This is a genomic window from Photorhabdus aballayi (assembly GCF_026153155.1).
Classification (GTDB): Bacteria; Pseudomonadota; Gammaproteobacteria; order Enterobacterales; family Enterobacteriaceae; genus Photorhabdus; species Photorhabdus luminescens.
Window position 1 is genome coordinate 1 of the sequence record NZ_JAPFCD010000029.1, and the last position, 57,671, is coordinate 57,671.

Here is a 57,671-nt window from a genome sequence, read left to right on the forward strand (position 1 = left end):
TTCATCTAAAGCATCCATAATGAGTAACTTGTTCTTTGAAATTTGGCTTAATATAGTGTTATGTACTAAAAATATACAATTGAAATTATAAGTCAAGGTTTATTTTTACTTGTAAGGGGATTTTTTTAGTGTGTGTTAAAACGTAGATTATTGGCAAAATCCGTTATAAATCTTCTTCAATGCAAATACTAATTGTCCGTTTATTTTCTGGATGTGTTTTTGTCTTTCGGAAAAATAAGGTGTAATTATTTATCTATAAATTAATACTTTAATTTTCTGGTGAATTGAATGTTATTAACATAAATATAATTAATTGATGCTTTGATAAGGTTTTTATTATTATGTGAATGCAAATTAAAAACTCATCTAAATAAATAGCTTTTATTGAGTGGTTGTTGTAAATATAATATTTCCTCGTTTCTTCTTTTCTGGTATTTGATTCTTTAGGCGCATTATATTAATGCATTCGGTAAAGATTTTCCTGAGAAAATCTGGGAAGATGTTTTTTGTAACTGGGTTGCGGGTTTTCTAGAGATATTATAGCGTTGACAATGAGTGGCGATGACTAACTGATAAGACAGAGAAACAGATTGTGGCAAAGAAAGAAAAACGGCCTCATCATGATGCCTTATTCAAACATTTTTTAACCCAGCCTGAAACGGCCAGGGAATTTTTATCCCTTTATCTGCCCGAAGAGGTCCAGTCGTTGTGTGATTTGGCCACATTAAAACTGGAGCCTGGCAGTTTTGTGGACCGGCATTTACGCCAACTGCACAGTGATGTGCTGTACTCGGTTGAAACGGTTCAGGGACAGGGTTATATCTATTGCCTGATTGAACATCAGTCCACCCCTGACCCGTTGATGGCCTGGCGGTTGATGTATTACGCCATGTCAGCGATGGCGGCTCACCTGAAAAAAGGCCATACTGAACTCCCTTTGGTGGCGCCTTTGTTGTTTTATCATGGTGAGGTTCGTCCTTATCCTTACTCAAACCGGTGGCTGGATTGCTTTACGCTCCCTGAACAGGCTGCTCGCTTATACCGTCAGGCGTTTCCGTTGGTGGACGTCAGTGTACTCAGCGATGAAGAAATCCTGACACATAAAGGGGTTGCGCTGATGGAGTTGGTGCAAAAACATATCCGCTGCCGGGATATGCTGGAATGGGTCCCCCAATTGGTGGAACTCTTGAATGCGGGGTATAATACAACCGAGCAGCGCAATGTGGTGTTAAGCTATATTTTACTGAATGGACATACGCTGGATCTCTCCCAATTTGTCCATCAACTGATTGAACAATCTCCGGAGCATGAAACAATGTTGATGACTATTGCAGAACAGCTTGAACAAAAAGGGCTTGAGCGAGGTATTGAGCAAGGTATTGAGCAAGGTATTGAGCAAGGTATTGAACTAGGCCGAGAGAAAGGTAAGCTGGAAACGGCTCAAGCCTTATTACGGCATGGCGTCAGCCTGGATATTATTGTCACCAGTACCGGACTGAGCCGGGATAAAATTGAAGCGTTAAAGCATTAAATTAATCTTCTCTTTATACAGCAAAATGCCGATATTCAAGATCGGCATTTTTGTTCTTATTCAAAGTGATGGCTACACAGGGGATTTTTACGTTTACCGGGCGAAGTTGAAACCGGTCAGACTGAAGCAACAATCTCCGGAGCATGAAACGATGTTGATGACTATTGCAGAACAGCTTGAACAAAAAGGGCTTGAGCGAGGTATTGAGCAAGGCCAAACAGAAGACCGAGAGGAAGGTAAGCTGGAAACGGCTCGCGCCTTATTACGACATGGCGTCAGTCTGGCCTATTTGGCAAAGATTTTCTATTGATTCTGTCAATGAGCATCCGTCAGATATTAGACCTTGCTTCTTTCCTTTTAGTATTAATTATATGATATTAGACATCTTTATATCCGTAGGAAATTAATAATTATCCACTAACTATGACTTTTCTTAATATCAAATTCATTAAATTATTTAATTTAATTTGGATTTCAATATACAGCCTTATGACCATAACTTTCCAAAATGTTTTTCACTCTCTCCATTGCCTCTTTTGCCGGCGGTTTCACACCTTCCAACTGGTATTCCTCCCCCATAGTCGTCCATTTATGTTTACCGAGTTCGTGATAAGGCAGAAGTTCGATTTTTTCAATATTTTGCATATCTTTGGTAAATTCACCTAGCTTATGAGCGGATTCATCGTCATCGGACCAGCCTGGAACCACAACGTAACGAATCCAGGTTTTCTGGTTACGTTTAGCCAGATAGCGGGCAAATTCCAAAGTGCGATGATTGGAAACACCGACTAATTTTTGATGGATTTCATCGTTAAGTTGCTTCAAATCGAGCATAACGAGATCTGTTGCATCCATTAATTCATCAATAACCGGACCATAGCGGCGGACAAATCCATTAGTATCAAGACAAGTATGAATCCCTTCGGCGCGACAGGCTCTGAACCAGTCACGTACAAATTCAGCTTGCAGAACGGCTTCGCCACCCGATGCAGTAACCCCTCCACCAGAAGCGTTCATAAAATGACGATAGGTTGTCGCTTCTTTTATCAATTCTTCAACAGTTACGTCTTTGCCGCCGTGGGTATCCCATGTATCGCGGTTATGGCAATAGAGACAGCGCATCAGGCAACCTTGAAAGAAAACAATAAACCGGATACCGGGGCCATCAACGGTGCCACAGGATTCGAAAGAGTGGATACGACCAAGTACGGACATAACAGGTTTGCTCCAAAACTGGCAGGATAAACGAATATAGGCCCCAGAATTCAGGGCCTTTGCTAACAAATTATTACATAGATTGGGTGAAGGTACGGGTGATCACATCCTGTTGTTGCTCTTTAGTCAATGAGTTGAAACGCACGGCATAACCCGATACCCGGATGGTTAGCTGAGGGTATTTCTCCGGGTTTTCCATGGCATCAAGTAGCATGTCACGGTTCATCACGTTGACGTTCAGATGCTGACCCCCTTCAGTTTCTGCTTCATGGTGGAAATAACCATCCAGCAAACCAGTCAGGTTAGTTTTGCGTGTTTCATCATCTTTGCCTAACGCGTTTGGTACGATAGAGAAGGTATAAGAGATACCATCTTTTGCATAGGCGAAGGGCAGTTTAGCTACAGAAGTTAAAGAAGCGACAGCGCCTTTTTGATCGCGGCCATGCATTGGATTGGCTCCGGGTCCAAATGGCGCGCCAGCGCGACGCCCGTCGGGGGTGTTGCCGGTTTTTTTACCATATACCACGTTAGAGGTGATGGTCAGAACGGATTGTGTCGGTACCGCGTTACGATAAGTATTTAGTTTCTGGATTTTTTTCATGAAACGTTCAACCAGATCACAGGCGATATCATCGACGCGTGAGTCGTTGTTACCAAATTGTGGGTATTCACCTTCAATCTTGAAGTCAATCGCTAAACCATCTTCATCACGAATTGGTGTCACTTTGGCATATTTGATGGCAGACAACGAGTCAGCGGCGACAGACAAACCAGCAATGCCACAGGCCATAGTACGGTAAACATCACGGTCGTGCAGCGCCATCAGTGCAGCTTCATAGCTATATTTATCATGCATATAGTGAATGATGTTTAGTGCGGTAACATACTGTTTTGCCAGCCAATCCATAAAGTGGTCCATGCGGGCCAGCACCTTGTCGTAATCCAGCACTGCATCTTTCATGGGCTCTTCTTTCGGGCCAACCTGCATTTTCAGCTTTTCATCCACGCCACCGTTAATGGCGTACAGCATAGTTTTAGCCAGATTCGCGCGGGCGCCGAAGAATTGCATCTGTTTACCCACAATCATCGGGCTGACACAACAAGCAATAGCGTAGTCATCGTTGTTGAAGTCAGGGCGCATCAGATCATCGTTTTCATACTGTAAAGATGAGGTGTCGATGGAAACTTTCGCCGCGAATTTTTTGAAATTTATCGGCAGTTTTTCGGACCACAGGATGGTCATATTGGGTTCTGGTGATGGACCCATCGTGTATAGGGTATTCAGGAAACGGAAGCTGTTTTTAGTCACCAGTGTGCGGTTATCCAATCCCATACCCGCCAGAGACTCTGTTGCCCAGATTGGGTCACCGGAGAACAGTTCGTCATATTCAGGGGTACGCAGGAAACGAACCATGCGTAGTTTCATCACCAGATGGTCAATCAATTCTTGTGCTTCAACTTCTGTCAGCTTACTTGCTTTCAGATCACGTTCGATGTAGATATCCAGGAAACTGGATACGCGGCCGAAAGACATCGCGGCGCCATTTTGAGACTTAACCGCCGCCAGATAAGCGAAATAAGTCCACTGTATTGCTTCCTTAGCGTCAGTGGCGGGGCCAGAAATATCATAGCCGTATTTAGCCGCCATCTCTTTAATCTGGCCCAGAGCGCGGTGCTGTTCAGCGATCTCTTCACGCAATTGAATCGTCATTGCCAGATCTTCACCGTTTTCCAGTTTTTCTTGCAATGAATTGAACTGAGCTAATTTATCCTCACGCAAGAAATCGATGCCATATACCGCAACACGACGGTAATCACCAATAATGCGACCACGACCATAGGCATCAGGCAGACCTGTCAGAACACCGGATTTTCGACATTTCAGAATATCTGACGTGTAAACATCGAAAACTCCCTGATTATGCGTTTTGCGGTATTCGGTGAAAATCTGTTTCAATTTAGGATCGAGTTCACGGCCATAAACTTTACATGAACCTTCCACCATTTTGATACCGCCAAATGGGATCAGCGCGCGTTTCAGTGGAGCTTCCGTTTGCAGGCCAACAATAGTTTCCAGATCTTTTTCGATGTAACCTGCATCGTGAGAGGTGATAGTAGCAGCAACATCAGTATCAAAATCGACCGGTGCATGAGTGCGGTTTTCGATTTTGATACCTTCCATGACTTTTTCCCATAATATATTGGTTGCTTTTGTCGAACCTGACAGGAAAGATTCATCACCCTCATATGGCGTATAGTTTTTTTGGATGAAGTCACGAATATTGACTTCATTCTGCCAATCCCCCGGATTAAAATTTTGCCATGCTATAGAGAATTTTTTATTTAATTCAGCCATGATACTTCTACCTTTATAATAATCGAACTTTTAAGAAACTAAATAAGGGAGCGAATTAATATTTTTGCTCACTACGCAGATAAATTGACCAGTAAGTTAAACCCACCAAAACAGCGCCGCCGATAATGTTACCAATAGTGACTGGAATTAAATTGCCAGTAATAAAGTGTGAAATGGTGAGTTGAGAAAATTGCTCAGGCGTCGCACCCACGTTAATCCAGAATTCAGTTGGTGCGAAGTGCTTAATAATAATGCCAAGCGGGATTAAAAACATATTCGCAATACTGTGCTCAAAGCCGCTAGCAACAAACATACTTACTGGCAAAATCATGGCAAATACTTTATCCATTAAACTACGTCCGGCATAACTCATCCAAACAGCGAGACAAACCATTAAATTGGCGAGAATGCCTAAAAATAGCGCTTCAATAAAAGAGTGGTGCATTTTATGGTTTGCTGTTTGCAGAACATTCAAGCCCCATAGCCCATCGGCAACACGGTATTGACCGGCAAACCAGATAATGGCGACGAAAAATAGCGCGCCGATTAAATTACCGAAATAAACGTTAATCCAGTTTTTAATCATCTGATACCAAGTTATACGTCCGGTGGCTTTGGAAATAATCGTTAGCACAGTGGAAGTAAATAAATCTGCGCCACACACGACAACTAACATTAATCCAAGAGAGAAACAGATTCCGCCAACTAATTTAGCCAACCCATAAGAAATAGATGCGGTTCCTGTCGTCGCGGTAATATAAAAGACAAATGCAATGGAAATAAAAACCCCGGCAGTTATTGCTGACAGATAGGTAATGGCAACAGGTTTAGTGGTCTTATAAACGCCGATATCATCGGCGACTTGTGTCATTACCGCAGGTGGTAATAGGTTAAAGGGGGTGTCAGCTTTCATACCAACATTCTCTTTATCATTAATAAGTTACGGTGCGTAACGATAGTAACAAAGGCTTAAAGAGGAGAATTTGATATAGATCATAATCCTCTGAAAATAGACGCTGTTTTAGCGAATGAAAATGGTGGAAATTACAATTAATTTATTGATTTTAATGAAATAAAAATTTTTTAAAAATTATAATATTTTTTTATTTAATCCATTGGTAGGAAGTTTGATAAGTAAAATTACAGGCTAAATTGTTGTTTATTTGTTGTCGAAAATAAATTTAATTTAACCTGAATTTTACTTTTAATTATTGCATCGTCTTTTCTAAAATTTTATTTTGCGTTCCAGAAATCGCATTTTGCTTTTTGCAGCTTTTCATAAGCGGCTAATAAAGCCTGATGAGCGGGCAGTGATTTTAAATCTGCATCGACTGACCACAGGCCATAAAAACAGTGTTCACCAGAAATAGCGGCTGATGCTGCTTCAACAGCATTTTGCCCATACATTTTTACGAATGCTTGATAATATTGTGCAGGCTCTTTATCCTCTTCCAGAGCAAGTAAAAGCAGTGTTTGCAAACAGCGATAATAATTAGCGCGTTCGGTAGTAAAGACTGACGCATTAAAATCTTGGGTCCATTCTACCCAAATTAAAGCTTGCTCCAAATCACCGCCAGCCAATGCCAACATGGATTTCAATTCACCAATCCGTAAATTGCTCCAACCATTGTCTTTACCTACAGCGATGCCAAGCAATTCACGGACACGGGTAAAATCATCTAAACCTTCTTCATCTAATTGCTCAATCAGTGCCAGATATTCTTCGGCTTGCCATTGGCTATCCGGTAACGCTAATAAAGTTTCCCGCAGATGGGTTCCCATCGTGTTATTAGCAAGATGTAAATCTTCCACAGGATAAATATCAGACATCCCCGGAACCAGAATACGGCAGGCATAAACACCGAGGTGTTCATAGTCAGCAATATAAACTTCGGCATCCAATTGTTTGAAAATAGCCATCAAAGTGCTGAATTCTTCTTCGGTCGTACCGCTGAAATTCCAGTCAGCGAACGCATAATCAGCATCTTGTTTAAACAAATCCCAACTGATTAAACCGCTTGAATCAATAAAGTGAGTTTCCAGATTGGTATGTTCTGCTACTTCTTCATTATCGAAAGTCGGTGCATTAAACACATCCAGATCTTTCAAACTGCGGCCCTGTAATAACTCGGTCACAGTTCGTTCCAACGCTACGCCAAATTCAGGATGCGCACCAAAAGAGGCGAAACAAGTCCCATTATTAGGATTAAACAGCACCACGCAAATAACCGGGAACTGCCCACCGAGGGAGGCGTCATAACAATAGAGTGGGAAACCTTCATCCTGTAATTTGCTGACTGCGGCAACAACATCAGGATAACGATTCATCACTTCTTGGGGAATTTCTGGCAGGCTGATACCTTCGGCGATAATACGATTCTTCACATAACGTTCAAAAACTTCGGATAGTCCCTGAACTCTGGCTTCATTCATCGTGTTGCCGGCTGACATACCATTGGAGACATAAAGATTGCCAATAATATTCATAGGAATATAGACGGTATGATGATCAGATTGGCGGGTGAATGGCAGTGAGCAGATACCACGCTCTTCATTACCTGATTGCAAATCGACTAACTGACTGGCGCATAACTCATTTTCAGGATTATAAAATTGGTGTAACCGGTCATCCAGAATGCCTTCTGGTAGAGAATCATCGTCCGGTAAAGCAAACCATTTTTCATTGGGATAATGGACAAAATCACCGTTCGCGATAGCTTCTCCTAAATAGAAGTCAGCAAAAAAATAGTTAGTTGACAGGCGTTCAAAATACTCCCCTAAAGCAGAAGCTAAAGCGGCTTTTTTACTTGCGCCTTTGCCATTGGTAAAACAGAGAGGACAATCGCGGTCGCGAATATGAACTGACCAGACATGAGGAACCGGATTCAGCCATGAAGCTTCTTCGATATTAAAACCAAGGTGTTGCAGTTTTTGCTGAAAACGGTTGATCGAGTCTTCCAGTGCGGCGTCTTTGCCGGGAATAAAGGTTTGCGTCATGGTATTCACTTATGAGTGCTGGTTATGGGGCGCTCATCATACGAGTTTTTTTTCAGTAGCTAAAGTCTGGTATGTATCACAGATTTATTGTTATCATCATCCATAATCTAGTAGGATATTTTTTATTAAGGAAGAAGCATGAAAAAGATGAAACACACAGCTTTAGCCAGTTTATTGGCATTAATTAGTGGTTCTGCTTTTGCTTTACCAAATATTACGCTTTTAGCGACGGGAGGCACGATTGCTGGCGGCGGTAAATCTGCAACCCAGTCCAGCTATGTTGCTGGAAGAGTTGCCATTGATGAATTAGTCAATGCTGTTCCTGAGATCAAAAATATCGCTAACCTAAAAGGTGAGCAGGTGGTGAGTATTGGCTCGCAAGATATGAATGATCAGGTGTGGTTAACGTTAGCGAAAAGAATCAACGCTGGTTGTGATAAGACCGATGGTTTTGTTATCACCCACGGTACTGACACGATGGAAGAAACTGCTTATTTCCTCGATCTGACTACCCACTGCCAGAAACCGATTGTCATGGTTGGAGCGATGCGCCCATCTACGGCGCTTGGCGCCGATGGCCCGTTAAATCTGTATAACGCTGTGGTTGTTGCCGGTGATACAGCATCAGCCAAACGTGGTGTGTTGATGGCAATGAATGATTCGGTTATCAGTGGGCGCACTGTGGTGAAAATGAGCACCACCGAAGTTCAGGCATTCCAGCCAATTAATGCTGGTGCTGAGGGCTTTGTTCATAATGGCAAAGTCAATTATTACGCTGATGCGAAACCGAGAGCTAATAAAGCTATTTTTGATGTCAGTAAACTCGATAAACTGCCGAAAGTAGGTATTGTTTATAACTATGCCAATGCGTCCGATCTGCCGGCGAAAGCGTTTCTGAGCGCGGGTTACCAAGGTATTGTCAGCGCCGGTGTGGGCAACGGTAATATGTACAAGGCGATTTTCGACACTTTGTCCCTGGCGGCTAAAGATGGAGTTGTGGTCGTAAGAGCAAGCCGTGTACCGGTAGGTTATGTTACTCAGGATGCGGAAGTGGATGATAGCAAGCATGGCTTTGTCGCTTCTGAACGCTTGAATCCGCAAAAGGCCAGAGTACTTTTACAGTTAGCACTGACTGAAACACGTGATCCGATGAAAATTCACGAAATGTTTGTGAAATATTAATTCGTGATTCAGAGATAACAATTAGGGTGCAAAATGCGCCCTAATATTTCCTCCTCTTTTTCCGAAAATACCTTTCGTATAATATGAGAAAAGTTTTCTTATCTGCTTATATTTAAATCCTTTTTAGCCAGGATATATACTTTACTTTACAAAATTTATTTAGAATCATTGTTGCTCATAGTGAATCCACTATCCAAAGTGCTGATAGAGTTATTTATTTAAATTCTGAACCTAAATGATAAGTGGAGAACTAAAGGCTGCATAATATTAACCCAGTGGCGATTTTGATCTGGTATACCCGTTATCTTTCAAGTTGCCTCTTTGTTGGCTGCACTCGGTCACATAGTTCTCTGTGCTCCCGGGGATTCACTCCCTTGCCGTTGTGATGCATCTTGAAATCCATAAGGTATATAAGTTCAGTAATCATATGCTCTTAGTCGCCAATGTAGTTAAGGCCCTTTAATATTTGGAGTGTGGGAGGGGGCAAATGCAGTCCGGTTTGCACCAAACGAGGGAACGCGCTGATTAAAACTAGCAATTGAAGGTAGCATTCTGCTCAAAGAAGTAGCTAATATATTATTTGTACTGAAATTTGTCGGATAATTTTAATTGAGGTCTATTATGGCTACTTCCACCGCGCGTTTTGAGGCGCGTATGAGTCCTGATCTACATGCCCTGATTAAACGGGCCGCTGAAATTCAAGGACGTACTATGACTGATTTTGTTGTATCTGCTGCACAGGATGCTGCGCAGCGCGCAATTGAGCAGTCAGAAGTACTCTGTTTGTCTCTGCTCGATCAGCAATGTTTTGCGCAGGCATTGCTGAATCCACTGGAACCTACTCAGGCACTTGAACATGCATTCGCACGGCGCCGCTCTTTGCTACGATCAGAATGAGTTCCACGATGTTTGATGTTATGCAACTCAACGAAGAACACGATCGTAGTTTGTTCTACAGTGGTTCAGCATCTCTTTCACCACTCACATTATTCCTTCCTCTCATAGCTGTAGATAAAAAAGGGAAAAAATAAGCAGTTCACCTGTAATAGCGCAGAATGAACAAGTTTATTGGTTATTTTTGCTATAGTTTTGTTCAACGTTTGAATAACCATTGCAGCAATGAAATGGGAATGGTACAACCGATATATCAGATTATTTATTGTTATCAATCATTGTTATTTCGTCAGAATAAGGTGAGGTAAATGAATCAGGTATATAATTTTAGTTCAGGTCCCGCTATGTTACCGGTTGAAGTATTGCGCAGAGCTGAACAGGAGCTTTGCAACTGGAATGGTATTGGGACTTCAATTATGGAGATCAGTCACCGTGGTAAGGAATTTATCGCGGTAGCAAAGGAAGCTGAAAATGATCTGCGAGATCTCTTGTCAGTGCCTGAAAACTATAAGGTGTTGTTCTGTCATGGCGGCGCCCGCGGTCAATTTGCCGCTATCCCGATGAACCTGTTGGGTGACAATGTTAAAGCCGATTATATTGATGGCGGCTATTGGGCCGCATGTGCAGTTAAAGAAGCAAAAAAATACTGCACGCCGAATGTGATTAATATCAGAACTGAAATTAATGGTTTGAAAAGCGTTAAGCCAATGCATGAATGGTCATTGAGCGATGATGCGGCTTATGTTCATTATTGCCCGAATGAAACTATTGATGGTATCGCCATTTATGAACAGCCGGATTTTGATGATAATAAAGTTATTATTGCCGACTATTCTTCTTCTATTCTTTCCGGGCCATTGGATGTGAGCCGCTACGGTGTGATTTATGCGGGAGCGCAGAAGAATATTGGTCCGGCTGGTATCACATTGGTTATTGTGCGTGAAGATTTATTAGGCAAAACTCGCAAAGAAACCCCGTCTATTTTGGACTATGCTGTTCTGGCAGAGAATGACTCCATGTTCAACACTCCGCCAACGTTTGCCTGGTATCTCTCTGGTTTGGTCTTCAAATGGCTGAAAGAGCAAGGCGGGGTACAAGAGATGGCAAAACGTAATCAGGCTAAGGCTGAATTGCTTTATCGTGCCATTGATAACAGTGATTTTTATCGCAACCAGATTACCCCTGAAAATCGTTCCTTGATGAATGTACCGTTCCAGACGGCAGATGCCTCACTGGACAGTAAATTTCTGGCAGAGGCTGATGCACAAGGGTTGCAGGCACTGAAAGGACACCGGATTTCCGGTGGTATGCGTGCTTCCATTTATAATGCGATGCCGATAGAAGGGGTTCAGGCTTTAGTTGATTTTATGGCTGATTTTGAGCGTCGTAACGGCTAATTTACCAACTATTACCGGGAACAACGGTTCCCGGCCTAATTTAAGGTAAAAAATATTTCCTCAAACGTAAAAATGACTCACTTATAATTAAAATAACCTAATTGAGAATTGGAGAGCCTGTTATTTATGCAATCCCTGATGCTACAACCTATTTCCTCCATTAGTGGAACTATTAACCTGCCAGGGTCAAAAAGTGTTTCTAACCGTGCGCTATTACTAGCGGCTTTTGCCAAAGGTACTACCTGCTTAACTAACTTGTTGGACAGCGATGATATTCGCCATATGCTCAATGCCTTGGTTGCGTTGGGTGTCAGTTATCGTTTATCTGATGATCGTACCCGTTGTGAAGTTGACGGTATTGGAGGGGTGATTACCCATAAAGGCCCGATAGAACTGTTTCTGGGTAATGCCGGCACGGCAATGCGCCCCTTAACCGCCGCGTTATGCTTGGGCAAAAGTGACGTCGTTGTTACCGGCGAACCTCGAATGAAAGAGCGTCCGATTGGTCATCTGGTGGATGCTTTGCGTCAAGGGGGCGCAGAAATCGATTATCTGGAGCAAGAAAATTATCCGCCGTTACATATCAAAGGGGGTTTTGTTGGCGGCAGAGTGACGGTAGATGGCCGTGTTTCCAGCCAATTTTTGACTGCATTGCTGATGGCGGCGCCATTGGCGGAACAGGATTCTGAGATTCATATTCAAGGGGAATTGGTTTCCAAACCTTATATTGATATCACTCTGGCATTGATGAAAAGTTTTGGTGTTACCATAGATCACGATCAATATCAGATTTTCCATATTAAAGGCCGACAGCAATATGTTTCTCCGGGTCACTATCTGGTTGAAGGTGATGCTTCTTCTGCCTCCTATTTTCTGGCGGCCGCAGCAATTAAAGGTGGCACTGTGCGGGTGACCGGAATTGGTAAACATAGCCTGCAAGGGGATACCAAATTTGCCAATGTGCTGGAGAAGATGGGGGCGAAAATTCGTTGGGGTGATGATTTTGTTGAATGTGAACGCGGCACCCTCACTGGCATTGATATGGATATGAATGAGATCCCCGATGCTGCTATGACCATTGCCACCACCGCGTTGTTTGCGCAAGGGGAGACTGTCATTCGCAATATATACAATTGGCGGGTAAAAGAGACGGATCGGCTCCATGCGATGGCAACTGAATTGCGTAAAGTCGGCGCAGAGGTGGAAGAGGGGGTTGATTACATTCGCATCACACCACCACCAAGATTATTACCTGCTGAAATTGGTACTTATAATGATCACCGAATGGCGATGTGTTTTTCGTTGGTGGCGCTGTCCGATACACCGGTTACCATTCTCGATCCAGGTTGTACAGCGAAAACCTTTCCTGATTATTTCAATCAATTGGAGAGATTAAGCCAGCGAAAGTCATAATTATCGATTATTATGATCCAATAGAGCGTATTTTTTTGATTAAAATCTATCTACATGGCATGCGCTTATTTCGTTCACTCTGTGAGTGCATATAATAAACGGCAGATATTGATTATTTTATTGAGTAAATATTCAGCATCTGGTGACGTGTTAACTTGCCATGCTAAAGGAGAACAATAATGGTGGCGATAGCCCCAGTAATAACTGTTGATGGGCCAAGCGGTGCAGGTAAAGGAACGTTATGTCAGGTACTGGCAGAGGCTTTAGGCTGGCAATTGCTTGATTCAGGCGCTATTTATCGAGTATTGGCGCTGGCCGCGATTCATCATCAGGTGGATATCCAGTCTGAAGATGCGTTAGTTCCTCTGGCTGCTAATCTTGATGTACGTTTTGTCCCTGGCAAAGGAAAGCTCAGTGTGATGCTTGAAGGCGAGGATGTCAGTAATGAGATCCGTACTGAAACGGTTGGTAATACTGCCTCGCAGGCGGCTGCTTTCCCGCGGGTTCGTGAAGCGTTGTTACGGCGTCAGCGTGCTTTTCGGGTTGCGCCGGGCTTGATTGCCGATGGCCGTGATATGGGAACCGTGGTGTTTTCTGATGCTCCGGTAAAAATATTCCTTGATGCCAGTGCAGAAGAACGCGCGCGCAGACGTATGCTACAGTTGCAGGAAAAAGGCTTTAGTGTTAACTTTGAATGTCTTTTGTCCGAGATACAGGAGCGTGATTATCGCGATCGTAACCGGGCAGTTGCGCCATTAGCGCCGGCTGAAGATGCATTAATATTGGATTCAACCAGTATGTCTATCGAGGAAGTTATCGACAAGGCGCTAAATTATGCGAAAAAAATTCTCTCAATTACCTGAACGATTTTAAGTTTTTAGCTTATAATTGGTGACGATGTACTAAAAATTGAGTACGCGGGTAGAGAATTTTTCCGCGAACTAAACAACCCTGTTACAGGAATCGTAGCGGGGCATGTAAAACAACCCCATTCGGCGGGAAGCTAAATGGACGTTAAATTAAAATCTTGAAGATCATTAACATGACAGAATCTTTTGCTCAACTCTTTGAAGAATCCCTGCAATCTATTGAAACTCGTCCAGGTGCTATTGTTCGCGGCATCGTTGTTGCTATTGATAAAGACGTTGTATTAGTTGATGCAGGTCTGAAATCAGAATCCGCTATTCCTGTAGAACAGTTTAAAAATGTTCAGGGTGAGCTGGAAATCCAGGTTGGTGATGAAATTGATGTTGCGCTAGACGCTGTTGAAGATGGTTTCGGTGAAACTGTTCTGTCTCGTGAGAAAGCGAAACGCCATGAAGCGTGGCTGATGCTGGAAAAAGCTTACGAAGACGCAGAAACTGTTACCGGCATCATCAACGGCAAAGTGAAAGGCGGCTTTACTGTTGAACTGAACGGTATCCGTGCATTCCTGCCTGGTTCTCTGGTTGATGTTCGTCCAGTTCGTGATACAACTCACCTGGAAGGTAAAGAGCTTGAGTTTAAAGTCATCAAACTGGATCAGAAACGCAACAATGTCGTGGTTTCTCGTCGTGCTGTTATCGAATCTGAAAACAGCGCAGAACGTGATCAACTGCTGGAAAACCTGCAAGAAGGTATGGAAGTTAAAGGTATCGTTAAGAACCTGACTGACTACGGCGCATTTGTTGATCTGGGCGGCGTTGATGGCTTGCTGCACATTACTGATATGGCTTGGAAACGTGTTAAACACCCAAGTGAAATCGTCAATGTGGGCGATGAAATCGCAGTTAAAGTACTGAAATTTGACCGCGAGCGTACCCGTGTATCTCTGGGCCTGAAACAACTGGGCGAAGATCCTTGGGTAGCAATCGCTAAGCGTTATCCAGAAGGCACTAAACTGACTGGTCGCGTAACTAACCTGACTGATTACGGCTGCTTCGTAGAAATCGAAGAAGGCGTTGAAGGTCTGGTACACGTTTCAGAAATGGACTGGACTAACAAAAACATCCACCCATCCAAAGTGGTTAACGTTGGTGACGTTGTGGAAGTTATGGTTCTGGATATCGACGAAGAACGTCGTCGTATCTCCCTGGGTCTGAAACAGTGTAAAGCTAACCCTTGGCAGCTATTTGCTGAAACTCACAACAAAAATGACCGTGTTGAAGGTAAGATCAAGTCTATTACTGACTTCGGTATCTTCATTGGTCTGGATGGCGGCATTGATGGCCTGGTTCACCTGTCTGACATCTCCTGGAACGTTGCAGGCGAAGAAGCAGTTCGTGAATACAAAAAAGGCGATGAAATCGCGGCTGTCGTTCTGCAAGTAGATGCAGAGCGTGAGCGTATCTCTCTGGGTATCAAACAACTGGCGGAAGATCCATTCAATAACTACCTGTCTGTGAACAAGAAAGGTGCTATTGTGACTGGTAAAGTGACTGCGGTTGATGCTAAAGGTGCGACAGTAGAACTGGCTGACGGCGTTGAAGGTTACCTGCGTGCATCAGAAGCTTCTCGTGACCGCGTTGAAGATGCAACGCTGGTTCTGAATGTGGGTGATGCAGTTGAAGCTAAATATACTGGTGTTGATCGCAAAAACCGCGTTATCAACCTGTCTGTTCGCGCTAAAGACGAAGCTGACGAAAAAGACGCTATCGCTTCTGTGAACAAACAAGAAGACGCAAACTTTGCAAACAATGCAATGGCTGAAGCTTTCAAAGCAGCGAAAGGCGAATAATTCAAGTGAATAACGGTGGATAACACGTAAGTGTTATCCAGGTGCGGTAGTTTAGGGAGGTACTCATGACCAAGTCTGAATTAATTGAAAGACTTGCTGGCCAGCAATCTCATATTTCGGCCAAAACCGTTGAAGATGCAGTGAAAGAAATACTCGACCATATGGCAATAACATTGGCAGATGGTGAACGTATAGAGGTGCGCGGATTCGGCAGTTTTTCTCTTCACTACCGTGCTCCGCGCGTAGGCCGTAACCCTAAAACTGGTGATAAAGTGGAGCTGGAAGGTAAATACGTTCCCCATTTTAAACCTGGCAAAGAGTTGCGTGATCGCGTGAATATCTACGATTAAGTTTGAAGATAACAAGTTATTGCTTATTCTAAACAGTGTTTCGATGCTGTTTTAGATTCATCACAAAGTGCTGGCCTTTTGGTCAGCACTTTTTTGATCTAATCAAGACTCATATAAAAAGAGCTGATTTTTATACTGAGAAAACCTACCCCATGAATCCTGCTAATTGGTTTTTGCTGTGATGAAAACGATTTCAACAAGGCATCAACATAATTAAGCAACTGCCACATAAATTGACAACTATGATTTTGCGTTACTGTCTCATGGAGCGATTGCCATAACCGTTCTATCTTATTTAGTACTACAGCCGTACTTCTTTTTTCAACAGAAGAAACGCTGATAGGAAAGCTTCAATTCATGCGATTTTCCTGTGTCATGAACGTCAGAAAAAACACGGATTTTGGCACTGACATTGATGATGGAAAGCGGACTTTGGTGTTGCTTTCCTCTTGGTGCCACCATATTATAAAACCACATTTTGTTGTGGAGTTAATGGCATGAAACCATCAGTAGCTTTGGCTGCCAATCGGGAGGCCATCCGTCGTGTAGTGGAGTCTCATCGTGCCCGTAATGCCCGTGTTTTTGGGTCTGTTATACACGGTGATGACACCGAGGACAGTGACTTAGACATCCTGATCGACCCGACGCCGGAAACTACTCTCTTTGACATTGGCGCGATCCGGCATGAGTTGTTGCAACTGCTCGGTGTGCCAGTGGATGTGCTGACTCCGAAGGCGCTACCAGAGAAATTCAGGGCGACCGTTCTTGCCGAGGCTGTGCCTGTATGAGCCGTGATCAGCAGCGTCTTATCGACTATCTGGCGCACATCCTGGAAGCCATCAAGCGTATCGACAGCTACACGGAAGACATGGATGAACTGGCGTTCCTAAACAACCAGTTGGTGCAGGACGCCGTGATCCGCAACTTCGAGATCATCGGCGAGGCCAGTAACAACATTGGGAAGCACTATCACAATTTCGTCGTTGCTAACCCTGAATTGCCATTGTCGTTCGCTTACCATATGCGTAATGCTTTGGCTCATGGCTACTTCAAGGTGGATCTTGAGATTGTTTGGAAAACGATCCACAGCGATCTACCAGGACTTTACCAGCAAGTTCTAGAAGTCATGCCTAAAGATCTCCACGAAATTTCGTTTGATTAAAAACGTTATTCGACCTTCAGGCATAATATTTCCTGACTTAAGGAAATTTCAGATTAAATAATGTTATTGAATATGAAAAGAAATAGACTCCAAGCATAATAAGAACGACACCGCTGGTGTAATTAATAAACGTAATAACACGATGACTGAGCATTTTCCTGGAGAAGAATATAACAGCATTAATAAATGCAACCCAAACAATAACGCCAATAATTGTCCCTGCTGCACCAATAGCTAAACTATATTTACCTGATGTAATATTGTTGAGTTGTGCACTGACAGACAGCCAGAAAATAACATTGTATGGATTTAATAGTGTTAACAATACACCATCAAAAAATTGCCTATGATAAGGTTTGGAGATGATATTGATATTTTCCTCATTTTTCTTATTAATGAAGCTGGTAATACCAAACCAAATGACCATTAATGCCCCTAAAAACCCCAAAATAGGCATGAAAATAGTATTGGAAAACAGTTGTAATATGCCAAAACCTAGAAGTAATAAATAAATTATATCGGCAAAACAAGCGCCTAAACCAAAAACTACCGCGTGAAGACAACTGATATTCAAATGTCTACGCATAATTTCTATATTTATCGGGCCAACGGGAGCCGCAGCTCCCAATCCTAAAAGAAAAAATGTTCCTAATGTACTGATGACATCAACCATATAATTAATTCCATAACATGAGATGTTTATTTAGTGATAATCCAATAAAGCTTTGTAATGATATTCTGCCCCCCTCGGGAAAACTACGAATAGCATGGGGTTTTCTGGTATTTATTATGATCAAATCTCCTTGTTCTGGTTTAATAAGGATAGAAAGCGGAAGCGTGCCTCGCCAATCATTTTCTGGGTTATCTTCGATTAACTCGGTGATAGGGATCTCAGGAACATCCCACAGTTCTAGCTCTCCTCCAATTACAGGCATTTTTATATAGATATTCACTGAGAATTGCCCCAACAAATTGACTGATTGTTGTTGAAGGCCATCAAAGTGGGGTTGCTTTTCGACCATGAAAGAGCGTTCTGGCCTGTTCATCACCCTGGCAATACCAGCATGCATCTTTTTACCTTCAAAGTTGGCGATACTGGCCCCGGCGGACCATATTTCGTCCAGTTCTAAACGAAATTTATCGAAAGGCGCTAACATGGGAGCGCAGAAATTTCTGACATTTCTGATGGCAGGTAACGCATTTTCAAAATATTTTTTATAGCTATCGCTATCTTTGGGTTTGCCAAAAGTTGTATTGTAAGATGGACCAATTCTATCAACACCATAATCAACTAAAACAACTTCATCGCCTTTTTTTAAATCATGAGGGTGACATTCTAGATTTTCGTGGGAGAGGAAAAAATCAGAAAGCTTGTTTGCAAGAGGGATATCAACATATTTCTTTATATGGATTGCTAACACTTCATCATTAAATAATTTAGTAAGATGATGTTCTTGCAGAGAGTCAGATACAATTATTTTGTTTTTCATAAAAACCACCTTATTGTATTTAACATGATTTTTTAATTATTTTCCATATAAAAACAGAATGGAAATATTAATTTAATATTATTTAAATTTAATCAATGCGATCTTAATCACAAAACACAAAGTAGACAATCATTTAAGTCGTTTAACTAATTCAGGTCTCAATAAAGTAGGTAATGTCTTGAAATAATGATTTTTATTGTTTTATACCCGTTGCTATAGGATATATATATGATTAAGTTAATTTTTCATTAATCTATAGGCTTGGTTAATAATTTCAAAAATGAATTTAGTCTTTAATTATAATAATAAGTGGATAATGTAACTTCTAGTGAGTTTTTATATCTGTAATGAGGATGTAGACAAAACCTTACGAAATATTTTATTTGATATCAATATCGCAATGTTGCATTTACGACCAATATAACATTTGGTGGGTAATGAGCAGGTGGCAGTTTCTATCTTTGCGAAGCTGTTCGCATATATTTTTGAAATGATTGTTAGCTTGGAATTAATCTGCGAAGGTGTTTGATAATTTTTCTTGTGCTTCTGGCTGCATTGTAAAAAATAAGGAATACTCTGCTGGAAAGATAAAAGGGTAAGGATGAATAAGGATGTGGTTTTCAGTTTTGATGAACAAGATAACGACAAATTGGAAACAACCTATACCAATCATTAGCGTGAATCAGGCTGCAATAGCTATTATTATCGGTATTGTACCCTTGCTTTTTCTACCTGAATTACCACAGAAATGGCAAATTATTATATTGCTATTACTGGCTCTATTCTGCTTATTCTTGCCATTTTGTCTTTGCCGAATGGTTTCAATTTCGTTACTGGCATTTCTTATTGGGTGCTGGCAGGGAAATCATCTGCTCGAACAGATAATCTATTTTAGTGAGAAAGTGCATTTATCACGGGTTATTATTGAAAGTTTATCATTAGATAATGAAGAGAAAGGCAGGGTTATCTTGCGTATTATTGAGGATGAAAATAAAGTTATTTTTCCGCCACTGTATGTTTCCGCTGCTTGGGATATTTCGCCTGAATCTCTGTGTGCTGGTCAAAAATGGTTGCTGAAAATGAAATTACGGCCAGTTCATAGTCAGCTAAATCAGGGTGGATATGATAGCCAGCGTAGAGCATTAGCTATCCGCCAACCTTTAACAGGGAAAGTCATTCACGCTGAATTAATTGACGGTAAATGTAACTTACGTCAGCGATTGGTCAGTCATATTGCACCGGATATTCGTGAATTGAAACATAGTGGCATTGCGATGGCATTAGCATTCGGGGAGCGTCGGTGGTTAAGTAAGGAGGACAATTTATTATTGCAACAAACAGGTACGGCCCACCTTATGGCTATTTCCGGGTTGCATATTACTGTTGCCAGTATGTTTGGTTGGTGGATGGCAAGATTATTACAGCTCTTCTTTCCCGTGCACTGGATAGGACACAGATTTCCATTGATTATCGGTTGGATAGTGGCAATAAATTATGTTTGGTTATCGGGTTGGGGCATTCCGGCTATTCGTGCATTACTGGGGTTAACGCTCTGGCTATATTTACGTTACAGAAATATTCTCTGTTTCCCTTGGCAGTGGGCATTGTGGACAGCCGCAATGATTCTCTTATTTGATCCCTTAACTGTGCTTTCTGATAGCTTCTGGCTCTCTTTCTTTGCTGTGATGGCGCTAATGTTCTGGTTCTTTTGGGCGCCGTTGATTGAGCCATTTCGTTATGGTTGGAAATGGCTATGGCTGCGTGGGTTATATATGCAAATGGGTATGATGTTGATGCTTATTCCTCTCCAGCTATTATTATTTCATGGCGTCAATTTTGCCGCTTTATTTGCTAACTTTTGGGCCGTGCCAATCATCTCATTTATTACTGTTCCGTTGATTATGCTGGCATTAATCAGCCATTTTTGTTCCTTTATTAGCGCTTTATTATGGCAATTAGTCGATTACTCTGTAACCTTCTCTTTGATTCTTTTGCCAGTATTACAACAGTCATGGAGTGAAACTGGCCGTTTTCCCTTATTAATAACGTTTATTGGTTGGTTTGTTGTCATTATTTGGCGGTTTGCTTGGTGGCAATCATATAAATTACTGATTGGCATTTCTTTAGGGATAATGCTCTGCTATCTAAGGCGTACCGAAGAATATCTGTGGCGATTTTCTATGTTGGATGTAGGGCATGGGCTTGCGGTTATCATTGAAAAAGATGGCAAAGCGCTGATTTTTGATACCGGTAATCGTTGGGAAACCGGCAGTATGGCTGAAAGGGTGATTATCCCTTATTTGCGTTGGCATCGATTAACGCCGGAACAGATTATTATTAGTCATGATCATCTTGACCATACGGGAGGGTTAGAATTCTTACAACAAAAATATCCAGGTATTGCTGTGAGAAGTTCTTTAATCAATCAGCAACATCTTCCATGTATACGCGGTGAGCAGTGGTACTGGCAAGGGTTGAGCTTCCGTGTATTATGGCCGCCGGTAAGATCATTACACGCAGGTAATAACGAATCCTGTGTTATTCGGGTAGAAGATGGCAAACATAGCTTGCTTTTAACTGGAGATCTGGAAAAGCAAGGGGAATATAAGCTATTGGGAATAGAAAAAGAGAATTTAAGATCGACCATATTGCAAGTTCCACATCATGGTAGTAATACGTCATCTACAACCGCTTTTATTCATACCGTTTCACCACAATATGCACTGGCCTCTGTTGCACGTTATAGCCCGTGGCGACTCCCTTCGGTTAAAGTGCAGAGACGTTATCGTAAAAGCGGGGCAGAGTGGCGTAGCACCGCAGTATCCGGGCAGATAACAGCTTATTTTTATGGCGATCATGTTGAAATGATGAGCTATAGGAAACAAATTATGTCACGCTGGTATCATCAGTGGTTTGGTATTCGTGGTGATCATGAGTAGAATAACCCGCTATTTCTTTTGGTGTTGGTACTCAATAATGAATGATAAAGACCTTTCTACCTGGCAGACGTTTCGCCGACTATGGCCAATTATCTCTCCGTTTAGGATTGGGCTGATAGTTGCTGCGGTTGCACTGATCCTTAATGCTGCCGGTGATACGTTAATGCTTTCATTGCTTAAGCCTTTACTTGATGAAGGTTTCGGCAAAGCAAGCAGTGATGTACTGAAATGGATGCCGCTGATTGTGATTGTTTTAATGATTATGCGAGGGCTATCCGGGTTTGTATCAAGTTATTGTATCTCTTGGGTCTCCGGTAAAGTGGTAATGCAGATGCGTCGCCGTCTGTTCAGCCATATGATGGGGATGCCAGTGTCATTTTTTGATCAGCAATCGACAGGAACTCTGCTTTCCCGTATCACTTATGATTCTGAACAGGTGGCCTCTTCGTCTTCCAGCGCACTGATTACTGTTGTCAGGGAAGGGGCATCAATTATCGGCCTGTTTATTTTGATGTTTTACTATAGCTGGCAATTATCTTTGATCCTGATTGTGATTGCGCCGGTTGTGTCATTAGTGATTCGTGTGGTATCGAAGCGATTTCGTGATATCAGTAAAAATATGCAAAACAGCATGGGGCAAGTTACTGCCAGCGCTGAGCAGATGCTGAAAGGTCACAAGGAAGTGCTGATTTTCGGTGGGCAGAAAGTAGAAACTGAGCGCTTTAATAAAGTGAGTAACCATATGCGCCAGCAAGGAATGAAGATGGTTTCTGCTTCCTCAATTTCTGATCCCATCATTCAGTTGATTGCTTCATTTGCTTTAGCTTTTGTTCTGTATGCAGCAAGTTTCCCGGAGATTATGGACACACTGACTGCGGGTAAAATTACCGTGGTATTCTCATCAATGATTGCGCTGATGCGTCCGTTAAAATCTTTGACTAATGTTAACGCGCAATTCCAGCGTGGCATGGCGGCCTGTCAGACTCTGTTTGCTATTCTGGATATGGAACAGGAAAAAGATGATGGCAAATTGGAGCTTAAAAAAGCGGACGGTAATATTGAATTCCGTAATGTAACTTTTTGCTACCCGACCAAGGAATTGCCCGCGCTACAAAACATTTCTATGCGTATCCCGGCGGGGAAAATTGTCGCTTTAGTTGGGCGCTCTGGCTCGGGTAAATCCACAATAGCGAATTTGCTGACCCGTTTTTATGATGTCAATGAAGGCAGTATTCTGCTTGATGACCATGACTTACGGGAATATACGCTCTCTTCTTTGCGTAGACAGGTTGCTCTGGTATCACAGAATGTGCATTTATTTAATGACACGGTAGCGAACAATATTGCTTATGCCAGTGAAAACCAATATAGCCGTGAAGAGATTGAGAGGGCGGCTGAGATGGCTTATGCAATGGACTTTATCAAGAAGCTGGATAACGGTTTGGATACGATGATTGGTGAAAACGGCGTGCTGCTTTCTGGCGGTCAGCGTCAGCGTATTGCTATCGCGCGCGCTTTATTGCGTGATTCTCCGGTTCTGATTCTTGATGAGGCTACTTCGGCGCTAGATACGGAATCTGAACGGGCGATTCAGGCGGCACTGGATGAATTGCAGAAAAACAGAACCTCACTGGTTATTGCACATCGTCTATCAACCATCGAAAACGCGGATGAAATTCTGGTGATTGAAGATGGTCATATTGTTGAACGGGGTAATCATCTCTCGTTGCTAGAGAGAAATGGTGTTTATTCACAACTACATCGGATGCAATTTGGGCAATGATTGAGCGCATATGGTCAGGCCGCTCATGGCTTTATTTACTGTTATTACCTTTTTCAGCCCTTTACGGGCTGATAAGTGGCTTACGATGGTTGAGTTATAAAACAGGGTTGAGTCAATCCTGGAAAGCGCCTGTACCTGTTGTGGTAGTGGGTAATCTAACTGCCGGCGGTAATGGTAAAACGCCGGTAGTTATCTGGCTGGTGGAGCAGTTGCAGAAAAAAGGTTATCGGGTTGGTGTTGTTTCTCGTGGTTATGGGGGTAAAGCAGAAAGTTATCCTCTGTTGGTGACTAAAAATGTCACTACGGCTCAGGCCGGTGATGAACCGGTATTAATTCATCGTCGTACTGGCGCGCCTGTGGCGGTTGCGCCAAAACGGGTTGCAGCAGTGAAAGCATTACTGGCAGATACGCCATTGGATATTATCGTGACTGACGATGGCTTACAGCACTATGCTTTGCAGCGAGATTTTGAAATTGCGGTTATTGATGGCGTGCGTCGTTTTGGTAATGGTTGGTGGCTTCCGGCTGGCCCAATGCGTGAATTATCTGGGCGATTGAATCGGGTTAATGCCATTATTACCAACGGTGGTACTCCTCAGCCAGGCGAATTATCCATGACATTAGCTGGCGAATTAGCTGTGAATATGGTGAGTGGTGAAAAACGCGCAGTGAATCTCATACCTCACGCTGTGGCTATGGCTGGAATCGGGCATCCACCGCGGTTTTTTGCAACTTTGCAACAGTTAGGCGCTGACTTACAAAAAGAGTACCCATTTGCCGACCATCAACGGTACACCGAAGATCAATTGCGTCATCTGGCTGATACAAACCAGAATTTACTGATGACGGAAAAGGATGCAGTTAAGTGTTTTAGTTTTGCTCAGTCGAACTGGTGGTGTTTGCCGGTAGATGCTCAATTACCCCAGGAGAAGGGGCAGGCGATGTTACGTGAAATTTGTTCATTATTAGCAATAAATAACAATGTTAAGTAAATCTTATGATTTGGCCTAAGCAGTTTATACAACCCTCTGGTCAACAGAGGGATTGCCCTTCTACTGTCTGCTAAAGCGGTTCTCGCCTTGCCGATTTGTACAGTTCAATTCGTACAATTCAGTAATTTTTCCAGATTTATTTGATTTTTCGCCATTGTTACATGATATTAAAACTATCCATTTTGGATAAACAACTATTGTGTATTCTTGGTTCAGACATGTGCGATTCTGGTAGGATATCCGCTCGTATCTGTTACTTAAACAATACACTACTCGAATGAAATGTATTTCAAGGTCTTAAAACTGAGATGAGGTTCTATTCGAAAACTTAATATGAAGGGTAAAAAACATCAAAAACAATGAATTAAATTATTGTGAGATGGATAAATGGGGGAGTTATCATGACATTACAATTAAAGATGGGTAGAGTGAAATGGTTTGATGAGCGTAAAGGATATGGCTTTATTTCTCCACAGGATGGAGGACAAGACATATTCGTCAGTAGAAAAGCGATTGCTAATACCAAAAACAAGTCACTCACAGAAGGGCAGGATGTAGAATTTTCAATTATTCGCAAAGGTTATGATTTAACCGCAGCAGATGTGATTGCATTCTAAACCCCTATCTGAAGCCATTTTATCGCCATGTCTTAATGGTAAAAGAGAAAGCATTGAATCATGTGCAAACAAAGGTAATCGTTTTTTTGAACGTACCTTTGGTAAAGCCCGGAGAGTAGTTAAGTCACTTCTGACAATAGCGTTTACTCTCCGGTTTTTGTTTGTCGTCTATATTGATGATTTATTGGCAATTTGGGATTGTGCCAATTACGCCTACGGAGATAGCTTTACACTTTCACCAACTTACCTGATTTTTCAGTGGACGATATTGGGAAAGGGATCGAAAGATCAAATAACAAGAGTTAACGATGATACCAAGCTTATGTTATTCTGGGCCGCACTAAGTTGCACTAAATTAAAGCTCCATAATTGGAGGATGTATGGATCACCGTTTACTCGAAATTATTGCCTGTCCTGTATGTAACGGAAAACTCAGCTACGATAAAGAAAATTTTGAACTTATCTGTAAGTTGGATCGACTTGCGTTTCCTGTACGTGATGGTATTCCCGTCTTGTTAGATCACGAAGCCCGTGAATTACCTTTGGATGGGGAAAAATAAGGTATGTTCACCGTTATTATTCCAGCCCGCTTTGCTTCAACCCGTTTACCCGGTAAACCTTTGGCTGATATTTACGGCAAACCAATGATTGTCCGTGTTATGGAGCGGGCGAAGCGTTCAGGTGCTGCACGCGTCATTGTGGCAACAGATAATCATGACGTTGTTGATGCGGTTGTGGAGGCGGGGGGAGAGGCCTGTCTGACCGACGAAAATCACCATTCTGGTACCGAGCGGTTAGCTGAGGTTATCAACAAATATCAATTTTCCGATGATGAAATTATCGTTAATGTTCAAGGTGATGAACCGCTGATTCCCGAAGAGATTATTAAACAGGTTGCAGAGAATTTAGCAGGCCGCAAAGCGGGAATGGCAACGTTAGCCGTGCAGATTCATGATGCAGAGGAAGCTTTTAACCCTAACGCTGTGAAAGTCGTTATGGATAAACAGGGTTATGCGCTCTATTTCTCCAGGGCGACAATTCCTTGGGAGCGTGACCGTTTTATTCAATCACGGGAAACGATTGGAGATCATTTCCTGCGCCATATTGGTATTTATGCCTATCGCGCGGGTTTTATCCGTCGCTATATACAATGGGAGCCAAGCCCGTTGGAACAGATTGAAATGCTGGAGCAACTGAGAGTACTTTGGTACGGCGAAAAAATTCATGTGGGAATTGCATTAAAAGCGCCGGGAGTAGGCGTTGATACCCCGGAAGATTTGGCCGCAATCAGAAAAATGTTTGCTGAAATTTGATTAACTGTTTGAACTTATTTTGGGGTTAATGAAAGCGCGTCATTTATTGCTGTTTATTTCTATTGCATATTGTTTCTATTGCGCTTTCGTTTCTCCATCTATTTTTACTTTAAGAAGTAGTTTGAGGGTTTTTTCTCGGTTGAGAATGCTCTGATTTTTGTGGGTGTTCTGGATCTTTCGACGGCTTAATACGTTGCCAGAGGGTGCCTAAAGTTTCATACCATACTCGTTCTGAATGAGACAGAAAGTAAGCCGAGGGCAGATATTTTTCCCAGGGATGTAATGGTGAAGTAATCGCTAATTGGTTAGCCGGGCCGGGAATGGGGTTCAACCCATGTTGTTTAAAGAAAGTTATCGCTCGCTGCATATGATTGGCGGAAGTCACTAAAATAAAGGGTTGTTTACCGATCAGTTTCTCAACCTCATTGGCTTCCTGTTCAGTATCCATTGGCTTTGTCAGTGCGATCGTATCTTCTGCGGGCACGCCGAGCGACTGGGCTACAGTAGCAGCGACTTCGGCGCTGCTTTTAACATTTGCTCCTTTACCACCGGTAAAGACCATTTTAGAGCCGGGGTTCAGGCGATATAAACGAATACCTTCTGTCACTCGTGGCAAACTGTTGTTAAGTAAGTTTGAACTGGGTGCCCAATTTGGGTTATAAGTGAAGCCGCCGCCAAGAACGACGATATAATTAACCGGTGGATTGATGTGACTGGGATCGGATTGGTCGCTTTTAGCATAAACCGATTCCAGTGGTAACAGCAGTTTATCGGCAACAGGTTGCAAACTGAGCAGAAGTAGCGTGAGCCAACTAAATGTCAGAACTGTTTTTCCTGTTTTTTGCCAACGGGTAAACCATAGCAGTAATAAAGCGGCAAATGAAATTAGCAATATTAATGGCAGAGGCATTACCATTGCACCGAGATACTTTTTAAATAAAAATTGCATTTATTTACCTTAATTTGGTTGAATTATAGCCATGTGGTTCACAGTTTGTCGTCAAAAGTGGTTATATCAACGAATGCTGTGCCAAAATAGCAGCCAGTGTAATGAAATCTCAACAGATAAATCAGATCTATACCTAATAGATTTCGAGTTGCAGCGCGGCGGCAAGTGAACGAATCCTCAGGAGCATAGATAACTATGTGACTGGGGTGAGTGAAAGCAGCCAACAAAGCAGCAGCTTGAAAGATGAAGGGTATATTCCATTAGTGAGGCAGTTTTTCATGCGGGATCGCAATTTCGATGATATTGCAGACAAATTCTCTCGTAATATTTACGGCACAACCAAAGGTAAAATCAGGCAAGCCGTTGTCTGGCAGGATATCAGCGAATTACTGGCTCAATTACCTCAGCGTCCACTGCGTATTTTAGATGCGGGCGGCGGAGAGGGAAATATGGCATGCCAATTAGCTGCATTGGGTCATCAAGTGATATTGTGTGATTTATCCGAAGAGATGATCCAGCGGGCAAGGCTGGCCGCAGAAGAAAAAGGGGTCAGCCAAAATATGCAATTTATACAAAGCCCGGTACAGGAAATTAGCCAATATATAGAGCAGCCGGTAGATTTGGTATTATTTCATGCAGTACTGGAATGGATTACCGATCAGAAATATGTAATAGAAGTGCTAATGAATATCATTAATCCGGGTGGCGCTCTATCTTTAATGTTTTACAATGCCAATGGTTTGGTAATGCGTAATGCTATTTTAGGTAATTTTCATTTAGCGACACCCAATATACAGCGCCGTAGAAAACGCTCACTATCGCCTCAGAATCCATTGGCGCCTGAACAGGTATATCAATGGCTTGATGAATTAAATATGACGATTACCGGCAAAACAGGCGTGCGTGTTTTTCACGATTATTTGCAAAATCGCCAGTTACAGAGCGAAAACTTTCCGGCGTTGCTGGAATTGGAACAGCGTTATTGCCGACAGGAGCCTTATATCAGCTTGGGTCGCTACATTCATGTCATGGCACGCAAACCATCTTTAACAGTTTAAAGGACAAATTATGAGTGAATATTCCCAGACTGTCCCGGAACTGGTGTCTTGGGCCAGGAAAAACGATTTTTCCATCTCCTTGCCCGCAGAAAGATTGGCTTTTCTGATGGCAATTGCGGTGTTGAACAGCGAGCGTCTGGATGGCGAGATGAGCGAAGGAGAGCTGGTTGATGCCTTTCGTGAAGTTTGCAAAGGATTTGAGCAGACCACGGAATCTGTCGCGGTGCGGGCCAACAATGCCATCAATGATATGGTGCGCCAGAAACTTCTTAGCCGTTTCACCAGTGAATTGGCTGATAGCAATTCAATCTATCGCTTAACCCCGCTTGGGATGAGTATCAGTGACTATTACATTCGCCAGCGGGAATTTTCTACCCTACGTCTTTCGATGCAACTTTCGGTGGTGGCGGGTGAGTTGCACCGGGCAGCGGAAGCGGCGGAGGAAGGGGGAGATGAATTTCACTGGCACCGTAATGTTTTTGCGCCGCTGAAATATTCTGTTGCAGAAATCTTCGATAGCATCGACATGTCTCAGCGCGTCATGGATGAGCAGCAAAGCTCGGTTAAAGAAGATATTGCGGCGTTGCTGAATCAAGATTGGCAGGCCGCGATTGCCAACTGTGAGCAACTGTTATCCGAAACATCGGGTACGTTGCGGGAACTTCAGGACACACTAGAAGCGGCTGGAGATAAACTACAGGCTAATTTGCTGCGTATTCAGGAAGCCAACATGGACAGCGGCGGATCAGAACTGGTTGATAAACTGGTATTTGATCTGCAAAGCAAACTGGACCGTATTATCAGTTGGGGCCAGCAGGCGATTGATTTATGGATTGGCTATGATCGTCACGTTCACAAATTTATCCGTACTGCGATTGATATGGATAAAAACCGTATTTTCTCTCAGCGCTTACGTCAATCAGTTCAACACTATTTTGATCACCCGTGGACCCTCACCATTGCTAACGCTGAACGTTTGCTCGATATGCGGGACGAAGAATTGACGTTACGTAATGAAGAAGTGACGGGGGAACTGCCATTAGCGCTGGAATATGAAGAATTCAGTGAAATAAACGAACAACTGGCGGAAATGATTGAAAAAGCGCTGTTGATATATCGGCAGGAACAGCGCCCACTGGATTTAGGGGCAGTGTTAAGGGATTACCTTGCTCAGCATCCGCTCTCTCGTCACTTTGATGTGGCGCGTATTTTGGTGGATCAGGCTGTACGATTGGGTGTAGCAGAAGCGGATTTCTCTGGGTTGCCAGCGGAATGGTTAGCGATTAATGATTACGGAGCCAAGGTACAGGCACATGTCATCGACACATATTGAACAATTTATGCCAGTTAAACTGGCGCAGGCGTTAGCCAATTCACTTTTCCCGGAACTGGACAGCCAGCTTCGTGCGGGTCGTCATATCGGAATGGATGATCTTGATAATCACGCTTATCTGATGGATTTTCAGGAGCAATTGGAGGAATTTTACGCCCGTTATAATGTGGAATTGATCCGTGCGCCGGAAGGTTTCTTCTATCTGCGTCCTCGTTCAACGACCTTAATCCCGCGCTCGGTATTATCAGAGCTGGATATGATGGTAGGAAAAATCCTCTGTTACCTCTATCTCAGCCCGGAACGTCTGGCTAATCAGGGGATTTTTACTGCTCAGGAGCTGTATGAAGAGCTGATCTCATTGGCGGATGAAGGCAAGTTGATGAAATTTGTCAACCAGCGCTCCTCCGGTTCCGATTTGGATAAACAGAAATTGCAGGAAAAGGTGCGCACGGCGCTGAACCGCCTGCGTCGTCTGGGCATGGTCTATTTCCTGCCAAATGACAACAACAAATTTACCATTACTGAGGCGGTATTCCGTTTTGGTGCTGATGTACGCAGCGGCGACGATCCTCGTGAAGTCCAACTGAGGATGATCCGTGACGGTGAGGCAATGCCGGTTGAAGGCGGCTTATCGTTTGATGAGAGTGAAAATGATGAAACACCGGATAACTCAGCAGAAGATGCGGGAGATGAACAACCATGATTGAACGCGGTAAATTTCGTTCACTGACGCTAGTTAACTGGAATGGTTTTTTTGCCAGAACATTTGATCTTGATGAATTAGTGACCACCTTATCAGGAGGTAATGGGGCGGGTAAATCCACCACGATGGCGGCTTTTGTCACTGCGCTGATCCCTGATTTAACCTTGTTGCATTTCCGTAACACCACCGAAGCCGGTGCAACTTCCGGTTCGCGTGATAAAGGTTTGCACGGCAAGTTGCGTGCGGGGGTCTGTTACTCAACGCTGGATGTGCTTAACTCGCGGCATCAGCGGGTCATCGTTGGGGTGAGGCTGCAACAAGTTGCGGGGCGTGATCGCAAGGTTGATATCAAACCCTTTATGATCCAAGGCTTGCCAACCGCTATTCAACCTACGCAGCTATTAACTGAAAATGTAGGTGAAAGACAGGCGCGTGTATTGCCGCTAAATGAACTGAAAGATCGCCTTGATGAGATGGAAGGCGTGCAGTTCAAACAATTTAACTCCATCACCGATTACCATGCGCTGATGTTTGAGTTGGGGGTGATCCCCAAACGCCTGCGTTCAGCGAGTGATCGCAGTAAATTCTATCGTCTGATCGAAGCTTCCCTGTATGGCGGTATTTCCAGCGCCATTACCCGTTCCCTGCGCGATTATTTGCTACCGGAAAACAGTGGGGTTCGGAAGGCATTTCAGGATATGGAAGCGGCGCTGCGTGAAAACCGTATAACACTGGAAGCTATCCGGGTAACCCAATCTGATCGCGATCTGTTCAAACACTTGATCACCGAAGCGACCTCTTACGTTTCCGCTGATTATATGCGCCATGCCAATGAACGTCGCACCCATCTGGATCAAGCATTAGCATTGCGTGGAGAACTGTTTGGCAGCCATAGGCAACTGGCGACTGAGCGGTATCGTCATGTAGAAATAGCGCGAGAATTAGCTGAACAGAACGGAGCCTCTGCCGATTTAGAAGCTGATCATCAGGCGGCCAGTGATCACCTGAATTTGGTGCAGACAGCCATGCGTCAGCAGGAAAAAATTGACCGTTATCAGGGGGATCTGGAAGAACTTTCTTATCGTCTGGAAGAGCAAACTGAGGTTGTTGAAGAAGCAGCGGAAATTCAGGCTGAATATGAAGCCAGAGCGGAAGCGGCAGAACAGGAAGTCGATGAGCTGAAAAGCCAATTGGCGGATTACCAGCAGGCATTGGATGTTCAGCAAACCCGCGCTATTCAATATCAACAGGCGTTACAAGCACTGGAACGTGCCCGAGAGCTGTGTCGGCTACCGGATCTTTCTGCGGATAATGCAGAAACATGGTTGGAAACTTTTCAGTCTAAAGAGCAACAGGCGACAGAAGCCTTGTTGGCGTTAGAGCAGAAATTAAGTGTTGCGGATGCGGCTCATAATCAGTTCGAACAGGCGTATCAATTAGTCAAAAGTATGGTTGGTGAAATCAGCCGTAGTGAAGCATGGCAGAGCGCCCGTGAATTGCTGCGTGATTGGCCGGCGCAGCAACATCTGGCGGATCGTGTGCAACCATTGCGAATGCGATTGGCTGAACTGGAACAGCGCTTGAACAACCAACAGGATGCTGAGGATTTATTAAGCGAGTTTTGTAAGCGTCAGGGGCGACAGTATCAAGCCGAAGATCTGGAAGCGCTGCAAAATGAACTGGAAGCCCGGCAGGATGCGTTGAGTCTGAGCGTTAATGAAAGCGGTGAACGCCGTATGGAGATGCGTCAGACGCTTGAACAACTGAAACAGAAAATTCAGTCATTGACTACCCGCGCGCCGGTTTGGTTGGCTGCGCAGGATACCTTGCATCAACTGTGCGAACAGAGTGGTGAAACGCTGGCAAGCAGTAATGACGTAACGGAATATATGCAGCAACTACTTGAGCGCGAGCGTGAAACCACGGTAGAGCGTGATGAAGTTGCCGCACAGAAACGTGAGTTGGAAAAGCAAATCGAACGTCTCAGTCAGCCAAGTGGTGCGGAAGACAGCCGAATGATTGCATTGGCGGAACGTTTCGGCGGGGTTTTGCTGTCAGAAATTTATGACGATATCACCATTGATGATGCACCGTACTTCTCCGCCCTGTATGGGCCTGCCCGCCACGGCATTGTAGTGCCAGATCTCTCCTTGGTGCGTCCACAGCTTGAAACGCTGGAAGATTGCCCGGAAGATCTCTATTTAATTGAAGGAGATCCGCAATCTTTTGATGACAGTGTATTTAATGCCGAAGAGCAGCAAAGTGCGGTACTGGTCAAATCCTCTGACCGTCAGTGGCGTTATTCCCGTTACCCTGAATTGCCGTTGTTTGGTCGTGCTGCCAGAGAAAACCGTTTAGAAGCTTTGAATCTGGAGCGCGATACCTTAGCAGAGCGTTATGCCACGCTCTCTTTTGATGTGCAGAAAATCCAGCGTGCGCATCAGTCGTTCAGTCAGTTTGTCGGTAAACACCTCTCTGTCGCATTTGATACCGATCCAGAAGCCGAAATCCGCGAACTGAAACAGCAGCGTACAGAGTTAGAGCGGGAACTCTCCCGGTTTGAAGAGCAGACTCAACAACAGCGTCAGCAATATACTCAGGCTAAAGAGAGCCTGACCGCATTAAATCGTTTGCTCCCCCAAATCACATTACTGTTGGATGAAACCTTAATCGATCGCGTAGAAGAAATACGTGAAGAATTGGATGAAGCGCAAGAAGCCGCCCGTTTCTTGCAACGGCATGTCTCGGCGCTGGTGAAGTTGGAACCGATGGTTGCTGTTCTGCAAAGCGATCCACAGCAGCATCAACAGTTGCAACAGGATTATGAAACCGCCAAACAGAGCCAGCATCAAGCTAAACAACAGGCTTTTACGCTGGTGGAAGTGGTACAGCGTCGTGCGCATTTTAGCTACAGCGATTCTGCCGGTATGCTCAACGAAAATGCGGACCTGAATGACAAACTGCGTCAGCGTCTGGAACATGCAGAATCGGACCGCAGCCGCTCCCGCGAACAATTGCGTCAACAGCAAGCGCAATATTCCCAATTTAACCAAGTGCTGGCATCTCTAAAGAGCTCTTACGAAACCAAACAGGATATGTTGAAAGAGTTGCAACAGGAGATGAAAGATATTGGTGTTCAGGCAGATGCCAATGCAGAAGCGCGTGCTCGTGAACGTCGTGATCACCTGCATGAAGCGCTTAGCGCTAACCGTTCCAGAGTCAATCAGCTTGAGAAACAGATTGCCTTTTGCGAAGCGGAAATGGATAGCTTGCAGAAAAAGCTGCGTAAACTGGAACGCGATTACTATCAAATCCGTGAGCAGGTGGTTTCAGCCAAAGCGGGCTGGTGCTCCGTGATGCGCATGGTGAAAGACAACGGTGTTGAGCGTCGTCTGCATCGCCGTGAACTGGCATATATGGAGGGAGGCGCATTACGTTCCATGTCGGATAAGGCACTAGGGGCATTGCGTCTGGCAGTAGCTGATAACGAACATCTACGTGATGCGTTGCGTTTATCCGAAGATCCAAAACGCCCGGAACGTAAAATTCAGTTCTTTATTGCTGTTTATCAGCACCTGCGTGAACGCATTCGTCAAGATATTATCCGCACTGACGATCCGGTGGATGCCATTGAACAGATGGAAATTGAGCTGGCCCGTTTGACAGAAGAGCTGACCGCTCGCGAGCAAAAGTTAGCCATCAGTTCAAAAAGCGTGGCGAATATTATCCGCAAAACCATTCAGCGTGAGCAGAACCGTATTCGAATGCTAAATCAGGGATTACAAGCGGTCTCCTTTGGTCAAGTGCGTGGTGTGCGGCTGAATGTGAACGTGCGTGAAAGCCACGCGATATTGCTGGATGTGCTTTCTGAACAGCAGGAACAGCATCAGGATCTATTTAACAGCCAGCGATTGACCTTCTCGGAAGCAATGGCGAAACTTTATCAGCGCCTGAATCCGCAAGTAGATATGGGGCAGCGTTTGCCGCAAACCATAGGTGAAGAGTTACTGGATTATCGCAACTACTTGGAATTGGATGTTGAAGTTAACCGCGGCTCTGATGGCTGGTTAAAAGCAGAGAGTGGGGCGTTATCGACCGGTGAAGCGATTGGGACCGGCATGTCGATTCTGGTGATGGTGGTGCAGAGTTGGGAAGAAGAATCCCGCCGTCTGCGTGGTAAAGATATTTCCCCTTGTCGGTTGCTATTCCTTGATGAAGCGGCGCGTCTGGATGCCAAATCTATCGCCACCTTATTTGAATTATGCGAACGCCTACAAATGCAGTTAATTATCGCCGCGCCCGAAAATATCAGCCCTGAAAAAGGGACCACCTATAAATTGGTGCGTAAAGTATTTAACAACCACGAACATGTTCATGTGGTTGGGCTGCGAGGATTTGGTCAGGATGTGCCGGCAACTCAATTGATTTCAGATGCTATCGCTTAATTAAATGGATGGTTTACGGTCATTATAAGTTGGGAAAATAAAGAAAGTGCGCCACGGATGGCGCAATAGATTATTGACAAAGTGCGGGTTTTTTATCTGGCACTTTGTTTTAATTCAGCTCCGTTCACCAGACGGAGCTTGCTGCCATGTTAAGGTGCTGGTGTAAACAGGGGAGTTAGACGAGTTAAATCTATTTCCTGTTTAACTTGTGCCAAGCTATATGCTTCCTGGAGTCTCAGCCACATTTCCGGCGTACTGCCGATCACGCTGGCTAAACGAACCGCCATTCCTGGCGTTACTGCCGCGTTACCTTCAACAACACGCCCAATAGTTGACGGTGAGACATCCAGCGCACGTGCAAGCGCTCTAAGACTAATATTTAAGTGCTCCATCTCGTCAGAGATATAGCGCCCCGGATGGGGTGGCATACGTTTAGTCATTAATGATAGTCCTCGTAGTTCAGTATATATACCCGTCATCTTTCAAGTTGCCTCTTTGTTGGCTGCACTCACTCACCCCGGTCACATAGTTATCTATGCTCCCGGGGATTCGCTCCCTTGCCGTCGCGATGCATCTTGAAATCCATAGGGTATAAACATCACCATCGTTAAATTCGAAAGTTAATCTCCAGTTACCCGATACGCTTACCGCCCAAATACCCTTTCGGTCTCCTGTAAGTGGGTGAAGTTGAAAACTCGGTAAACTCAAATCATTCAGGCTGCTTGCTAAATCTAATGCATTTAACAGTAGGTCTAGCCTGTTAGCATGGTGGGCAACAATTCCCGCCGTTGTTCCTTTTTCGTAATACTTTCGTAACCCTTTATGCTTCCAACTTTTAATCATTGTTTGCGTCCTGTTGCGTTACGAGAGACAGCATAACACATGTCGATCGTTGCGCAACAACATTTCTTTGATAAAATAATATCAGATTATTGGCAAAGTGCTGTTTTTTTATCCGGTACTTTGTTTTAATTCAGTTTCGTTCACTAAACGAGGCTTGCCACCCTGTTAAGAACACCTTCTCTCCAGACGTTCTCGTCAGAAACGCTCTCGCTTGATGAGCTGGTTCCTAAAAATCATTTGGTCCGTCAAGTCGATGCCACCATTGATTTCGAATTTATTTATCCGCGAATGAGTTGCCCCATTATATTGCCACAATAATAACGCCTTGGTGGGGGATTAAACCGGGTTAATGAGGAAAATGGATGGCGCAATAGATATTTAACTTGAAAAATTGTACCATTATTTTCTGCTTATTAAGATTCGGTATTATTGATATGGGAAAAGGACATATTATGCGGAAGACAACATATAGAGTTGCAAAGGGAAATCTTGCTTCAATTATGGACCAAGCCGTTCAGGATGGTGCGCCAATATTGATCACCAGACAAAACGGTGGAGATTGTGTCATTATTTCAAGTGCAGAATATGCAAGTCTTAAAGAAACAGCTTATTTATTACGATCACCAGCTAATGCAAAACATTTACTTAAATCATTAGAGCAGGTAAGTGGTGGGAGTTTGCAGGAAAGGCAGTCAGATAAATAAACGCGTTAATAAAGAAAATGCGCCAAGGGTGGCGCAATAATTATTCTAATCTAGCAACTATTTTTAGTTTATGTCAGAGGCCAATTCAAGAACACCACGCTATCATTGTAATGACTATTGGTACCATTTTCAGCACCGATAATAGCGGTTCCCGGATTTCCATCAAATGTATTATCGAAATAACGAAGTTTGCATGGTTTGCCATCTCCTGCAATCTCAATACAGATTTTGCCTGTACCTGATGTGTAGGCTTTAGTCGCCATGAGATTATTTTGTCCTTTACCGGTTAGTGTATCTACCAGAAGATCGTCAATATATACTTTTACAGTTTGCGGGATATTTGTATTAGCGTAGGCTATCAGGCCGAATCGAATACTTTGAGGTAACTGGAAACAATATTTACCCGTATCATTAGTACCACATGTTCCATTACAGACTTTACTATTGCCTCCATTATTATCTCGGTGACTGCCTAATAAATCAGTATCGACCGATACCGCCGATTGAATATTTTTGAAGGTTAACCCTCTCCAACCCTCATTATCGCTGGAGATGATGATTGGCCCGGCATCAAGTGCATTCAAATTTGGGTCGAACCGAATAAAAGAATCACCTTTGAAAAAATAAATAAAATTTCCATCGATATCTGGCCATGAAATAACAGCACCCAGATTGCTACTAAATGCTGCATATTTCCCGGTCATTCCCCACCGATCTGAAATAGTGCTGGTCTTAATTGTGTGTAAATCGATGGTGTAATCTACACAATGTTCACCTTTAAAGAAACAGACAGTGTTTGTAGTCAATTCTATGGCTGCATCTATTCCATTTTCCAGTTCTGTTCCTTTTAATCCAGGCCATCCATCTATAATGAAGTTCGGTCCATCAACGACCTGTGCTTTCGCGATATCGAATTTAAGATATAGTGAACCTTTAAAAAAATATAAAAAACCATTTAGATTAATAATATCGTCAATATATCTTTGAAACCCGGCAGGCAGGTTGGACCAATCTTTAGCGATGGGTTGGGGGTAACCAATGTATTTATTTAAACATTGATTATTGAACTTAATGTTTTCTTCATTCAGGAAGAAGTAACTAGATATATTCATTGTTATATATCCTTTGTAATTAAAAAATAAGCGGTAATTTAAATCTTTTTTGTGCATCGGAATTAAAGTTTCATAATAAAAGCTAATAAATAATAAGGCGGAATTATATCAACACTATGATTATGTGAAGGGGACGATGCTGTTGCCGGGTGATTATGTCCTTGTCCTCCTCCTGTGTGTGATGTATATGCGTAAACAGGCAAATTGGAAAGAGTCGATACTACACCAGTGTCATTACGTATTTGATAAATATTATCGCCGCCAGGGAAATAAGAGCCATATCTCATTCCCCACCCATTCACATAACCCACACCTTCAATATGTTTATGACTAGGTATTTGTGCTTCTGTTAATGCTGTATTTCCCACAGTAACATTTACCGAAACTGTAGTGGATGTTGTATTTTTGGGAAAGTTTTTTCCGTCACTATTTCCACTAGCTTTACTACTGCTTTTTCCTGTCTCAGAAATAGTTTCCCCGCACATGACAAAACGACTTCTTAAATCTGGTGTTCCATTATTACCATCACAAAAAGCCCAGCCGGTAGGAGCATCCATACCGGAGAACATCATAATCATTCCTTTTGGCAGTACATTATTGGGATCAATACTGATGCCGCTACTGTCTACTTTAATACCATTACCCGCTTTTACATTTAGTCCATCTTTATCTGCTTTTAAGCCGCCGTCAGGGTTAATTTTTATTGCTTGTGTATAGTCATCACCCGGTTTTAGCGCTGAATGTAGATTATCAGTCCGACTGGGCGTTTTACCAACTGTATGGCGATCCATAGTATTGGTATTCTCTGTATTGGATTCTGAAGTGGACAGGTTATATTCTTTTTCCATTTTTATCACCTTGTATATGATATTGAGTTGTTTTGTTCAACAATGAAATTGATGATTTTTTCCTTTATTTACTATTTACATTTAAAATATGAAAAACGTTTATTGCTTTGTCTTCATTAGTTTTGATTTAAGGGTATAGCTACCGCAATAATATGATTTATAGATGTTATTGTTTATATTTAAAAATTTATCCAATAGTTATTTAAATGATTTTATGTGAAACAAAATAATTATGGGAAATTAATTTTTAGACGCAACATTAATTAATAACAGAGATTGTTATCTGATGTTTATTTATCTGTATTTTCAGTTTTAAATATGGCAAAGATAGGATGATTAATAGGGTTATTTTTATTGATTGGGATAAGTGGATTGGTTTTATTTTCAATGCTGGCCTTTTGCGACACCCTCTTCAGGGTGAGGAGGATGTCAGAGCAGAGTTTTGTTTCATCACGAAGAGCGAAGGTGGATTACAGGTAAGCTCAGTATGAAAAATAGAGCTTACAGTAATCCAATAATCGTTTATGGCTTAATAACTTGATCTTCAATATTAAATTTGAATAATGCATCTTCATTTAAAGTTCTTGGTAGTAGCATTTTAACAATAGGTAAAAATTTACCTGTTGCATCTTTATAATCACGCTGATCTTTTTGTGCATCAGCTAAGCCTGAATTTTCTGAATAAAAAAGGGCTTCAATAGGTAATTTACTAGGATCATTTTCTTCCCAGGTTGAAATTCTGATTTCATTCTGTTTTGGTGGAATATTAGGAGTACGTGGAAGTTTTTTGATACTTTCTAACATTTGATAGAAAGCTATAGCTGGATTATCTACATCTTTAGTAACATTAAATCCACATTGAAAAAGATCTTGAGAGTTTACTTTCCTATAATTTTTTATCCAATCATCGGAATTCATCACATTTTGTTCTTGGCAAGATTTACCTTTATCTTTCGCCTTAGTAATATTTTCACCACAACCTTTATTCGCTCTCTCATTTGTATAGCCATCAATAGGAAATGCACACAATACAGAAAAATCGACGCTATCTTTAGGTGCTATATGTTCAGGGAAAACAATAAATCCATTTTTATATCCATAAGCTAAGCGTTTAAACTTAGCGTCTTTCCTTAAATATGAAAAAGAAACACCACCACTTTTCATAGATGATGAGCTAGGTTGCCAAAATTTATGATTATTTGAACGTATAGTGCCACGCAATATAACTCCAGAGCAAAGAAAAGCAGGCGATTGAGCATCACCACAATCTTTGACGGTATTATTATATTGTTGGGTTAATATACTCGCAATATTATTTTGTACCTCGGTTTCATTTTCCGTTTGAGTAAAGGCAAGAGTATTTGCTGAAAAAAAGACAATACTAAGGAGCAAACCTACAATAGGTTTTTTCATAAAATCCTCACTTAATTTAAAGTGTGTTAATTGAAATTAAATTGTTCCTCATTCACTTCCTAGTAGAGTTTTTCACTGTTTTGCTTATATCACAACTATCAGATTTGATAGTTGTTCTAGTCAATTATTGGACTAATCTTAGTATTAACGGTTTGAAAAATATAACAATACCCAGGTTAAATTATGATTGACTTATATGAGTTTTATTCAGATTGTGTTATTGAGGAGTTTAATGATCTTCATTTTGTTATTAAAACCATTCAATCTATTACTGATGTAGAATGGTACTCTCTCTTTTACTCTTCAACTAAAAATAATATTAAAGAAGCAAATTTCATTACCAATAATGATCAATTAGCCTTAAAATATAAAAAAGAAAAATATATCAATAACAATCCCATTTTTGAATATTGCATAAAAAACACGATCCCTTTCATATGGGATTGCAATAAACTAGAAAAAAAATCACTTTTTTTACATGAAATTAAAGATTATGGCATAAATCATGGCATATCTTTTCCTATGCATGGTATTAATCATGAGTTTGGAATTTTAACTTTATCTTTTTATTGCAAAGAAGATGATTATATAGGGACAATAAATAAAAATTTCAATCAACTAATGGCATTAAGAGATATAATACTACATTATTTAATTATTTTAAAAAACAAAAAAAACAACATTAAATTAAGTGAAAGAGAAAAAGAAGTTTGTTCTTGGTATTTAATTGGCAAAACAACATGGGAGATATCACGCATACTTAATTGCTCAGAAGCAAATGTTAATTTTCATTTTAAGAAAATTAGAGAAAAATTTAATGTTAATTCTAGAGGCGCAGCCATAATAAAAGCCATCGAAAATGGTCAAATAGAATTATGAAGCCTTGTTTTACTATCAAATCTGATAGTTGTGATATAAGCAAAACAGTGAAAAACTCTACTAGGAAGTGAATGAGGAACAATTTAATTTCAATTAACACACTTTAAATTAAGTGAGGATTTTATGAAAAAACCTATTGTAGGTTTGCTCCTTAGTATTGTCTTTTTTTCAGCAAATACTTTTGCTTTCACTCAAGCGGAAAATGAAACCGAGGTACAAAATGATATTGCGAGTATATTAACCCAACAATATAATAATACCGTTAAAGATTGTGGTGATGCTCAATCACCCGCTTTTCTTTGCTCTGGAGTTTTGATGAGAGGGACTCGTCCGGGATTTAAATTTTGGAAGTTAAATCCATCTTCTATAAAAAATAATGGAGTTTCTTTTTCATACTTAAGAAAAGATTCTAAATTTGGCAATACATTTGCTAGCGTTAATGGTTTTATTCTTTTTCCTGAACAGATGGCCCCTAAAGATAAGGTTAAAGTTCCTGTATTATGCTCCTATGTTCTTGATGCAAATACTTGGGGGCGTCAGGGAAATTATTGTGGTGCGCCGCCTAAACCTTCAGATGCGAAATCATGCCAAGATTTTGGTGTTTTCACCGCTCATGAATTAAATAAAGCTATTGCAAGAAAATCTGCATGGGGAATCTGTGCATTTGATGTTAGACCGACGGCTAAAAATCCAGCAGATGCTTTTTATCAAACATTACTTGCAATGCCTTATCATGGTAATGGTTTAAATTATAATGAGATAGTCGTTCAACCTTGGGATGAGAATAAGCCACAAACATTACCTATTGAAGCCCTTTTTTATTCAGAAAATGCAGGTCTAGTTAATGCACAAAAAGATCAACGTGATTATAAAGATGCAACAGGTAAATTTTTACCTATTGTTAAAATCAAATTACCTAAAGGCGTAAATGTAAAACAGGCAACAGATGCTGTATTTACATTTGACCCTAAAGATCAAGTTGTGAGTCAGTAATATACCCTATGGATTTCAAGATGCATCGCGACGGCAATTTGTTCTACGGCATTAATGAGTAGAAAATAAAAAATGCGCCACGGATGGCGCATAGATATTTAGTCTGATATTGTACAGTTTATTTTCTGTTTATCAGATTAAATGTTATTAATACGAAAGTTGGAAGAGCACGTTTTAATTTATTGTTATTCTCGCGTGGGTATTCTATTGAATAAATAGTAATTTTATATTGAAATTAAATCATCAGAATTTTCTTTAACGATAATAATACCTATCCCATTTACTTTAACCACGGATTCTTGCTTGTTTACCCATATAGAAAGAATATCTTTTATTTTGGGTAGATAGGTTGAGAGAGTAATACCTGAAACTTCAAGAATAACACTTTCATTTTTCTGATTATAATTATTATCTGGTGTGGATTTGGTTATCAGATTGACTTTAGCCAGAGCAAGGTGAATATCTTCTGTACCACCTAAATCGGCACATAATTTATCTGCCAGAGCTTGGCTTATTTGTGAATTATCCAGACTGGTTTTTTGAACCACGGAAGTGGATATCTGGCTGATTGGCGTCATATTGTCTTTAATATCTTGCAGTCTCATCGGTACGGTAATGGAATAGAGTAAAGAGAGGCGAGGGCGATTGCCGAGAGATTGCCAAAAATTACCCAAGCTATTTAAATTTTCCTGTTGGGGAATAACCCGGGTATAGGCACCGGGAATGCCGGTTAATTGGCGATTATTGATTAATGCATTTAAAACCCGTGTCATCACTTGTGCAGCTTGATTATTGGGTTGGCTGTCTGGGCTGGAGCTGTCGCTAGAGGGCTTACTCGCATCCCAGTAGGTAATTAAATAGTTACAATTAATATTGACCCATCCCGGTAATAATGTGTTGGTTGCCGGGTTATAACGTCTTGATTCGGCGGATCGTAATTGTAGATCTTCGTGTATATCATAAAGAAATACACTGACCGTCGGTTCTGATTGAATAGAATTAATTTCGGGTAGATCAAAACGAATATCAATTTTTTGACCGGCAATGTCTAAATATTGAGATAAAATAGTATTTAATGCTTGATTAATCTCGATAATCGCATTGTCAGAAGCAATGATGGTTGTCATGTTTGTTCCTATGCTATTGAATATTTAAAAAGCTAATCGGCCGGTTTTATTTAATTCAAGTATCACGGCTCGATCTATATGTTTATTTTCGATTTGTTCACAATTATCATCTGCTGCTAATATTGATGATAATAAAGCAATATTCCTGATATTAGCACCAGTTAAATCAGCCCGTTTAGCCAGATGGGCAAAATCAATTTCATTGGATAGCGTCAGTTGTTCCGGCCAAATGACTTGCCACATTTTTTTACGTAACGCTTCATCCGGGTAAGTAAAACGGGTAATAAAGGTAAAACGGCGATTAAACGCACTGTCTAAATGATTGCGATTATTGGTGGCTAAAATCACTAATCCCGGATAATTTTCCAGTCGTTGTAATAGGTAAGATACTTCAATATTCGCATGTCTGTCTTTGGCATCTTTGGTCTCACTGCGTTTGCCAAATAAGGCATCGGCTTCGTCGAAAAACAGTACCCCGGAATCCGCTTCGGCTAGATCGAAAATACGAGAGATATTTTTTTCCGTTTCACCGATATATTTATTTACCACGGTAGAGAGATCAACCTTAATCAGATCAACACCAAGATAACCGGCAATTACCTCAGCAGCCATTGTTTTGCCGGTTCCTGACTCACCGTAAAATAGGGCGCTAATTCCGGTGCCGTAACTGATTTTTTCCTGAAAGCCGGCACCCAGAATTTGGTCACGGTAATTAATCGCTGCGATAATTTCTTTTAATTGCTGCGTTAATGTGTCTGAAACCACTAAATCGTTAAAACTGCGTTTTGGCGTGATTCGTTGAGCCAGTTTGCCGAAATTCTGTTGGGCGCGGAAACTTAATGCTTGACGCAGATCGGTTTCTTCCAATTGGCCTTCGGGTTGTCGCACCATTTGATATTGATAAGCTTCTGCAAGAATGAGCGGTAATGTTTCCGCGGTAAATGAAAAACGCTGACATAGCTGAGTAATATTGATTTTTTGAGTGATATTCTCCGGTAAGCTTGCTTTGAGCAAGGTTTTTTTATCCGTCAATGTCGCAATGGGCATATTAATTTGCACCATTGGTAGATGCTTAATCCAGACGAATGACTCTCCCGGTTCTACTAAGCAAACTACGCGTAATTTTGGCTGATGCAGCAAAATAGATAAATCGTGGTGTAATATTTTCGTTGTTTCTGTAAGCAAAGAAAAATTACGGATTAATAAACAAGCGTTATGTAACCGGGTTTCTCGTATTGCATCCGCCAGCAGGTCGGATATTCTGGTTGTATTTTCTTCATCGGTCAGGTGGGCTAAATCAAGCGTTAAAGTATTAATGCCATGAGATCCCATAATATTACTGACTGCTAATTCTCTGGCGCTGCCTTCTTTTCCTCTGAGTATTACCAATGGACGTATTCCGTTGGTTTCATTTAATAATATCTTTTCAAATGAATGATAAAGAGTTTGTGGATACCCATTATATGAGGCAGGCGTTTGCCAGTTAGCACAGGTTATCAGGGGGGATAAAAGTGTTCGTTGTCCCAATAAAAAATGCCAGACAGCGCTGTGGGTTAAAAATTGTGTTTGTAACCAGATAGATTCTTCGTGATTATTGAGTCGTAATAATTGGTTACTGATTAATGGTGTTTGCGGTAAAAAGCTGTTTTGCAGTAATTGCCGATCACTTTGACGTTGGCTAAATAATTCAATAGCTAAAGCGAAACTGGGCCACTGTTTTTTACTGCTACCATTTAGAGCGGCAAATAATGCATGGTAACGGCTATCGAAATGGGGTAATAAACCTAATAATAAAATATCACGCTCAAATTCAGTCAATTCAAAACGTTCGACCAATAATGATAACGCATCAAGGGCAGGGTTTTCCTCGATTTCTGGATGGTGAATAGGATTATTTGTTTTAGCCAGCCAATGAGGTATACCTTGCGGTGATATTAAACACTGTTCTACTTCATCTTCGGTCAGTAAAAAACTTTCCGGTAATGAATAGTATTGGTCTCCTTTTTGATAATAATATTGCTGTAATAGCAGATCGATACGTTCCAAATGGGGATAAATCCAGCGTAATTCAGCCACGTTAAAGAGGTTATTTGTGAGTAGGTAGTCCATATAAGCCTTCTAAATATTTTTCCAGTCAATCTTTAAAGGATGATCCAGCCAGGGAAGCTTGGCGATATTTAATGGCCAAGGCCAATCGTCTAATAGCACATCAAACGGTTGATGCTCTACCGTGATTTTGATTTCTTGCTCATTTATCAACAATGCACCGGGCCGTTGTAAAAATAATTGGCGAACGTCATTGCGGCTTAATTTTTTCCAGCCGGAAAGTTGGTTGATAATGGCGTCTAACCATTGATCTATTATCAACTGTTTTTCCGGTTCAAGTGGGAGTAATTGAATCATTTCATCAACCATTAATCCACATAGAACGTTATTCAGCATTTTTCGTTCCCGCGGTATTTCTTCTTTTCCCCAAATCAAATAATTAAGGAAATTAACCGCGCTAAATTGGGCTTGACGATGGATAAATTTTTGTTCTTCAAGTAAGCTAAATTGATTAAATAATGCGGGTAGCATCGGCCATAAAATCAATATGCCGGCGTTATTCACCTGATATGGCAAAATTTTTCCGGGCAATAAATTTGATTCAGAACGTACTTTTCTGATAGCTCGAAATTGGCTGCATTTATTATCTTTAATAGATAGATTATTTGATACTGATGATATCTTATGGTTTTCTGATATTAACTTTTGATTTGTCGAATATTGATATTGCTGAATGTTCTGAATATCAACGTGAGTACAGGCTAATTTCTTACTAGATTTATTCTTATTTGCATGGGCTGAAATAAAATGTTCTGGAATATATTGGTTTCCCTGAGTGATTTTGCCGTTAATGTCAGTAATAACCGACTGTTTACTGGATTGATTTCGATTAGTATGTTTTTGAGTAAAATGTTCAGGTAAATATGGTTCTTCCAGAGGATTAATGTTGTCATGATGAGTGGCAATTAATTCCTTACCGAGTGTGTTTTTATCCGTATGGTTTGAAATAGAATGTTCAGGTAAATATTTTTCCTGCTGAATTTTCGAGATGTTTATATTAGCAGGAGTTAATTCTATATTAGAACGATTTTTATCTGTATAGTTTTCAATAAAAAGTTCTGATAAATATTGATATTCTTTAGTAGATAGATATTTTTTACTGAATCTTGCAACAGCAATAGTTTGCCAGAACTGCTTTAACCAACTATTTAATGGAATATTGTCAGTGATAATCTGGCGAAATAACGTAATAATCGATGTTGCATTAAGTGTACCATTATCTAATTCAGTGGTGAGATGTGATAGCACTTTCGCATCCAGTTTAGGTATCTCCTGTGTATGATTTAGCTGTATATATTGCAAGGCATTGAGTATCAATTGTCCGGGGGAGACAGGTTCCCCCAAATATTGTGATCTGTTTATCTTTTCGGATAGTCTGTAGTTAATCGCGCTTAATAAAGTGGGTTGCTTGAGCATTAATAACCGTTGTAGACTTGGTTCAGATAAACAGCTTTTTGCTAAAAATAAAGCTAATTTATCTTCTATTCCCGCTAATTGATTAACTAATTGCCGGATATTGATGTCAATATTTTGATGATGAGTTTTAATCTCTATTGAATTCAATGCGGAATTCTTTTGATTTAAATAATGAATGAAATCTTCAACATTAATTGAATTGTTGACATATAATAAAGACGATTTGTTGGTTATTTTTTGCGATTTTGATTCTATTAGGGATGTTTTTTTCTCCTGATGATTAATTTGATATTGGCTTAATGCTTTATTTAATGCGGTATTAAGCTTTACAGGGAATAGTGAATTAAAATTATGTAGATTTATTTCACCAAGATCCAGAGTTAATGTTTCTAAATATATGCTCTGATTAATGGGATGTTGAGTAAAAAATATGTTAAATAACTTATTAATATCAGCTTGATTAAGTAGGGAGCCATGTAATACTTTTTTAGCTACCTGTTGATTATTAGTTTCAATAGTAATAATAATTCTGTTTAACAGATTTGGCTCCCAAGGCATATTTAATCTCTCATTGTTAATTGATAGATATGAAAATATAATCAAATTTATATAGGAATAATATTGTCCTGATTAATTAGTCTATTTTTTCATAATATATCTCATATAATATATATTTGCTGTAAAAGCTTCTCCGAAACTTAATCTAAAGATGGTATAAGATTTTCTATCCCAGCCTGAAACTAAATTAAGAACACCATCTCTATTTCCTGGGTTATTTAAATTAGGTGTTCCATTATTCCCATCACACCATACCCAGCCATTAGGTAAACCACCATCATTATAAAATGGCACAATTGTTCCTGATGGGATAATTAGGTCAGCGAGTGCTGATGCAATTGAATTGATATCAACACTTACGCCATCACTGTCTACTTTAATACCATTACCAGCCTTAGCTTTTACAGAGACGCCATTACTATCAACGTTAATACCATTGCTGGCCTTAACATCCAATCCTCCCCCAACTTTTACCCCCCAACCAAGATTCACAGATATTCCCGTAGGATCAACGCTAATTGTGTTATCTTTGGGTTTTACAGAGACACCATTCCAATTAACGTTAATACCATCGCCAGCCTTAACATCTAATCCATCACCTATTTTTATTCCCCAACCAAGTCTTACGGATATCCCTGTAGGATCAACGTTAATTGTGTTGTCTTTGGCTTTTACAGAAACCCCATTCCCATCAACATTAATACCATTACTCGCTTTAACTTTTACACCGTTTTTACTTAAACTTAAACCGCTGGCGCCACTTGATCCATGTGTATCACCTCCTTCTAGTTTTAAATAAATACCCGTATCGTCAGTAACTTGAATACCACCGCTATCCCAACATTTAACAGCTAAACCCTCTGTACTCAAGCTTAATCCGCTTACTCCACTCCAGTTATTACTGGAATTACCCCCTTTTAATTTTAAAAAAAGCCCAGACCCATCAGTTACCGTAATACCGCCTGCATTCCAACATAGAACACCGACGCCATCTTTATCAACGGAAATAGCGCTATTGCTTTTAGCTTTGACAGCGATATTACCTGTATTCACTTGAATACCATTACCTTCTCCCACACTTAATCCATTTTTATCTGCCTTTAAACCGCCGGTAGGGTTAGTTTTTACTGATAGCCCAGAGTTATTATTCAGTTCTAGTCCTGAATTTGGATTATCTGTTTGATCCGGTGCTTTGCCCATTGCCCGGCGGCCAATATCAGCAATATCAATCAGGTCTGAATAATCCGTTTGTAGCGGAATACTGCCCTCTTTAAAACGGTTTTTAAGTTCATCTGTTGAAGGTCCTGTTGATTCACTATTTTCTGTATTGGATTGCGAAGTCGATAGGTTATATTCTTTTTCCATTTTGCTTACCTTATATAATATTGAATTATTTTGTTTTAAATACCCTGTGATTGTTGCCGTATAATGAAATGGCAATCAGAGAGAATATTTTATTTAACTCTGAAATCGATATTATTCAACGGGTATATTTTTGCGATTATTTTTACTTAAATTTAGTATGAACTTAAATTTTTGGTACATATAATAACTGATTATCTTTTATTACTTTTTCGTTCCATTCGGTTCCAGAGTCGCCAATAACTTCTTTGCGCTGCTGTTCAGTGGCGATTCGCATATTACCGGTACCGGTTGCCGTTGAAGGTAGACGCCCTAATGTTAAGGTTTCTAAGATATTATAGGCTTCATCACCCAGAGGCGCGCCATTGTTCTGCCAACGCTGATAAGTACTGGCAAAATTCTTGAAATGTTTTGGTGATAACCAGTGGAAAATCATGGAAAGATGGGCGGGAAATTCGGCTAAGATCTCTGTTTTTACCCATGCCTCCAGTTTATAAGGATCGACCTTATCATTCTCAATAAGTTGACGATTAATCACTACACTGACGATAAATGAAAAACGGTCAGCCAAGGCGTATTTTTCATTGGAGAAATACCAACGATAGCGCCATGCGTCTTCTTTTTTCGGAAAATCATATTGTTGGCCTGATATTTTTTTAAGTAATATTCGGCCTTTAATGCGATCAAATTCCATTACTTGTGCTTTAAGTGCATAATCGGCGGGAGAATCATTATTAACTAATGTTTTTGTAACTAATGTTTTTGTCGGCGGCCCATCGGGGGTAATGATATATTTCAGGGTGATTTCATCATTGACTTCAATCATAGCAGGGAAGGGGCTTTGGGTGCTGGAGATGATCCAACGTTCATCTTCTGTTCCCGTTTGATATGTCTCACTGGCATAAACCAGTTGATAATCCATATCTTCCATCCATACCGGGCTATTGCGCCAGCGTAAATTACCTTGTTCAAACGCGGTTTTCACGCGATCTAAATTACGCTCTAGATAACTGCTATTACGGGTGTCAAGTGAGAAGGCGTCTCCAGTAATATCAGTGATCATTTGGCCCCGTAATGTGAATTTTCTGTCGCCCTCAATAATGATCAGATTAATCACTTGACCATGCAATAATTGGCCTGCCGTTCCTTGCTGGGTAATGATTAATTGATGGTTTTTAGCATTAGGCTCACTTTTTATTTCTAGCTTATCGGGTTTCTGTTCGCTGTCGAATTTTTTGTCAGGTTTTACCGGTAATAACTGACGATGTTCAATCAGATAGAAAGGTAAATTAGCCAAATTGGGTTTTTCTTTGAAACATTCTCCTCCCAGGCCAATGCGGGCGGCAATCCGTTTTTGCAGCGCGGACACTTTATCAACACGAATATTATTACGCTGATAGGTTAATTCGGGTTGTTGCGCCAAATAACCGCGTTGAGTAGAGAGAAAATCCAATGAATCCAGAGTGAGTGGTCTGGCCGCGCGGTGGGTACCAAAATATTCCAGTAAGTAATTCAGGATTGATAATTCTTTTGTGTAATTTTGTGCATGGATACCGTCATCACTGTTAATTTGGGAATCATTATTTAGTTGTTTGATTAAATCGGGCATGATTTCTTGATGGACTTTCTGACTGACAGTATTGGCTTTAAAAGGCCATTGTGCGCCGTATACCGTATTTCCCCGTTGTTTAAAGGCTAACAGTTTCGGCAAGATAGCGAGTTCGGCGCAGCCGTTAGCCAGTATCTGTTCAAACGGCAATATAAATTGGTGCAGGTGTACTTGCTGTTGAGTCTCCGCGTAGGTCTGTAATCCATAGCAGGCGGGTAATTTATTGCTGACTGGATAGTAGTCCAAAACTTTACGATGTTTGCCCCAGTTTAATAATTCGGGCTGCGTCTCGATTAAGGGTTCTGCAATAATCTTGCTCGCTATATCTTGTTTAGAAACGGCGACTTTTACGCCGCCTTTGGCGGTAATGATGAGCGGGCTTGCTGGCGAGGAAATTAAGCTTAGGGGATCGTTACCCCATAGTCTGGGATAATATCCTTGAGCGATGGTCCAGGACCAATTATCGTCCGTCAGCGGAGAAATATTTTCATCGTGCTTGCCTAATGCCAATCGAGTAATACTTTGTACCCCGGGGATAGCCAGTAAACGATTAGCCAGATGGCTGAGCTTTAATTCTGTCGGCTTGGTGTAATCTTTGGCCGACGGTAATTCGGGTATCCAGCCGTGGTGTAAATAAGGTCCCGCGAATATTTCTTCATTGCTATAGCCTAATTCTTTCATGGCTTGGGTGGTATAACGTAACGGTGTTGCCAGTACCGTTTGTGTTGTTGTTATATAGACTTTGGCGAAGATGTCAGTAATATCTTTAACGTCATCATCCAGTTCAATATTAAGCTGTAAGAGAAAATCCGTTGGTTGTAGCCAGATAATTTTACTGACGGATTCCCCTAGATTACGGTTGTTTTTTAAGAAAGCCGCCAGACTTTGCTGCGCCAATGTTTTATCGGACTCAGTTTCCCGATTAGGGAGTAAATAAAGCCAGTAATTGCCTCTCAGTGTTAATTGTTGACTGTCTGGCGTTTTAATAAAACTGTATTCGCGTTTTTCTTTGTTATACCAATATTCATAGCGTTCGCTTGCAGGTTCACGAACTAGCTGTACGTCGTTAAAGAAGAAATAATCTGCATTGTTGTTATCGCTACTATGTAAATCCAGTAAGGCGCGGCGATAATCGTCTGCGGTAATCGGGCCGCAGGTCAGCATTTGTTGTGGCCCGAATTCCTGTGGAAAAATGCCATCGTCCGGTGTCTGTTCTTGTTTTTCGGGAGTAAGCAGATCGCGCAGGGGGAGCGAATGGCGATAGGCTAAATCGGATGCGCCATAACAACAGGCTTCTAATAAGGTAATTCCGGGATCATTTTCCGCTGTATTGCTCCAGAGTTGGCCGGATTGTTGCTCAATCACTGTCTTAGCCTGAGTCAGTAAGGTATCAAAGGCAATATCGTCTTTAACGATGGGAAACAGGGCATCCTGATTATTCATGGTTTGCTCCTTTATTAGCGAAACTCTTTTCTGACCAAACTAAAATCAGTACTTCATTATCAGCGGCTTCTACACTGTCGCCGATTGCTTCTACGGTTTGGGATGATTTTTTCAACGTTAAGTTGGTGACCCGTTCAACTAAAGGTGATTGCTGAATCTTGGCTAATAATGGGTAGTAATCAATGCGATTACCGGTTGTTGCGCCGATAGCGCTATCTTCCGCCCACGGCATATATTTTCGGCTGAGTTCCTGCTGTAACTGATGACGGCCGTAGTCGGGATTTATCCCTGTGACAAATACCAGTTGATAGCTGATCAGCACGTCAACGTAGGTAGGGTTGTCGATTTTGACGGTGGTCCAGGGACTGCTGAGTCGGCTTATCCAGTCGGCCATTTCCGCCAGTCTGGCCGGATTCAGGATTGGGCGTAGCGCATCGTCGTTATCTTTGTAACGGCTGTTAGGGATCACAATCAGTTGTTGCGTTTCAGGAGCCGGGATTTTGGTTAATTCATTGGCGGAAGGGTATTTGACATCAAATATGCTGATAAAATTCTCTTTCAGTAGCGTAACGATATTATCCCAACTTAAGGCACGGTTACGATGGGACAATCGGGGTGGAATTCGGGTGAGAAAAGCAGGCTTTGTTTCTTTCGGCCGACCATTCCAGGAAATCCAAGGTTGTGTCACACGGCTAATGGCGACGGATGTGCTGACGGTTTGCTTAATACTGTCGGCAGCCAACCCATTGATAAAGTGATCATTTTCAATACTTTCTGGGTTGATTAACGTGGCAGTGGCGGCGTTGTACAGTATGCCTTGCATTCTTGGGTAATCTTGAGGGGCGGTCTGCTGAGTTATCTCCGCTTTCAGCCAGTATCGTCCTGTCGGCATCAAGGCGGCTTGATTTGATGCGTCCTGCGGCAATAACGTACTCCATATCCCCCGGTCAAACAGGTTGTGAGTTTGATCGTGAACCAGTTGATTTAATGGTTGCCAGGTGTTTTGCTGATTCAGATAAGACCAAAATAGCGTAAGTTCTTGAATTCCGACCAGTTGCCAGTATAGGGATAACGTTTGTCCCGGCAACACGTTGGTGAAACCCAAATAGAGCGCGTCATTGGCGAATGAAGGAAGTTCTTGGTTTGGGTTTCCCCAACCAAAGGGAGTCAGGGGATAAACGGTGTATTGTTCAGTTTTTACTTTAGCGCTGAATGTGATTTGCAACGCACTGATTTGTGGGGTGTAGGGTAAATTTTTACCGGTCGGATCTTGCCAGTATTGGCTGTGCATAAAATCCTGTTCCGCCAATTCTATGCGCACTGATGCGGGCCAGTCATTGGGTGAGGGGCTATCGGTAACCGAGTAGTCCATTGCCGGTAAGGTAAAACTCAGGCTTTGCCCTTGAGGTACATCGGTTCCGCCAAATAATGACTGGGTTGCATTGAGCGCCTTTCTTCCCTGTGGAGTGACTAAATAACCCTGTACTTTAAATACGCCATTGTTGCCGGGTTTGGGATCATACTTTTCATACCATGTTGAAAAGTTCACTTTGGGTAAGCCAACCCATTGCGGAGTCAGGGTAAGCGTCGCATTTTCAGAACCATACCATTCAGGGGCAACCAGATTGAAGCCGGAACCCAACGAGGGAAATTGACCAAAGGGGAAACTGGTTTTATCTGTTTGTTCAGTTCCGCCATCGGAGGCATAGAGCACACTGCGGTTGCCGTTAATATTGATTGCAATACCGGTTATTTTGGGCAGTGTGGGTTGCTGAGTAGTGCCTAATTTTAATACCGGTACGTCGAATGTCATGCCATCAAGATTATCTGGCGGGCTGATAGGATCAGCCGTGGATGATAATCCCAGTTCAATACTCTTTTTGTCGATAAGTTTTACCGACAACGATAACCAGTGATCTTTTGCACTGATTTTAGCGGTAAGGTGTTCAGCTTGACCTTGCCAATCGCTTTCCAGCGTCAATGTGATATGACGTTCCCCTGTGGACATGGCAAACAAAGAAGAGGTAATCAGATAACCGGATAGAACCGCCACATCATTGGCTGTTGGGCTAAAAAGTTGAATACCGTTTTCGGGTAATGCAATGTTATCCGAGAGATTAAAGGGGATTGCTGATTGCCAGCCATTGTTGCCGTTTTTCCGATACCAACGCAGGTCGGTCAGTGCCCCTTGATTCGCCAATAAATCCGCGTCTGATGCATACTGTAACGAATTGCCGGCGCTATCTTGCCCAGCATCAAATAGCGTGCCTTGTGCTACCAAAAATTCCGCGTTATCCGTATTCAGCGCAACGCTGATGGCGACACTATCCGCCTGGGCGTTTCTGGGATTCAGTCCCAGTAATTCTCGATAATAAAGATCACGGTGTCGTGCCGGAAAGGTGTTTAATAATCGATTGGTTGTTTCTAGCAGTTTTAAAAAAGCCAGTATAAAAGCTTGGTGTGGCGGTAAAAGGCCATTGGCTTGATTAACTTGTTGGTAAATACTGGCTAATTGCTGAGGATTATTTTTCTCAATAAAGTAAAAACTATCCCAGAACTGTTTTTTATCTTGATCGAAAGGAATGATTGCGGCGTATTTTTTAAGCCAGTTTAAAATATCCAGCGTAGTTCTTTCATCAAGTTTAAAAGCAGTATTTGGCACGATAGCGGAGAGTTTATTATCTAACTCGGCCTGTCCCATATTGACACCACCTGTTATTTGAATGTATTCCTGATCAATTGTCAGGATTTAAAAATAAGGTTGAAGGGAGGATTTATCCGGCGCTGACGAAATATTGGCTGGCAATAAAACGGCCTTTTCCCATACTCGGCGTTGTCACATCCGGGCCGCTCGATGGATTATTCGCCGGTTGCGTCGGAGTGAAACGGGCGGTAAATTGCTGCCCGACCACGATCACCGCGGCAGAACTGCGGCAAAAGTTTGCCTGCTGGCTGGCATCCAACTGAGCAATAGTGACCATTCCCATACCGGGTATCGGGTGGCTGGGAGTAATATATTGCGCCTGAAATTGGACCTTTTTCTCGTCACCCACAATGGCGATCTTTTTGCCTTGAATCTGGGCGTGCCCGCTGCCTCTAATGGTTGCTGGTCCCAGAAGTGTGACTTGCCGGTTGCCGAATAAGGGTTCAAATAGCAGATTGTCGCCATCTGCCACTAATTGTTTACTCATAGGTTTACCCACATCTGGCCTTCGCTGACCTCAAGGATGCCATCAATTTGTTGGTTGATTTCGCTGCCTCTCAGAGCGTAAGTCACCTGAACATGTAGGGTATTGGGCAAGTCGGTTCTCTGATTTACCTGAATCATCGTGATTTCCGCGCGCGGTTCATAGCGCAGTACCCGTTCTTCAATGCGAGTTTGGATTTCTGCTATCAGTGCATCATTGATATTGGCAAACAGATAATCATTCAGGCCGCAACCATAATCTTCACGCATAATGCGTTCGCCGGGTTCAGTGAGAAACAGAATTTTCATGCTTTGGCGAACATTCTCCGCCCCTGCTGCCATTTGGACACCGGTGGGTATTTCTGGATGCGTATTATCTTTAATAAAAAACTGTGGCGGAAAGGCCCAACCCCGGCCATAAATATCGGCTAATATGTTGTCTGTCATTTTGCTGTCCTATTATTGTGCTAAGTTAATTTTCGCCCCTTTAATATCGACGCCGGATTTTCCAGCGGCTGACAGAGATTTTTCAGCCTGTAGGTTAATTTCCTGGGCTTTGGTAATGAGATTCTTCGCCGAATCTAGCGTGATATCTTTATCCTGTTGCAGTGATAACGCATGTTTTCCGCTATTAAGGGCGGCAATTTTATCTTGATGATTGAACACTAATGCTTGTTGAATATCCCCTTGTTTAATAACCAGAGTTTTGATTGGATTTTTTTCACTGGGTTCTAGCGGGGATTTATTTTTCGGGTTGTGCATGGCGCCTAATATCACCGGGAAGCGGGGATCACATTCAAAGAAGCCGATAATCACTTCATCCCCCGGTTCCGGGTAGAAACAGAACCCGCTTTCATGACTGGCATAAGGTTTACCCAGTCGGGCAAAAAGCACGCTGTTGGTTAAATTTAACGCCGGTATCCTGACCGGGATACGGTCCAGTGACTGCTTATCCTGTTGATATTTTTCCACCATCCCCACATGCAGCTCTTTAACCTGCGGAACCGCCGGTTCTGTCTCTGGTAACAAGCCCAGAGTTAACCGGGTGCGCCAGCCTTGCCGTTGATTGATGGTCTGACTGACGCCGGTGATAATCCCTTTACCATCCATGCCCTGACCAAAGCCGCTTAACGCCAGAACATCTCCCGGTTGATAGCGGCTATTCCCGGCAACTTCAACATTGCCGGAGACATTATCGCTTCGCAGGTTATTCATGATGCCTTGAGCAAGGTGTTTGGCTTGTTCATTATCTTGCGGATAGCTAAAAACCCATTGCCATGTCTGATCGGTTAAGGTTGCCAGATTGTCTGGCGCGAGTTGACCACTGCCAAGCCGGCTGTTTTTTGCCTGAGTGGCCTGAGACAGTTTTTGTTGGGCGATATCCCAGGATTGTACGCTCACTGCTTTGGGGCTGTGTCGGTTATCCCATTGCAGATCCGCCTCAAACAGCACAATGTCTTGATCGCCGCCACGTTGCTTAATGGTATGCACGGTTGATTGATTAAGTGATTCCGGCGTTGCCAGCGTGACAGTTTCGTTACCGGGTAATAACCAGATATTGGTCGCCGCCAGCCGGTTTTTTAAGAATTTCCAGTCATGGCAGCGAAACTGGACCATTTGCTCATGCTCAGTTTTAAGCTGGGGCGCCTGTTTTATCGTGACGGGTATACCCGCCTGACTGAATAGTTTTCTGATAATGGTTTCATCACTTTGTTGACTGAATAGCTGTGAATGAAAACCGTCAGTGAGCTTTTGCAGTGGATGTTTCGCCGTCAGGGTAACCAGACTGTCCTGACCTTTTAACTTAAGCGCTTGTCGAACAATGATCCCCTTAAACAACACGGTTTTTTGCAGTTGCACGATCAGTGCTTGATTGGGCCGACAGCTTGTCAGTTCAGCTTGCGCTTTGGCGGTAAAAATCGCGTTGGCGTCGCCGGCTACGCTAAGCGTGATGTTGGCTGTGGGGATACCGTTGATTTGATGGTTTACGGTCAGACTAACCACAGAAAACTGGCTGAGGGTTTTTCCCGCTATTTTAACGTCTATCGCCGGTATCTTCATGCGTCCCCCTGCGCTTGCAGCGTTTGCCCCGGGGTGAAATCATCCAGATTATCCAGATTGTTTTGCCAGGCGAGGGAGAGATAATCAATGCCGCCTGCCAGAGAAGCCCCGGCGCCTAAAGCGATTAACGGCAGAGAGAGCATATCGGTCACGCTGACTGCGGTGATCGGCGGTGATTTTAATTGTTGCTCAGTGGCTTGAATAACAAAGCTTTCGTCTGCGACTAAGGATAAGGTAGCGCTAGCCCGTAATGGCGTCGCATCACGATCAAATAGGGTGTAATTAATCGCAAGACCGCTGGCTCGGCAGGCGAAATAACCTTTGTTTTCCCAACGCATTTTGCCCCATTTGATTTTGAGGAAGTGGGGCACGCTGGTGCTGGCATCCACCGTACACAGGGCTTTCAGCGTCGCTAATTGGGTTTCTACCGGGATATTGTTGCCCGGCATGGTCGCGTCAAATAGCAGGACTAACGTCAAACCGGCGGGTTGCGATAACACATAGCGGCTGCTTTGGCTGGCATTGTTAACGCTTTCATCCTGTTGGTAGTGGGTTTGATAATCGAGTTGAATCCCATCAGGGTTATACATCGCTTGTAAGCTGCCTACGGAGATTTTCCCTTCCCGGTCTTTAAAGGCGGTCAGGGTGAGTTTGGACAGGCTGCGCTCAATTAAGCTCATAATGGCCTCCTGTTTCACGCAACGCCTCTAACACTTCCCGCTTGACGATCTCGATCAGACGGGCGTTATCCAGCGTCTCTTGAGCTAACGTCCGTGGGGTACCGGGTTCATTCACAGAATCGACGACTTTGGCCTGAATAATCAGCTCTTTAATTTCGACGGTCATACTTTCACTCCTAACCAGCGCATATCTTGATAACGTAGCTCCAGTGAGTTCACCAAAACGGTGTTGCTATTGGCGTCAAAGTCGCCGGTGGACCAGCGCACCGGTAGCGCGTTGCTTAATGTCCAACTTGCTACCGGTAACGAATGTTCATTCAGTAACATAATCACGACATCGGCATAGACCGCTTTTTCGCCCCGCAGGACGCGATCAAACACCAGCGTCAGCGGCGTCACAGTCATCACGCCGCGCTCCAACACCAGACTGCCATGTTGGATTTTTTCAGCCAGCCAGGTATTTCTGGCGTTTTCTCCGCCCTGACTGTGTTGAGT

Annotated in this window: 47 protein-coding genes and 4 pseudogenes (1 of these 51 running past the window's edge); 25 read left to right on the forward strand and 26 right to left on the reverse strand. The window is 42.2% G+C overall.

Annotated features, from left to right (window positions below):
• Positions 1–592 precede the first annotated feature (592 nt).
• Together OO184_RS14560 and OO184_RS14565 are read left to right on the forward strand one after the other, a co-directional pair.
• Positions 593–1,531: an Rpn family recombination-promoting nuclease/putative transposase gene (locus OO184_RS14560; protein ID WP_265379808.1), complete on the forward strand. Its 939-nt coding sequence runs from the start codon at positions 593–595 to the stop codon at positions 1,529–1,531.
• Between the two features lie 118 nt (positions 1,532–1,649).
• Positions 1,650–1,841: pseudogene (locus tag OO184_RS14565) on the forward strand (hypothetical protein); the annotation flags it as partial.
• 164 nt (positions 1,842–2,005) lie between these two features.
• On the opposite strand, the gene pflA reads toward OO184_RS14565, so the two are convergent.
• The 4 genes from pflA to ycaO all read right to left on the reverse strand — a co-directional run bounded on the left by pflA (position 2,006) and on the right by ycaO (position 8,099).
• Entirely contained in the window at positions 2,006–2,746 is a 741-nt protein-coding gene (gene pflA, locus OO184_RS14570; RefSeq protein ID WP_265379809.1) for a pyruvate formate lyase 1-activating protein, read from the reverse strand.
• Positions 2,747–2,819: 73 nt separating this feature from the next.
• The gene (gene pflB / locus OO184_RS14575; RefSeq protein WP_265379810.1) at positions 2,820–5,102 is read right to left on the reverse strand and encodes a formate C-acetyltransferase; all 2,283 of its coding nucleotides are present in this window, start codon (positions 5,100–5,102) and stop codon (positions 2,820–2,822) included.
• Positions 5,103–5,157: 55 nt separating this feature from the next.
• On the reverse strand, positions 5,158–6,015 hold the full coding sequence (gene focA / locus OO184_RS14580; RefSeq protein WP_265379811.1) for a formate transporter FocA: 858 nt from the start codon (positions 6,013–6,015) through the stop codon (positions 5,158–5,160).
• A 320-nt stretch (positions 6,016–6,335) separates the two neighbouring features.
• Positions 6,336–8,099 (reverse strand): 30S ribosomal protein S12 methylthiotransferase accessory factor YcaO, encoded by a 1,764-nt coding sequence (ycaO, locus tag OO184_RS14585; RefSeq protein WP_265379812.1) that lies wholly within the window; start codon positions 8,097–8,099, stop codon positions 6,336–6,338.
• Positions 8,100–8,237: 138 nt separating this feature from the next.
• Here ycaO and ansB point away from each other — a divergent pair, with 138 nt between their 5' ends.
• The 7 genes from ansB to ihfB all read left to right on the forward strand — a co-directional run bounded on the left by ansB (position 8,238) and on the right by ihfB (position 16,051).
• Positions 8,238–9,281, forward strand: a complete 1,044-nt coding sequence (gene ansB / locus OO184_RS14590) for an L-asparaginase 2 (protein ID WP_265379813.1) — start codon at positions 8,238–8,240, stop codon at positions 9,279–9,281.
• 621 nt (positions 9,282–9,902) lie between these two features.
• Entirely contained in the window at positions 9,903–10,178 is a 276-nt protein-coding gene (locus tag OO184_RS14595; protein WP_265379814.1) for a type II toxin-antitoxin system TacA family antitoxin, read from the forward strand.
• 305 nt (positions 10,179–10,483) lie between these two features.
• Positions 10,484–11,572, forward strand: coding sequence for a 3-phosphoserine/phosphohydroxythreonine transaminase (serC, locus tag OO184_RS14600; RefSeq protein WP_265379815.1), 1,089 nt, complete (start codon positions 10,484–10,486; stop codon positions 11,570–11,572).
• A gap of 126 nt (positions 11,573–11,698) precedes the next feature.
• Positions 11,699–12,985 carry a 3-phosphoshikimate 1-carboxyvinyltransferase gene (aroA, locus tag OO184_RS14605; RefSeq protein WP_265379816.1) on the forward strand — a complete coding sequence of 429 codons (1,287 nt, stop codon included), beginning with the start codon at positions 11,699–11,701 and terminating at the stop codon, positions 12,983–12,985.
• A 179-nt stretch (positions 12,986–13,164) separates the two neighbouring features.
• Entirely contained in the window at positions 13,165–13,848 is a 684-nt protein-coding gene (cmk, locus tag OO184_RS14610; RefSeq protein ID WP_265379817.1) for a (d)CMP kinase, read from the forward strand.
• Between the two features lie 179 nt (positions 13,849–14,027).
• On the forward strand, positions 14,028–15,701 hold the full coding sequence (gene rpsA, locus OO184_RS14615; RefSeq protein ID WP_139656636.1) for a 30S ribosomal protein S1: 1,674 nt from the start codon (positions 14,028–14,030) through the stop codon (positions 15,699–15,701).
• A gap of 65 nt (positions 15,702–15,766) precedes the next feature.
• A complete protein-coding gene (gene ihfB, locus OO184_RS14620; protein ID WP_011145915.1) occupies positions 15,767–16,051 on the forward strand; it encodes an integration host factor subunit beta in 285 nt (94 codons plus the stop codon).
• A gap of 98 nt (positions 16,052–16,149) precedes the next feature.
• On the opposite strand, the pseudogene OO184_RS14625 reads toward ihfB, so the two are convergent.
• Both OO184_RS14625 and OO184_RS14630 read right to left on the reverse strand, forming a co-directional pair.
• Positions 16,150–16,350 (reverse strand): annotated as a pseudogene (locus OO184_RS14625) (hypothetical protein); the annotation flags it as partial.
• 22 nt (positions 16,351–16,372) lie between these two features.
• The gene (locus tag OO184_RS14630) at positions 16,373–16,513 is read right to left on the reverse strand and encodes a hypothetical protein (RefSeq protein WP_265379818.1); all 141 of its coding nucleotides are present in this window, start codon (positions 16,511–16,513) and stop codon (positions 16,373–16,375) included.
• Here OO184_RS14630 and OO184_RS14635 point away from each other — a divergent pair.
• Positions 16,504–16,839 carry a nucleotidyltransferase family protein gene (locus OO184_RS14635; RefSeq protein ID WP_265379819.1) on the forward strand — a complete coding sequence of 112 codons (336 nt, stop codon included), beginning with the start codon at positions 16,504–16,506 and terminating at the stop codon, positions 16,837–16,839. The genes OO184_RS14630 and OO184_RS14635 overlap by 10 nt on opposite strands.
• Entirely contained in the window at positions 16,836–17,213 is a 378-nt protein-coding gene (locus tag OO184_RS14640; RefSeq protein WP_265379820.1) for a HepT-like ribonuclease domain-containing protein, read from the forward strand. Before OO184_RS14635 ends, OO184_RS14640 begins: the two co-directional genes overlap by 4 nt.
• Before the next feature lie 37 nt (positions 17,214–17,250).
• Here the strand turns inward: OO184_RS14640 and OO184_RS14645 are convergent, their stop codons facing one another.
• Positions 17,251–17,886 carry a LysE family translocator gene (locus OO184_RS14645; protein ID WP_265379821.1) on the reverse strand — a complete coding sequence of 212 codons (636 nt, stop codon included), beginning with the start codon at positions 17,884–17,886 and terminating at the stop codon, positions 17,251–17,253.
• Positions 17,887–17,890: 4 nt separating this feature from the next.
• Positions 17,891–18,703: a 2OG-Fe(II) oxygenase gene (locus OO184_RS14650; RefSeq protein ID WP_265379822.1), complete on the reverse strand. Its 813-nt coding sequence runs from the start codon at positions 18,701–18,703 to the stop codon at positions 17,891–17,893.
• A 611-nt stretch (positions 18,704–19,314) separates the two neighbouring features.
• On the opposite strand from OO184_RS14650, the gene OO184_RS14655 reads away from it, so the two are divergent.
• The 6 genes from OO184_RS14655 (at position 19,315) to kdsB (ending at position 26,347) form a co-directional block, all read left to right on the forward strand.
• Positions 19,315–21,642: a ComEC family protein gene (locus OO184_RS14655; protein ID WP_265379823.1), complete on the forward strand. Its 2,328-nt coding sequence runs from the start codon at positions 19,315–19,317 to the stop codon at positions 21,640–21,642.
• Between the two features lie 34 nt (positions 21,643–21,676).
• Positions 21,677–23,425 carry a lipid A ABC transporter ATP-binding protein/permease MsbA gene (gene msbA, locus OO184_RS14660; RefSeq protein ID WP_265379849.1) on the forward strand — a complete coding sequence of 583 codons (1,749 nt, stop codon included), beginning with the start codon at positions 21,677–21,679 and terminating at the stop codon, positions 23,423–23,425.
• Entirely contained in the window at positions 23,422–24,417 is a 996-nt protein-coding gene (lpxK, locus tag OO184_RS14665; RefSeq protein ID WP_265379824.1) for a tetraacyldisaccharide 4'-kinase, read from the forward strand. Before msbA ends, lpxK begins: the two co-directional genes overlap by 4 nt.
• Before the next feature lie 401 nt (positions 24,418–24,818).
• Complete coding sequence (locus tag OO184_RS14670) at positions 24,819–25,034, forward strand: cold shock domain-containing protein (RefSeq protein WP_049585245.1); 216 nt, start codon at positions 24,819–24,821, stop codon at positions 25,032–25,034.
• Between the two features lie 380 nt (positions 25,035–25,414).
• Positions 25,415–25,594: a Trm112 family protein gene (locus OO184_RS14675; RefSeq protein ID WP_265379825.1), complete on the forward strand. Its 180-nt coding sequence runs from the start codon at positions 25,415–25,417 to the stop codon at positions 25,592–25,594.
• Between the two features lie 3 nt (positions 25,595–25,597).
• Positions 25,598–26,347, forward strand: coding sequence for a 3-deoxy-manno-octulosonate cytidylyltransferase (kdsB, locus tag OO184_RS14680; protein WP_265379826.1), 750 nt, complete (start codon positions 25,598–25,600; stop codon positions 26,345–26,347).
• Positions 26,348–26,456: 109 nt separating this feature from the next.
• Here kdsB and elyC read toward each other — a convergent pair whose 3' ends face one another.
• Positions 26,457–27,296, reverse strand: a complete 840-nt coding sequence (gene elyC, locus OO184_RS14685) for an envelope biogenesis factor ElyC (protein WP_265379827.1) — start codon at positions 27,294–27,296, stop codon at positions 26,457–26,459.
• A 278-nt stretch (positions 27,297–27,574) separates the two neighbouring features.
• Between elyC and cmoM the strand changes: the two genes are divergently transcribed.
• The 4 genes from cmoM to mukB are packed head-to-tail and all read left to right on the forward strand — an operon-like array spanning position 27,575 to position 34,835.
• Positions 27,575–28,354: a tRNA uridine 5-oxyacetic acid(34) methyltransferase CmoM gene (cmoM, locus tag OO184_RS14690; protein ID WP_265379850.1), complete on the forward strand. Its 780-nt coding sequence runs from the start codon at positions 27,575–27,577 to the stop codon at positions 28,352–28,354.
• A 10-nt stretch (positions 28,355–28,364) separates the two neighbouring features.
• Positions 28,365–29,687, forward strand: a complete 1,323-nt coding sequence (gene mukF, locus OO184_RS14695) for a chromosome partition protein MukF (RefSeq protein WP_265379828.1) — start codon at positions 28,365–28,367, stop codon at positions 29,685–29,687.
• Positions 29,668–30,390, forward strand: a complete 723-nt coding sequence (gene mukE, locus OO184_RS14700; protein ID WP_265379829.1) for a chromosome partition protein MukE — start codon at positions 29,668–29,670, stop codon at positions 30,388–30,390. The genes mukF and mukE overlap by 20 nt, the downstream gene beginning before the upstream one ends.
• The gene (gene mukB, locus OO184_RS14705) at positions 30,387–34,835 is read left to right on the forward strand and encodes a chromosome partition protein MukB (RefSeq protein WP_265379830.1); all 4,449 of its coding nucleotides are present in this window, start codon (positions 30,387–30,389) and stop codon (positions 34,833–34,835) included. Before mukE ends, mukB begins: the two co-directional genes overlap by 4 nt.
• A gap of 149 nt (positions 34,836–34,984) precedes the next feature.
• On the opposite strand, the gene OO184_RS14710 is transcribed toward mukB, so the two are convergent.
• The gene (locus OO184_RS14710; protein ID WP_225812544.1) at positions 34,985–35,275 is read right to left on the reverse strand and encodes a HigA family addiction module antitoxin; all 291 of its coding nucleotides are present in this window, start codon (positions 35,273–35,275) and stop codon (positions 34,985–34,987) included.
• Between the two features lie 145 nt (positions 35,276–35,420).
• Positions 35,421–35,678: pseudogene (locus tag OO184_RS14715) on the reverse strand (type II toxin-antitoxin system RelE/ParE family toxin); the annotation flags it as partial.
• 162 nt (positions 35,679–35,840) lie between these two features.
• Here OO184_RS14715 and OO184_RS25235 point away from each other — a divergent pair.
• Both OO184_RS25235 and OO184_RS14720 read left to right on the forward strand, forming a co-directional pair.
• Positions 35,841–35,997: pseudogene (locus OO184_RS25235) on the forward strand (IS5/IS1182 family transposase); the annotation flags it as partial.
• Positions 35,998–36,130: 133 nt separating this feature from the next.
• Entirely contained in the window at positions 36,131–36,382 is a 252-nt protein-coding gene (locus OO184_RS14720) for a type II toxin-antitoxin system prevent-host-death family antitoxin (protein ID WP_265379831.1), read from the forward strand.
• A 68-nt stretch (positions 36,383–36,450) separates the two neighbouring features.
• On the opposite strand, the gene OO184_RS14725 is transcribed toward OO184_RS14720, so the two are convergent.
• The 3 genes from OO184_RS14725 to OO184_RS14735 all read right to left on the reverse strand — a co-directional run bounded on the left by OO184_RS14725 (position 36,451) and on the right by OO184_RS14735 (position 39,755).
• Entirely contained in the window at positions 36,451–37,551 is a 1,101-nt protein-coding gene (locus tag OO184_RS14725) for a fucose-binding lectin II (RefSeq protein ID WP_283256316.1), read from the reverse strand.
• Between the two features lie 5 nt (positions 37,552–37,556).
• Positions 37,557–38,342, reverse strand: coding sequence for a tail fiber protein (locus OO184_RS14730; protein ID WP_265379832.1), 786 nt, complete (start codon positions 38,340–38,342; stop codon positions 37,557–37,559).
• Between the two features lie 522 nt (positions 38,343–38,864).
• Positions 38,865–39,755, reverse strand: a complete 891-nt coding sequence (locus tag OO184_RS14735; RefSeq protein WP_265379833.1) for an N-acyl homoserine lactonase — start codon at positions 39,753–39,755, stop codon at positions 38,865–38,867.
• A gap of 183 nt (positions 39,756–39,938) precedes the next feature.
• Between OO184_RS14735 and OO184_RS14740 the strand changes: the two genes are divergently transcribed.
• Together OO184_RS14740 and OO184_RS14745 are read left to right on the forward strand one after the other, a co-directional pair.
• Positions 39,939–40,634, forward strand: coding sequence for a helix-turn-helix transcriptional regulator (locus tag OO184_RS14740; RefSeq protein ID WP_139656117.1), 696 nt, complete (start codon positions 39,939–39,941; stop codon positions 40,632–40,634).
• Between the two features lie 123 nt (positions 40,635–40,757).
• The gene (locus tag OO184_RS14745; RefSeq protein ID WP_265379834.1) at positions 40,758–41,627 is read left to right on the forward strand and encodes a hypothetical protein; all 870 of its coding nucleotides are present in this window, start codon (positions 40,758–40,760) and stop codon (positions 41,625–41,627) included.
• 224 nt (positions 41,628–41,851) lie between these two features.
• On the opposite strand, the gene OO184_RS14750 is transcribed toward OO184_RS14745, so the two are convergent.
• The 12 genes from OO184_RS14750 to OO184_RS14805 form a co-directional block, all read right to left on the reverse strand.
• The gene (locus OO184_RS14750) at positions 41,852–42,754 is read right to left on the reverse strand and encodes a Pvc16 family protein (RefSeq protein WP_265379835.1); all 903 of its coding nucleotides are present in this window, start codon (positions 42,752–42,754) and stop codon (positions 41,852–41,854) included.
• Positions 42,755–42,778: 24 nt separating this feature from the next.
• Positions 42,779–44,863, reverse strand: coding sequence for an ATP-binding protein (locus OO184_RS14755; protein ID WP_265379836.1), 2,085 nt, complete (start codon positions 44,861–44,863; stop codon positions 42,779–42,781).
• 9 nt (positions 44,864–44,872) lie between these two features.
• Complete coding sequence (locus tag OO184_RS14760) at positions 44,873–46,834, reverse strand: contractile injection system tape measure protein (protein ID WP_265379837.1); 1,962 nt, start codon at positions 46,832–46,834, stop codon at positions 44,873–44,875.
• Positions 46,835–46,915: 81 nt separating this feature from the next.
• On the reverse strand, positions 46,916–48,199 hold the full coding sequence (locus tag OO184_RS14765) for a hypothetical protein (protein ID WP_265379838.1): 1,284 nt from the start codon (positions 48,197–48,199) through the stop codon (positions 46,916–46,918).
• 163 nt (positions 48,200–48,362) lie between these two features.
• Positions 48,363–51,248, reverse strand: a complete 2,886-nt coding sequence (locus OO184_RS14770) for a baseplate wedge protein (RefSeq protein WP_265379839.1) — start codon at positions 51,246–51,248, stop codon at positions 48,363–48,365.
• A complete protein-coding gene (locus OO184_RS14775; RefSeq protein WP_265379840.1) occupies positions 51,241–53,949 on the reverse strand; it encodes a baseplate J/gp47 family protein in 2,709 nt (902 codons plus the stop codon). The genes OO184_RS14770 and OO184_RS14775 overlap by 8 nt, the downstream gene beginning before the upstream one ends.
• Positions 53,950–54,022: 73 nt before the next feature.
• The gene (locus tag OO184_RS14780; protein ID WP_265379841.1) at positions 54,023–54,439 is read right to left on the reverse strand and encodes a contractile injection system spike tip protein; all 417 of its coding nucleotides are present in this window, start codon (positions 54,437–54,439) and stop codon (positions 54,023–54,025) included.
• A complete protein-coding gene (locus OO184_RS14785) occupies positions 54,436–54,882 on the reverse strand; it encodes a GPW/gp25 family protein (RefSeq protein ID WP_265379842.1) in 447 nt (148 codons plus the stop codon). The genes OO184_RS14780 and OO184_RS14785 overlap by 4 nt, the downstream gene beginning before the upstream one ends.
• Positions 54,883–54,894: 12 nt before the next feature.
• Positions 54,895–56,496: a phage baseplate assembly protein V gene (locus OO184_RS14790; RefSeq protein ID WP_265379843.1), complete on the reverse strand. Its 1,602-nt coding sequence runs from the start codon at positions 56,494–56,496 to the stop codon at positions 54,895–54,897.
• Positions 56,493–57,176, reverse strand: a complete 684-nt coding sequence (locus tag OO184_RS14795; protein WP_265379844.1) for a CIS tube protein — start codon at positions 57,174–57,176, stop codon at positions 56,493–56,495. The genes OO184_RS14790 and OO184_RS14795 overlap by 4 nt, the downstream gene beginning before the upstream one ends.
• Positions 57,163–57,342 carry a DUF5908 family protein gene (locus tag OO184_RS14800; protein WP_132344685.1) on the reverse strand — a complete coding sequence of 60 codons (180 nt, stop codon included), beginning with the start codon at positions 57,340–57,342 and terminating at the stop codon, positions 57,163–57,165. The genes OO184_RS14795 and OO184_RS14800 overlap by 14 nt, the downstream gene beginning before the upstream one ends.
• A protein-coding gene (locus OO184_RS14805) for a phage tail protein (protein WP_265379845.1) crosses the window boundary here: on the reverse strand, positions 57,339–57,671 show its 3' portion. It continues 126 nt past the right edge of the window; the window shows 333 of its 459 coding nt (coding positions 127–459); its start codon lies off the right edge, out of view; its stop codon occupies positions 57,339–57,341. The genes OO184_RS14800 and OO184_RS14805 overlap by 4 nt, the downstream gene beginning before the upstream one ends.

What these genes read in the sequence shown, in the direction of transcription:
- OO184_RS14785 (WP_265379842.1), bottom strand. Translation starts at nt 54,882, where the DNA reads ATGACAGACAACATATTAGCCGATATTTATGGCCGGGGTTGGGCCTTT.
- elyC (WP_265379827.1), bottom strand. Translation starts at nt 27,296, where the DNA reads ATGCAATTTTTATTTAAAAAGTATCTCGGTGCAATGGTAATGCCTCTG.
- OO184_RS14595 (WP_265379814.1), top strand. Translation starts at nt 9,903, where the DNA reads ATGGCTACTTCCACCGCGCGTTTTGAGGCGCGTATGAGTCCTGATCTA.
- rpsA (WP_139656636.1), top strand. Translation starts at nt 14,028, where the DNA reads ATGACAGAATCTTTTGCTCAACTCTTTGAAGAATCCCTGCAATCTATT.
- OO184_RS14630 (WP_265379818.1), bottom strand. Translation starts at nt 16,513, where the DNA reads ATGGTGGCACCAAGAGGAAAGCAACACCAAAGTCCGCTTTCCATCATC.
- ihfB (WP_011145915.1), top strand. Translation starts at nt 15,767, where the DNA reads ATGACCAAGTCTGAATTAATTGAAAGACTTGCTGGCCAGCAATCTCAT.
- ansB (WP_265379813.1), top strand. Translation starts at nt 8,238, where the DNA reads ATGAAAAAGATGAAACACACAGCTTTAGCCAGTTTATTGGCATTAATT.
- OO184_RS14730 (WP_265379832.1), bottom strand. Translation starts at nt 38,342, where the DNA reads ATGGAAAAAGAATATAACCTGTCCACTTCAGAATCCAATACAGAGAAT.
- OO184_RS14735 (WP_265379833.1), bottom strand. Translation starts at nt 39,755, where the DNA reads ATGAAAAAACCTATTGTAGGTTTGCTCCTTAGTATTGTCTTTTTTTCA.
- OO184_RS14780 (WP_265379841.1), bottom strand. Translation starts at nt 54,439, where the DNA reads ATGAGTAAACAATTAGTGGCAGATGGCGACAATCTGCTATTTGAACCC.
- cmk (WP_265379817.1), top strand. Translation starts at nt 13,165, where the DNA reads ATGGTGGCGATAGCCCCAGTAATAACTGTTGATGGGCCAAGCGGTGCA.
- OO184_RS14755 (WP_265379836.1), bottom strand. Translation starts at nt 44,863, where the DNA reads ATGGACTACCTACTCACAAATAACCTCTTTAACGTGGCTGAATTACGC.
- OO184_RS14710 (WP_225812544.1), bottom strand. Translation starts at nt 35,275, where the DNA reads ATGACTAAACGTATGCCACCCCATCCGGGGCGCTATATCTCTGACGAG.
- OO184_RS14775 (WP_265379840.1), bottom strand. Translation starts at nt 53,949, where the DNA reads ATGGGACAGGCCGAGTTAGATAATAAACTCTCCGCTATCGTGCCAAAT.
- mukE (WP_265379829.1), top strand. Translation starts at nt 29,668, where the DNA reads ATGTCATCGACACATATTGAACAATTTATGCCAGTTAAACTGGCGCAG.
- aroA (WP_265379816.1), top strand. Translation starts at nt 11,699, where the DNA reads ATGCAATCCCTGATGCTACAACCTATTTCCTCCATTAGTGGAACTATT.
- OO184_RS14670 (WP_049585245.1), top strand. Translation starts at nt 24,819, where the DNA reads ATGACATTACAATTAAAGATGGGTAGAGTGAAATGGTTTGATGAGCGT.
- ycaO (WP_265379812.1), bottom strand. Translation starts at nt 8,099, where the DNA reads ATGACGCAAACCTTTATTCCCGGCAAAGACGCCGCACTGGAAGACTCG.
- OO184_RS14800 (WP_132344685.1), bottom strand. Translation starts at nt 57,342, where the DNA reads ATGACCGTCGAAATTAAAGAGCTGATTATTCAGGCCAAAGTCGTCGAT.
- OO184_RS14655 (WP_265379823.1), top strand. Translation starts at nt 19,315, where the DNA reads ATGTGGTTTTCAGTTTTGATGAACAAGATAACGACAAATTGGAAACAA.
- OO184_RS14790 (WP_265379843.1), bottom strand. Translation starts at nt 56,496, where the DNA reads ATGAAGATACCGGCGATAGACGTTAAAATAGCGGGAAAAACCCTCAGC.
- OO184_RS14745 (WP_265379834.1), top strand. Translation starts at nt 40,758, where the DNA reads ATGAAAAAACCTATTGTAGGTTTGCTCCTTAGTATTGTCTTTTTTTCA.
- OO184_RS14765 (WP_265379838.1), bottom strand. Translation starts at nt 48,199, where the DNA reads ATGGAAAAAGAATATAACCTATCGACTTCGCAATCCAATACAGAAAAT.
- OO184_RS14725 (WP_283256316.1), bottom strand. Translation starts at nt 37,551, where the DNA reads ATGCACAAAAAAGATTTAAATTACCGCTTATTTTTTAATTACAAAGGA.
- kdsB (WP_265379826.1), top strand. Translation starts at nt 25,598, where the DNA reads ATGTTCACCGTTATTATTCCAGCCCGCTTTGCTTCAACCCGTTTACCC.
- OO184_RS14760 (WP_265379837.1), bottom strand. Translation starts at nt 46,834, where the DNA reads ATGCCTTGGGAGCCAAATCTGTTAAACAGAATTATTATTACTATTGAA.
- OO184_RS14650 (WP_265379822.1), bottom strand. Translation starts at nt 18,703, where the DNA reads ATGAAAAACAAAATAATTGTATCTGACTCTCTGCAAGAACATCATCTT.
- mukF (WP_265379828.1), top strand. Translation starts at nt 28,365, where the DNA reads ATGAGTGAATATTCCCAGACTGTCCCGGAACTGGTGTCTTGGGCCAGG.
- OO184_RS14640 (WP_265379820.1), top strand. Translation starts at nt 16,836, where the DNA reads ATGAGCCGTGATCAGCAGCGTCTTATCGACTATCTGGCGCACATCCTG.
- serC (WP_265379815.1), top strand. Translation starts at nt 10,484, where the DNA reads ATGAATCAGGTATATAATTTTAGTTCAGGTCCCGCTATGTTACCGGTT.
- pflB (WP_265379810.1), bottom strand. Translation starts at nt 5,102, where the DNA reads ATGGCTGAATTAAATAAAAAATTCTCTATAGCATGGCAAAATTTTAAT.
- focA (WP_265379811.1), bottom strand. Translation starts at nt 6,015, where the DNA reads ATGAAAGCTGACACCCCCTTTAACCTATTACCACCTGCGGTAATGACA.
- OO184_RS14720 (WP_265379831.1), top strand. Translation starts at nt 36,131, where the DNA reads ATGCGGAAGACAACATATAGAGTTGCAAAGGGAAATCTTGCTTCAATT.
- OO184_RS14750 (WP_265379835.1), bottom strand. Translation starts at nt 42,754, where the DNA reads ATGACAACCATCATTGCTTCTGACAATGCGATTATCGAGATTAATCAA.
- OO184_RS14770 (WP_265379839.1), bottom strand. Translation starts at nt 51,248, where the DNA reads ATGAATAATCAGGATGCCCTGTTTCCCATCGTTAAAGACGATATTGCC.
- OO184_RS14740 (WP_139656117.1), top strand. Translation starts at nt 39,939, where the DNA reads ATGATTGACTTATATGAGTTTTATTCAGATTGTGTTATTGAGGAGTTT.
- OO184_RS14795 (WP_265379844.1), bottom strand. Translation starts at nt 57,176, where the DNA reads ATGAGCTTAATTGAGCGCAGCCTGTCCAAACTCACCCTGACCGCCTTT.
- lpxK (WP_265379824.1), top strand. Translation starts at nt 23,422, where the DNA reads ATGATTGAGCGCATATGGTCAGGCCGCTCATGGCTTTATTTACTGTTA.
- OO184_RS14645 (WP_265379821.1), bottom strand. Translation starts at nt 17,886, where the DNA reads ATGGTTGATGTCATCAGTACATTAGGAACATTTTTTCTTTTAGGATTG.
- pflA (WP_265379809.1), bottom strand. Translation starts at nt 2,746, where the DNA reads ATGTCCGTACTTGGTCGTATCCACTCTTTCGAATCCTGTGGCACCGTT.
- cmoM (WP_265379850.1), top strand. Translation starts at nt 27,575, where the DNA reads ATGCGGGATCGCAATTTCGATGATATTGCAGACAAATTCTCTCGTAAT.
- mukB (WP_265379830.1), top strand. Translation starts at nt 30,387, where the DNA reads ATGATTGAACGCGGTAAATTTCGTTCACTGACGCTAGTTAACTGGAAT.
- OO184_RS14675 (WP_265379825.1), top strand. Translation starts at nt 25,415, where the DNA reads ATGGATCACCGTTTACTCGAAATTATTGCCTGTCCTGTATGTAACGGA.